This window comes from Priestia sp. 40 (genome assembly GCF_049368575.1).
Taxonomy (GTDB): Bacteria; Bacillota; Bacilli; order Bacillales; family Bacillaceae_H; genus Priestia; species Priestia zanthoxyli.
The window spans coordinates 114,380-172,050 of record NZ_JBMPZA010000023.1; the positions used below are offsets into that span (position 1 = coordinate 114,380).

The following is a 57,671-nucleotide window of genomic DNA, read 5'->3' on the forward strand; positions in this document are numbered from 1 at the left end:
GTCACCGTCAAAGTCAGCGTTATATGCTGTACATACAAGCGGGTGAAGACGGATAGCGCGACCTTCTACAAGCGTAGGTTCAAATGCTTGAATACCTAGTCTGTGTAGAGTTGGTGCACGGTTTAAAAGAACTGGATGCTCTTTAATAACCGATTCTAATACGTCCCATACTTCAGGTTGCACACGTTCAATTTTACGTTTTGCACTCTTGATGTTATGAGCTAAACCGCGTTCAACAAGCTCTTTCATTACGAAAGGTTTGAAAAGCTCTAACGCCATTTCTTTTGGAAGACCACATTGATACATCTTTAAGTTCGGACCTACAACGATTACCGAACGGCCAGAGTAGTCAACACGTTTACCTAACAAGTTTTGACGGAAGCGACCTTGCTTACCTTTTAACATGTGAGAAAGAGATTTTAATGGACGGTTACCTGGTCCTGTTACCGGACGGCCGCGACGACCATTATCGATTAATGCATCTACAGCTTCTTGAAGCATACGCTTTTCGTTTTGAACGATGATGCTAGGAGCTCCAAGGTCTAATAAACGCTTTAAGCGGTTGTTACGGTTAATTACACGGCGATATAAATCATTTAGATCAGACGTAGCAAAGCGTCCACCATCTAATTGAACCATTGGACGAAGTTCTGGCGGAATAACCGGTAGAACGTCTAAAATCATCCAAGAAGGTTCGTTACCAGAATGACGGAAAGCCTCTAGTACTTCTAAACGTTTAATAGCACGTGTACGACGTTGACCTTGAGCAGTTTTCAATTCTTCTTTTAAAGCATCTACTTCTTTATCAAGATCAATGTCATGTAATAATTTCTTAACAGCTTCAGCACCCATTGCTGCATGGAAAGTTTGTCCGTACTTCTCACGATACGCACGGTACTCTTTCTCTGATAAAAGCTGTTTCTTTTCAAGTGGTGTATCACCAGCATCCGTTACTACATAAGAAGCAAAATAAATGATTTCCTCTAGCGCACGAGGGGACATGTCTAAGACAAGTCCCATGCGGCTAGGAATACCTTTGAAGTACCAAATATGTGAAACAGGTGCAGCTAGTTCGATGTGACCCATACGTTCACGACGAACTTTTGCGCGCGTAACTTCTACGCCACAACGATCACATACAACACCTTTATAACGAACGCGCTTATATTTTCCGCAGTGACATTCCCAGTCTTTTTGTGGACCAAAAATACGCTCACAGAATAAGCCGTCTTTTTCAGGTTTTAACGTACGATAGTTGATCGTTTCAGGTTTTTTTACCTCACCGTACGACCAAGAACGAATTTTATCTGGCGAAGCTAGACCGATTTTCATATACTCAAAGTTATTTACATCTAGCAAGGAGCCTACCTCCCTTTTAATCTACAGGTTTTTTCCCTTAACGTTTATATGAAAGTAATTCCTTACTCTTTTGTGACAGGATCTTTTTGTCCTTCAGAAAGGCTTTCTTCGTTATCTGCAATAATTGATTCTGTTGGTTGCTCATGGTCCTCTTCTGAGTCCATGATATCAATTTCTTGCTCGTCAGCAGAAAGCATCTTCACATCCATACCTAAACTTTGTAGTTCTTTGATTAATACTTTGAACGATTCAGGTATGCCAGGTTCTGGAATGTTTTCACCTTTAACAATTGCTTCGTATGTTTTCACACGACCTACTACGTCGTCTGATTTCACTGTTAAGATCTCTTGTAATGTATAAGCAGCACCGTATGCTTCAAGTGCCCATACTTCCATCTCACCAAAACGCTGTCCACCGAACTGCGCTTTACCACCAAGTGGTTGTTGTGTAACAAGTGAGTATGGTCCAGTAGAACGAGCGTGAAGTTTATCGTCTACCATGTGAGCAAGTTTGATCATGTACATGATTCCTACTGATACACGGTTATCGAATGGTTCACCTGTTCGACCATCATATAGAACTGTTTTAGCATCACGAGACATGCCAGCTTCTTCGATTGTTGCCCAAACATCTTCCTCACGCGCACCATCAAATACTGGAGACGCAACGTGAATGCCAAGCTTACGAGCAGCCATACCTAAATGAAGCTCTAGCACCTGACCGATGTTCATACGAGATGGTACCCCTAATGGGTTTAACATGATGTCAATTGGCGTACCGTCTGGTAGGTAAGGCATATCTTCTTCAGGTAAAATACGTGAAATTACACCTTTGTTACCGTGACGACCGGCCATTTTGTCACCTTCAGAAATTTTACGCTTCTGAACAATGTATACACGGACTAATTGGTTTACACCTGGTGGTAATTCGTCGCCATCTTCACGGTTGAAGACTTTAACATCAAGAATGATTCCACCGCCGCCGTGCGGTACACGAAGAGAAGTATCACGAACTTCACGCGCTTTTTCACCGAAAATAGCGTGTAGAAGACGTTCTTCAGCTGTTAGTTCTGTTACACCTTTTGGCGTTACTTTACCAACTAAAAGATCTCCATCTTTTACTTCTGCACCAATGCGGATGATTCCACGCTCATCTAAGTTGCGAAGCGCATCTTCACCTACGTTTGGAATGTCACGCGTAATTTCTTCAGGTCCAAGTTTCGTATCACGAGACTCAGATTCATATTCTTCAATATGAACAGACGTATATACATCGTCTTTCACAAGGCGTTCACTCATGATGATGGCATCCTCATAGTTGTAACCATCCCATGTCATGAAACCAACCATTACGTTTCGTCCTAAAGCAAGCTCACCTTTTTCCATTGAAGGACCATCGGCTAAGATCTCACCTTTTACTACTTCGTCGCCAACTGAAACAATTGGACGCTGGTTGTAACAAGTACCTTGGTTAGAACGAACAAATTTTAATAGTTTGTATTGATCTAAGTTACCTTTAACTTTTTGTCCGTCTACTTCTTCATAGCGGCGAACAAAAATTTGTTTTGCTTCTACGCGCTCTACAACGCCAGGATATTTACAAATCACGGCTGCACCAGAGTCTTTACCAGATACGTATTCCATACCTGTACCTACGATTGGTGCTTCAGGATTTAATAAAGGTACTGCTTGACGTTGCATGTTCGCACCCATTAATGCACGGTTAGAGTCATCGTTCTCTAAGAATGGGATACATGCTGTAGCGGCAGATACAACTTGTTTTGGTGATACATCCATATAGTCTAAACGATCGCGACGGATAACCGTGTTTTCTCCACGGAAACGTGCAACGACATTTTCATCTAAGAATGAACCATCATCACCTAGACGAGCGTTCGCTTGGGCTACAACATAGTTATCTTCTTCATCAGCTGTTAAGTAGTCAATTCGCTCTGTCACTTTACCTGTTTCAGGATCGATACGACGGTAAGGTGTTTCGATGAAACCGAATTTGTTTACTTTTGCATAAGAAGAAAGTGAGTTGATTAACCCGATATTCGGACCCTCTGGCGTTTCAATCGGACACATACGGCCATAGTGGGAGTAGTGAACGTCACGCACTTCGAAACCAGCGCGCTCACGCGTTAAACCACCAGGTCCTAAAGCTGAAAGACGACGTTTGTGCGTCAATTCGCCTAATGGATTCGTTTGATCCATGAACTGTGATAATTGAGAACTTCCAAAGAACTCTTTAATCGCCGCAATAACTGGGCGAATATTAATTAACTGTTGAGGTGTGATTGTATTCGTGTCTTGAATTGACATTCTTTCACGAACAACACGTTCCATACGAGATAAACCGATACGGAATTGGTTTTGTAACAATTCACCTACAGAACGCAGACGACGGTTACCTAAGTGGTCGATATCATCTGTGTCTCCTACTTGATGAAGCAAGTTAAAGAAGTAACTGATTGATGCTAAAATATCAGCAGGTGTGATATTTTTAACTTCTTCTGTTACATATGCGTTACCTGATACAGTGATGACTTTTTCACCTTCTGGATCATTTGGCGCATAAATCTTAATAGATTGTAATGTAACATCGTCTTCTACTACTCCACCAACCGGACTATAAGTTTTGAAGTTTACTCCACCTTCAAGCATCGGAATCAAGCGATCTAGCAGACGGCGATCAATCATTGCGCCTTTTTCTGCAATAATTTCACCTGTTTCAGGATCAACTAATGTTTCAGCTAGCTTTTGATTAAATAAGCGATGTTTGATATGAAGCTTTTTATTAATTTTATAGCGACCTACGTTCGCTAAGTCATATCGTTTTGGATCAAAGAAGCGAGATACTAATAGAGACTTCGCATTCTCAACTGTCGGTGGTTCACCTGGACGTAAACGCTCATAGATTTCTAATAGCGCTTTTTCCGTTGTTTCCGTATTATCTTTTTCAAGCGTATTACGGATGTATTCATTATCACCGATTAAATCGATAATCTCTTGGTCAGAACCGAAACCTAGCGCGCGTAACAGCACTGTTACTGGCAGTTTACGAGTACGATCAATACGCACGTATACTACATCTTTTGCATCAGTTTCATATTCTAGCCATGCACCACGGTTAGGGATAACTGTTGCTGTATATCCTTTTTTACCGTTTTTATCAAGCTTTCCACTATAGTAAACACTTGGTGAACGAACCAACTGTGATACAATAACACGCTCAGCACCATTAATTACAAAGGTACCTGTTTCGGTCATCAATGGGAAATCTCCCATAAACACATCTTGGTCTTTTACTTCACCTGTTTCTTTATTAATTAACCGCACCTTAACACGAAGAGGTGCTGCATAAGTTACATCACGTTCTTTAGACTCTCCTACTGAATACTTTGGCTCACCTAAGCTGTAATCAATAAATTCTAGTGATAAGTTACCTGTAAAATCATCAATTGGAGAAATATCTTGGAACATTTCTCGTAAACCTTCATCTAAAAACCATTGGTATGAAGCCGTTTGAATCTCGATTAAGTTCGGTAACTCTAAAACTTCACTAATACGAGCATAACTTCTGCGTTGGCGGTGGCGTCCATACTGAACTAGTTGACCTGTCAACTGATTCACCCCTCAAATCAAGCGTTATTATTCAAAATATATAATAAACCATATGTTTATTATTGAACAAAAGAAAAATGGTCTCTTTAAATAGAAAACCACAATTTCATAAAAACGTACTATTGATTTTATTAGTTTTTCCCATATAATTCAAAATTATACCTTTTATTTTATGTATAACCCGAGCTTATATGGAATATTTATATATTGGCATTTTATAATGCTAACATACTAAAAAATATTAGTCAACATTTTTTAGCACATATGATATAATACCCTTTTTTCTTTTCTACTACTTCTACTTCATTAAATAGAGATTCTAATTTCGCAAGAGCAGATGGTGCTCCTTGCTTTTTCTGAATCACAATCCAAAGTTCTCCTTGGTCAGCAAGGTGATCTAATGACTTTTCTAGAATTTCATGAACAACTTTTTTACCCGCACGGATCGGCGGATTACTAAGAATAGCTGCAAAATTCGTTTCCTTCACATTTTCATAGCAAGAGCTTTGATAGATTGAAACATTTGATACTGAATTAACTTCAGCATTTTTTTGAGCTAGTGCTAATGCACGTTCATTAACATCAACCATATGAACGTTTCTTTGGCTGTCCTCTTTTGCAAGTGCCAACCCAATTGGGCCATATCCGCACCCAACATCCAGAAGCGGGCCGGGACTCTCGGGCATTTGAAACGTTTCAATTAACAGGCGCGATCCAAAATCGATCTCTTTTTTTGAAAAAACACCGCGGTCACTCGTAAATGAAAAAGAGGTTCCTCTCAATTCAAATGAAAAGCGCTCTTCATTACTTGCAGACGATGGTGTATTAGAAAAATAATGTTCTGTCAAAATAGAACCTCCTAATCAATATGTTCTTCTTTACTATAAATGAAAAGGATGACAGAAGCAAAAAAGCTCGCTTGTACAAGCGAGCTTTTTTATATCAGTTGTTAAGCAGTAATTACTTAACTTCTACAGAAGCGCCAACTTCTTCAAGTTTAGCTTTTGCTTCTTCAGCTTCTTCTTTAGAAATACCTTCTTTAAGAGCTTTTGGAGCGTTATCAACGATTTCTTTAGCTTCTTTTAAGCCAAGACCAGTGATTTCACGTACTACTTTGATAACTTTGATTTTTTGTCCGCCAGCACTTTCAAGTACTAGGTCAAATTCAGTTTTCTCAGCAGCAGCTTCACCAGCAGCACCGCCAGCTACAGCTACAGGAGCAGCAGCAGTTACGCCAAATTCTTCTTCGATTGCTTTTACTAAATCGTTAAGTTCTAAAACAGTCATATTTTTAACTGCTTCAATGATTTGTTCTTGAGTCATTGTTAATTTCCTCCTTGTGATTGTGTTATATATAACAGACTAGATTATGCACCTTGTTCTTCTTTTTGATCTGCCACAGCTTTTGTAGCAAGAGCAAGGTTGCGAATTGGAGCTTGAAGCACGCTAAGCAACATAGAAAGTAAGCCTTCGCGAGATGGTAGTTCTGCAAGTGCTTTAATTTCTTCAACAGATGCAACATTACCTTCAATTACACCAGCTTTGATTTCTAACGCTTCGTGTTCTTTAGCGAAGTTGTTTAAAATTTTAGCTGGAGCAACAACATCTTCTCCACCAAATGCGATTGCATTTGGACCTACTAACGCATCATTAAGATCTGTTAGTTCAAGTTTTTCTACAGCACGGCGAGTTAAAGTGTTTTTGTAAACTTTGAACTCAATGCCTGCTTCACGTAATTGCTTACGAAGTTCAGTAACTTCAGCAACATTCAAACCACGGTAGTCAACGACAACTATTGAGTTACTCGCTTGAAGTTTTTCAGCAATTTCGTCTACGACTTGTTTCTTTTGTTCAATTACGTTGCTCATCTTTACACCTCCTGTAGATTTCCTTCCGTACACTCAGACAAGGTGCAATAAAAAACCTCCATGACAATAAAGACATGGAGGTGTAGTAAGCGAACCATAACGTTTCACTAATTTATCTCACACACCTCGGTAGGAAATTAAGCTTTGCAGCACCTACTGTCTACGGTACAAATGTTATTCTTTTTAACAACATTATCTATTATAATCAGGGACTTTCAAAAAGTCAACACCGATTTATTTCCAAATTTATTAAGCAGAGAATGAAGCAGTATCAACTTTGATACCAGGGCCCATTGTTGAAGTAACAGCTACGTTCTTCATGTATGTGCCTTTTGCTGCTGCCGGCTTAGCTTTTACCATAGTTTCGAAGATTGTAGTGAAGTTTTCAACTAACTTGCTCTCTTCGAAAGATACTTTACCGATTGGTACGTGGATGTTACCAGCTTTATCAACACGGTATTCTACTTTACCAGCTTTGATTTCGTTAACTGCTTTTTGAACATCAAATGTTACTGTACCAGTTTTAGGGTTTGGCATTAAACCTTTAGGTCCTAATACACGACCAAGTTTACCAACTTCACCCATCATGTCTGGAGTAGCTACGATTACATCGAACTCGAACCAACCTTGTTGGATTTTGTTGATGTAGTCAGCATCGCCAACGTAGTCAGCGCCTGCAGCTTCAGCTTCTTTAGCTTTTTCGCCTTTAGCGAATACTAATACACGTTGAGTTTTACCTGTACCGTTTGGTAGTACTACTGCACCACGAATTTGTTGGTCAGCTTTCTTAGGGTCAACTCCTAAACGGAATGCTACTTCTACAGTTGCATCAAATTTAGTTGTGTTTGTTTTCTTTACTAATTCAATCGCTTCTTGTACTGAATAAGTTTGTGTACGATCTACAAGCTTAGCAGCTTCAACGTACTTTTTACCTTTTTTAGCCATTTTTGTTTCCTCCTTATGTGGTTTTAACGGAATAACCTCCCACTAATAAAGGTTGCGAGCATAGGAAAACTTCCATTTCTCGCAACCTTCTAACACCCAATCAAATGGAATTAGTCTTCAACTACGATTCCCATACTGCGCGCTGTACCTTCTACCATGCGCATTGCAGATTCAACGCTAGCAGCGTTTAAGTCAGGCATTTTAGTTTCAGCAATCTCACGCACTTTGTCACGCTTGACTGTTGCAACTTTATTACGGTTTGGTTCACCAGAACCAGACTCAATACCAGCCGCTTTCTTAAGTAGTACAGCAGCAGGTGGAGTTTTCGTAATAAATGTAAATGAACGGTCTTCAAATACCGTGATTTCAACAGGAATGATAAGACCAGCTTGATCAGCTGTGCGAGCGTTAAACTCCTTACAGAAACCCATGATGTTAACACCGGCTTGACCTAATGCAGGACCAACTGGTGGCGCTGGATTTGCTTTACCTGCAGGAATTTGTAACTTAACAAGTTTAATTACTTTTTTAGCCACGAGACACACCTCCTTAAGTCCGTGATGTGGTAATAGGGCGATGCCCTCCCACTCAATGTTCTTTATATATAAAATAAAGAAATAGTTGTTTTAGTCTCTAGTTTTGAGACATACTGACTTATGAAATATTAACATTAAACTTCATGAATTGCAAGGTCTTACAGATTATATTTTTTCAATTTGTGTAAAGTCTAGCTCTACGGGCGTTTGTCTTCCGAACATATCTACATGAACCTTAACTTTACGTTTATCTGTATCAATTTCTTCAATGGTACCTTCGAAGTTTGCAAACGGACCTTCTTGAACCAATACTGTTTCTTTTAGTTCAAAGTCAAAGTCAGCATGCTGCTCGTCCATGCCCATTTGTTTTAAGATCATTTCTACTTCTTCTGGTAGAAGAGCAGTTGGCTTTGATCCAGAACCTGCTGAACCTACAAAGCCCGTAACACCAGGGGTATTACGAACTACATACCATGAATCATCCGTCATGATGATTTCAACTAACACGTACCCTGGAAATACTTTTTTCTTTGTAATCTTTTCTTTGTTGTTCTTAATTTCTCTTTCTTCTTCTTCAGGAACAACAACGCGGAAAATTTTATCTTGCATACCCATTGTTTCTACGCGCTTTTCTAAATTTGTTTTTACTTTATTTTCATATCCAGAATAAGTATGGACTACATACCAATTTTTCTCCATTTCTGAGGACTATACGTCCTTCCCTCCCAGCTCACTATAAAATAAGATGTCCTAATCTATTGCACAGACAACGCACTAGGAAAATAGTTGACTCCTAGCACAATCATTCTTAAAGCAAATTAAAAAACCCGTCTCCGGGCTTTTCTGAAAAAAACATAATTTAGCTTTATTATACCATGATTTAAGTCAATTTATTCAAGGGATTAAACGAATAAGTGACGAAATTCCGTAATCAACTACTACAAAAAAGAGTGTCATAAATACAACTGTAGAAATAACAGTAATTGTATAACGAGTTAGCTCATTTTTTTTAGGCCAACTTACCTTCTTCATCTCACGCCCAACATCACGCAAGAAATTTCCTACACGGTTCATGTTTGTAACCTCCAATAAATTAAAAGGGGTATTAGTCTGTGCAGATTATTGATCTACTTTGTTTCACGATGAATCGTATGTGCGTTACACGTTTTGCAAAACTTCTTCATTTCTAAACGCTCTTCGTTTTGCTGTGTGTTTTTCATAGTCGTATAGTTACGACTAGCGCATTGCACACACGCAAGTACAACTTTTTTACGCATAATGTCAACCACCTATAGAGTGATAATGTCTATAAAAAAGTATCACAGACTTTCTTAGCATGTCAATATGAGGATAGAAGGCTACATTGTGATTTCACGAATCTCGAGGTAGCGCTCTAATTTCCTCTTCACACGCTGAAGTGCATTATCGATGGATTTGACGTGGCGGTTTAACTCTTCTGAAATCTCTTGATAAGATTGACCATCTAAATAAAGAACAAGAACTTTTCGCTCAAGATCACTTAACAGTTCAGCCATCTTTAATTCAATATCATCAAACTTCTCTCGATTAATGAGCAATTCTTCTGGATTTGCTACTTTTGTCCCCGAAATAACATCCATTAAGGTTCGGTCGGACTCTTCATCATATATTGGCTTGTCCAATGATACATAAGAGTTTAATGGAATATGTTTTTGCCTTGTTGCGGTTTTAATAGCGGTAATAATTTGCCGGGTAATGCAAAGTTCAGCAAAAGCTTTAAAAGAAGTTAGCTTATCTTCTCTAAAATCTCTAATTGCCTTATATAACCCTATCATACCTTCTTGTACAATATCTTCACGGTCTGCCCCAATTAAAAAATATGACCGCGCCTTTGCTCGCACAAAGTTTTTGTATTTATGAATCAAATACTCTAATGCGTCAATATCGCCTTTATGCACAAGATCGACAACTGTTTCATCCTCTTGTTGTTCGAAATGAGCATGCAGTTTTCTCCCATAATTATCGCCCATATCGATCCCCCCGACCGCACAGTAGATAGAAATATTATACAGTAGCTAATTCCGTACCGTCAATAACCTCACCGCTGTCCCCGACGCCATTTTTCGAAAATTTCGGCTACTTGATTGGAAAGTTGAATGCGTGCCGCTGGCTTTTGATTTTGAATAGACTTCACATCAAGATTAATATGTTTCTCAATTTGCTCAATTTCGTTGTACAATTCTCGAGCAGAAATTCTAAGCGCACCTTGTCCAAAGATTGCCCACTGCTCCGTAAAATCAGATGTAGCAACATGGATCTGTGTCTTTACATTGTTTAGCTCTTGAGCCAGCTTTTCAATGTACTCATCTGCTGTTTCATTTTCTCTTGTAAATACAACGTCAACCTTATGATTTTTTGCCTTCTTTTCAATTCCTTCGACCATATGAGCATCGAAGACAATAATGACACGATAGCCCATATATGCTTGATACTCTGCCATCTTTTCGATTAACAGGTCTCGGGCACTGGCTAAATCATTATCTCTAAGCTTTCTTAGGTCGGGCCACGCACCTATCATGTTATAACCATCCACCAGTAGAATATCCATTCTTATTCACCTAGAGGATGGCGTTTTCGGTAAACCTCATACATGAGAAGACTAGCTGCTACAGATGCATTTAACGATGTAACATGCCCAACCATTGGAAGCTGTACAAGGAAGTCGCATTTTTCACGAATCAAACGACTCATGCCTTTTCCTTCGCTTCCAATCACTAATGTAAGCGGCATACCTCCATCTAAGTTGCGGTAATCGTCGCTTTCTTTCGCATCTGTTCCAACAATCCATACGCCTCGATCTTTTAATTCATCAATCGTCCTTGATAGGTTTGTTACCCTTGCTACAGGAATATGTTCAATCGCTCCTGTAGACGCCTTAGCTACAGTGGCCGTCAATCCAACTGAACGACGCTTTGGAATAATAATACCGTGTGCGCCAACGGCATCGGCTGTTCGCATAATAGAACCTAAATTATGGGGATCTTCAAGCTCATCTAACAGAAGAAAAAACGGACTTTCATTACGTTTTTCCGCTAAGTTAAATAAATCATCTAACTCTGCATACTGATAAGCAGCAACTTGTGCAGCTACTCCTTGGTGAATACCGTCTACCATTTGCTCAATTTTCTTTTTCGGTACAAACTGCACCAATACACCATTACGTTTTGCTAACTGCGTGATTTGCCCCATAGAACCGCCTTGCGATCCTTCGGCAATCCATAGTTTGTTAATGTCGCGCCCAGACTTTAGGGCTTCTAGGACCGGATTACGTCCAATGATAAATTCATGTTCCATGATTCATTCCTCCCTCTCCTTCATCGACGAAAGAGATAGCTTTAGTAATAAGTTCCATCAATCTTTCTTCTTCACCTAAGAGATACAAATAGCCTACGACCGCTTCAAATGCCGTACTGTAGCGATACGTTTGCACATCTGTGTTTTTAGGGACTGTACCGGACTTTGCATTGCGTCCTCGGCGCAGTACACCTTCTTCTTCTTCAGTAAAAAAGTTTTCATTTTTAAAATAATATACGATTTGCGCTTGTGCTTTTGCTGATACGTATTTTTTAGCTTTATTATGAAGCTGGTTAGGGCGCACTGTCCCTAACACCAGCAGGTGGCGGCGAACATGCAAATCAAACACCGCATCACCCATATAAGCAAGAGCTAAGCTATTTAGCTGTTTTACATCTAATTTACTGCTGCTCATAAAACTATTATCCTCTTTTCCATCTTGTTCCTTGCGCCGTATCTTCTAAAATAATATTTTTAGCCTTTAATTCATCTCGAATTTGATCTGCTAATTGGAAATTACGATCTTTACGAGCCTGAATACGATCTTGGATCAATTGATCAATTTCTTCGTCTAGAAGTCCAGCTTCTCCAAACGTAATGCCTATTGCAGCACCTAACTCTTCAAACTCTTTAACAAAGGCTTCAATTACATCTGTAGACGTTGTTTGTTCTAATAAATACAAGTTAGCTTGCTTTGCTAGCTCAAACAGAACAGAAATAGCATTTGCCGTATTAAAATCATCATCCATCTCTTCAATGAACGTTTCGCGAAGCTCTTTTAGCTTCTCAAACCATTCTGAAGCATCTTCTTGAAGATTTGTTGCTGCTTCTAGGCGGTGAGTTAAGTTGCCGTAAGCTGTTTGCAGGCGCTCAAACCCTTTGCGTGTATTCTCTAAAATCTCTTCGTTATAGTTAATTGGGTGACGATAATGAACAGATAAAATAAAGAATCGAAGTAGAGAAGGATCATGCTTTTTAATAATGTCATGAACTAACACGAAGTTCCCTAGTGATTTAGACATCTTTTCATTGTCAATATTGATATATCCGTTATGAAGCCAATATTTCGCAAACGATTTCCCAGTTAGGGCTTCTGATTGGGCAATTTCATTTTCGTGATGAGGAAAAGCTAAATCCTGACCACCTGCATGGATATCAATTGTATCACCTAAATACTTGCGTGCCATTGCTGAGCACTCAATATGCCAGCCTGGTCTTCCTTGACCCCAAGGGCTATCCCAAGCAATCTCTCCATCTTTGGTTGCTTTCCAAAGCGTAAAGTCTAATGGATCTTCTTTTTTTTCTCCAACTTCGATACGAGCACCGGATTGCAATTCATCAATAGATTGATGTGATAATTTTCCGTATCCCTCAAACTTACGTGTACGATAGTATACATCACCCTCTGACTCATATGCATAGCCTTTTTTCACCAATTCGTCGATGAACTCAATAATGATATCCATATTTTCAGTTACGCGTGGATGCACATCGGCATGCTTGCACCCAAGGGCTGATGTATCTTCAAAGTAGGCATCGATAAAGCGGTTTGCAATCGTTGGAACATCTTCTCCTAACTCTTTTGCTGCCTTAATTAATTTATCATCCACATCTGTGAAGTTTGAAACATACTCTACGTCGTAGCCTCTAAATTCTAAATAGCGGCGCACCGTATCAAATACAATCGCAGGACGCGCATTTCCAATATGAATATAGTTATATACAGTTGGCCCGCACACATACATTTTAACTTTGTTTTCTTCTAGCGGTACAAACGTCTCTTTTTGACGTGTTAACGTGTTATATAGCTTAATTGCCATGATGGATCTTCCCTTCTTTTAATTCCTTTAATTGATTTTGCAGATGTAAAATTTCTTTCTCTAGCTGTTTGAAACGCTCTGCATCTGGATCTGGCAAATCTTGATGATTCAAATCTTTTGGAATCCGGACGCCATTTTGAATGACGACTCGGCCAGGGATACCAACAACCGTTGAGTTTTCTGGGACGTCATTTAACACAACTGAGCCTGCTCCAATTTTAGAGTGCGCATGAATCGTAATCGACCCTAGCACTTTAGCACCTGTTGCAATTAAGACATTGTCTTCAATCGTCGGGTGACGCTTTCCTTTTTCTTTCCCTGTTCCTCCGAGTGTTACTCCTTGATATACGGTTACATTATCTCCAATTTCGCACGTTTCCCCAATAACAATTCCCATTCCGTGATCAATAAAAAATCGGCGGCCAATTTTCGCACCCGGATGAATTTCAATCCCTGTGAAGAATCGGCTAATTTGTGAGATTACACGTGCCAGAAAAAACCACTTTCTTTTAAAAAGCCCGTGAGCTAATCTATGTGCCCAAATAGCATGCAACCCCGAATAGGTTAATATCACTTCAATATAACTTCTTGCTGCAGGATCTTGTTCAAATATGGCCTCAATGTCTTCCTTTAACAACTTTAGCATCATCTCACCCCAATTCCGCTATTCCTCTATCTACTCATTGATTGTATAAAAAAACGTCCCTATGTCAAATGACACAGAGACGTATATACGCGGTTCCACTCTGTTTGGATCAACAAACAATCCCAACTCTTCTCTCATAACGTGAAAGTACCCGCTTTTGCCTACTTACTTAGTAGCATTCAACAAAAGACTCAAAGGCGCACTTCAACAAGTTTTGTCATAGGTTACTTTCAGCCGGTGATAACCCTCTCTGATATGCAATGAACTTGCCTACTCTTCCTTCTCAACGATATCCATATTTGATTACTGTATCATATGGGCAAAATAGAAATTTGTTAACTATAAATGCTTTCTAAACGAGCTAGAACTGTTTCTTTCCCTAAAAGAGAAATAGCTTTTGGAAGCTCTGGACCGTGTGTTTCGCCTGTTGTTGCTACACGAATTGGCATAAACAGTTTTTTACCTTTTTGACCTGTTGCTTTTTGTACAGCTTTTGTTGCTGCCTTAATCTCATCAGCGCTGAATTCTTCTAAAGAAGAAATCTCTTCAGCAAATGCTTTTAGCACTTCTGGTACTTGCTCTTCACCAAGCACTGCTTTTGCTTCTTCACTGTAATCAATTTCTTTCTTAAAGAACATTTCAGTAAGTTCAACAATCTCAGCGCCAAAGCTCATTTGTTCTTGGTATAGAGCGACTAAGTCACGTACCCATTGTTCTGTTTCTGCATCGCGCGTTTCTTCAACTTTTCCAGCTTTCACTAAGTGAGGAACTGATAAAGCTACTACCTCGTCTAAATCCAGTTGTTTCATGTATTGGTTGTTCATCCAACGTAATTTGCTTGTATCGAATAGTGCTGGAGATTTTGATAAACGAGCTGGGTCAAAAATTTCAATAAACTGTTCTTTAGAGAAGATTTCTTCTTCTCCCACAGGTGACCAGCCAAGCATTGTAATAAAATTAAACAGTGCTTCCGGCAAGTAGCCTAATTCTTTATATTGCTCAATAAACTGAATGATTGACTCATCACGTTTACTTAGCTTGCGACGATTTTCATTTACGATTAATGTCATATGACCAAATACAGGAGGCGTCCAGCCTAAAGCTTCATACACAAGAATTTGCTTCGGTGTATTAGAAATATGGTCATCTCCGCGTAGAACATGCGTCATCTTCATTAGATAATCATCAATGGCTACAGCGTAGTTATATGTTGGTGTACCGTCTTTTTTCACAATAACGAAATCACCAATGCCTTCAGACTCAAATGATACTTCATCTTTGACAATATCATTCCACTTAATTTCTGTGTTACTAGGAACACGGAAGCGAATGCTTGGCTCACGGCCTTCTGCTTCTAGTTCAGCACGCTGTTCAGCTGTTAAGTTACGGCACTTACCTGAATAGCGCGGCATTTGACTGTTCGCCTGCTGTTCTTCACGCTCTTTTTCAAGCTCTTCCGACGTACAGTAACAGTGATAAGCTAACCCTTTTTCAAGAAGTTCTTCCGTATATTTTTGATAGATTTCCGTACGTTCAGACTGGCGGTAAGGACCGTACTCGCCGCCTACGTCGATACTCTCATCCCATTCAATACCTAACCATTTTAAATAGCGCAGCTGACTTTCTTCTCCGCCTTCAATATTACGCTTTTGATCTGTATCTTCAATACGGATAATAAATTTACCGTTTTGATTTCGTGCAAATAAATAATTAAATAGTGCTGTTCTTGCATTCCCTATATGAAGATGTCCAGTTGGACTCGGGGCATAACGAACTCTTACTTCGCTTGACATAACTAAGATGACCTCCAATTTAATATTACTTATAGTATGTATTTATATGTTTTAGACATGTTCTAATTTTATCACCAAATAGGTATCTGTCAAAGTCAACTGTTTTTATTTTTGATAAACTAAAACGGCTGCTTGGGCGGCAATTCCTTCTTCACGTCCCGTAAAACCTAACTTTTCTGTTGTTGTTGCCTTGACGTTAATTTGAGAAATGCTTGCTTCTAACAGCTGCGCAATGCGCTCTCTCATTGGTTCAATATAAGGAGCCATTTTAGGTTTTTGCGCGATAATCGTGCAATCTACATTGCTTAATTCATAGCCTTCATCTTTTAGCAGTTTCCATACATGTTGAAGAAGCTTTGCTGAATCAGCATCTTTAAATTCAGGGTCTGTATCTGGAAAATGCTTTCCGATATCTCCTTTAGCCGCTGCTCCTAATAAGGCATCTGCGATTGTGTGCAACAGCACATCTGCATCTGAATGGCCTAATAATCCTTTTTCATACGGAATTTCTAAACCGCCTATAATTAAAGGTCTTCCTTCTGCAAATTCATGTACGTCGAAACCTTGTCCTACTCGAATGTTCATTTTTCCACTCCTTTAGCTGTGTTTAGCTTTGTTAATATAGCTTCTGCATATAACAAATCTTCTGGTGTTGTTAGTTTTATATTATCGTAATTTCCCTCTACAATCGATACTTTTTGCCCCGCTTTTTCTACTAAGCTTGCATCATCGGTGCCTAAGTATTCATTTGTTTTTGCTTTTTCGTGTGCATCCATTACTACATCAAAAAGAAAAGCTTGCGGCGTTTGAATAGCCCACAAGCTAGAGCGCTCAACTGTTTCAATGACAGTACCCTGTTCCACACGCTTAATTGTGTCTTTTACTGGAACAGCCAGCACAGCAGCCTTATCACTAGCAGCTTTTTCTACTAACTCATGGATTGTGTTTTGTTGAACAAATGGACGAGCGCCATCATGAATTAATACCATCTGAGCCTGCTTTAAACTTTTAAGGCCGTTATAAACGCTATGTTGACGTTCATCGCCTCCAACTGTCAATGATTGAACCTTTTGAATTGGATATTCGGTTAATAACTCTTCAAAAATCTCCACTTCTTTTTCGTTTACGACTAGTACAATTCCACTGCACCAAGGATCTTGTTCGAATTTTTGCAGCGTATGAATGATGAGCGGAACGTTTTGAATGGTTAAAAATTGTTTGTTCCGTCCCGCTTTCATTCGCTTCCCCTGCCCTGCAGCTAAAACGATAATTTCATACTTCATAGGTATACTCCCTTTACCTGTTACGTCACAGTGCTTTTTCTAATAACTTGGGTTTCGCAAAAATCATACGGCCTGCTGAGGTTTGGAGTACGCTCGTCACCAGTACATCAATTTGCTTTCCAATATAATTTCTTCCTTCTTCTACCACGATCATTGTACCGTCATCAAGATAGGCAATACCTTGATTATGCTCTTTACCGTCTTTTATAACTAACACGTTCATTTCTTCTCCCGGAAGCACAATTGGCTTGACGGCATTTGCTAAGTCATTAATATTTAAGACGCCGACATTTTGAAGTTCACATACTTTATTTAAATTAAAATCGTTTGTAACGACCAACCCGGAAGTCAGCTTTGCCAATTTGACCAGCTTACTGTCCACTTCTTGAATGTCTTCGAAATCGCCTTCATAAATTTCTACCTTCATTGCCAGTTCTTTTTGAATACGGTTTAGAATATCTAGACCTCGTCTACCTCTGTTTCGTTTTAGAACATCCGACGAATCAGCAATATGCTGAAGTTCCTCAAGCACAAAGCGCGGAATAACAATCGTTCCGTCTAAAAATCCTGTTTGACAAATATCTGCGATACGGCCGTCAATAATAACGCTTGTATCTAAAATTTTAAGAGACTTTAATGATTCTTCATTATCTGTTTCTTCTTCTTGTCCCTTTTTCTTCCCAATTCGAGCCGGCATCGAAAACACGCTTACAAGTTCATCACGTTTTTTAAACCCGACTTGAAACCCTAAGTAACCTAAAAGAATACTTAGAAAGATTGGTAAAATGGTACTCACTACTTGAAGTTGAATTCTGCCTAAAAAAGCTCCGACCAAGTAGGCCACAATAAGCCCTAAAATCAATCCTAAGCTTCCAAAAAGCACATCTGTTACAGGCGCCTTCAGTAACGCCTCTTCCACTCGGCGAATTAATTCAACTATATAATCAACAATCCAAAACGTGACAAGGAAAAACAATATAGCTCCCAGTATTGCATCGACGTAAGGTTTTTCTAGAAATGCTACATCTTGCAGATTTAATAATTGAATAAGTTCAGGTATAAAAAAGACGCCCAATGTACCACCTGTAATAATAAAAAATAACTGTACAAAACGTTTTAACACGCCTTCACCTCCCTTTATCATTATAAACAGTTTACAATGATTGAAACCTGTTATTTAACCAAAAAACAGAATTTGTAAACAAACTGTCACTTTTTTTGTATTTTCACAATATCTTAATGAATCAAACATTTAATGTCAATTAATATCCTATAGCTGACGGTTTGTAAGATGCTGCTCTTTTAGTCTTTTTAGGCCTTCTCTAATTTTCCTTGCTCGAATTTCACCGATGCCTTCTACCTCATCCAATTCTTCTACCGACGCATCTGCTATCGTTTTTAAATCTCCTAATTCATCAATGAGATTTTCAATAATAATCGATGGAAGTCTTGGAATTTTATGAAGCATTCGATACCCTCTAGGAATAACGCTGTCTTCAAAGCTTGTATACATAGGATATCCCATTAAGCGAAGGAGCGTTTGGTCATCGAGAAGAACATTATTTGACGGCTGCTGCATGCGTTCAATTACTCGGTAAGGGTCAAAGCTGAGGTCATACATATAATCTTTGATTAATAAAGTTGCTTCTTCCTCTAAGTGAGAAAGCAGTTCATTCATTTGGAGACGGATTAGTCTTCCTTCCGTTCCTAACTCGCTAATATAGCTCAAAATTTCATTTTTAATACGCAAAACCATTTCTGTACGATGAAGCGACTGCAGCACATCTGTATGAGTTACTTGCTCTTCAAACTCTAATGCACTGAGACTTGTAATCGATTCATCTAATACCGCCTTGTACTTTTCAAGGGTTCCAAGCGCTTGATTCGCTTTTGCTAAAATAACGCTAATGTCTTTCAATACATACTGCAGAGACCCTTTGTAAAGCGTAATCACATTTCGTCTTTGTGAAATGGCTATCACCAATACACCTGACTGCTTAGCTACGCGCTCCGCTGTACGGTGACGCATTCCTGTCTGTGAAGAAGGGGTAGAGGGATCTGGCATGAGCTGAGCATTAGCAAATAATATCTTGCTTCCGCTGTCGTTTAAAATAAGCGCTCCATCCATTTTGGCTAACTCGTATAAATGCGCAGGTGTAAATGCACAATTAATCGAAAATCCTCCATCTACCATCTTTTTGACTTGTTCATTGTAGCCCATAACAATTAAGCCGCCCGTCTTTGCCCGCAAGACGTTATCGATACCGTCACGAATAGGGGTTCCTGGTGCTACAAACTGCAGAATTTCTGATATTTGTTTTTGACTAACTGTTGTTTTTTCTCCTTCCACTGCTTATCCTCCTAATGTATATTGCAGAGCCTCCGCCACTGTTGATACCCCAATTACATCAATACCATCTGGGACTTTCCATCCTCCTAAATTTTTCTCCGGAATAATAATTCGTTGGAACCCTAATTTTACCGCTTCTTGAACGCGCTGTTCAATTCTAGACACTCGGCGTACTTCGCCTGTTAATCCTACCTCTCCTACAATAACATCTGTAGCGCTAGAAGCAGCATCTCTGAAGCTTGAAGCAATGCTAACGGCTACAGCTAAATCGATTGCTGGTTCATCTAATTTCACTCCACCTGCTACTTTTAAATAAGCATCTTGATTCTGCAGGAGCATTCCTACACGCTTTTCTAAGACAGCCATGATAAGCGAAACGCGATTATGATCTACTCCTGTCGCCATTCTTCTAGGGTTTCCAAAGCTCGTTGGACTGATTAGCGCCTGTAGCTCTACTAATACGGGTCTTGTCCCCTCCATTGAAGCGACAACAACCGAACCTGCTGCTCCCTGAGACCGTTCTTCTAGAAAGATTTCAGATGGATTCAATACTTCTTCTAGCCCACTTTCTTTCATTTCAAAAATGCCCATTTCATTTGTAGATCCAAATCGGTTCTTAACCGCTCTTAATATACGATACGTATGATGACGCTCTCCTTCAAAATAAAGAACCGTATCCACCATATGTTCAAGAAGTCTTGGACCCGCAATGGCCCCTTCTTTCGTTACATGACCCACAATAAAGATGGCAATGCCATTCGTTTTAGCAACACGCATTAGTTCAGCCGTACACTCTCGCACCTGTGAGACGCTTCCTGGCGCTGATGTCACATCAGCATGGTAAATGGTTTGAATTGAATCAATCACCACAAAATCAGGCTGCATGCTTGAGATGGCCTCTAGTATTAATTCTAAGTTTGTTTCTGCGTGAACATAAAGCTCTTCAGCTTTTACACCTAGCCTGTCCGCTCTTAACTTCGTTTGTTTGGTTGATTCCTCTCCCGAAATATATAGTACTTTATTTTGTTTCATTGCTAACTGCGCGGAGGTTTGCAAAAGTAAAGTAGACTTTCCGATACCCGGATCTCCCCCTATTAAAACGAGTGACCCTCTGACAATACCGCCTCCTAATACACGGTTTAACTCTGCAGAAGGTGTAAAAATCCGTGGTTCTGTTGTAGATTCAATCGCTGTAATTGACTGAGGTTTTTGAACTTTAGAAGCAGTAGCTCCGGAAAAAGCTCCTCGGCGTGATGACTTCGTTTCTTCCATTTCTTCCACCATCGAATTCCAGCTTCCGCATCCGGGACATTTCCCCATCCATTTTGCGGATTCATAGCCGCAATGCTGACATGCAAATTTTGTTTTTCGTTTCGCCATTATGTTATCAATCTCTCCGTTCATTCAATCGATTTCTATCTCTATTGTACACTATTTCCTAAGCTAAAATAAAAAGGGAGGCATACGTGTTTTTTCGTATGCCTCGTCTTGGTTTGAGTAAATTTAGCTGATGCTGCTTGGAGCGGAGGATTTAACAACAAATTCTCCTTTGTCTACATCTAGCGTCACTTTCTGACCTTTTTGAACAACCCCTTTTAGCAGCTCTTCAGATAAACGGTCTTCAATATGTTTTTGAATTGCTCTACGAAGTGGACGAGCACCGTATTCTGGGTCAAAACCTTCCTCTGCAATCTTATCAATTGCTTCTTTTGTTAATTCAAGATCAATTTCTTGCTCTTTTAAGCGTTTTGTTAACTGATCAGCCATTAATTTAACGATTTCAGCTAAGTGAGGTTTCTCTAATGAATGGAAGACGATAATTTCATCGATACGGTTTAGGAACTCCGGACGGAACGCGCGCTTCATTTCCGCCATTACTTTTCCTTTCATATCTTTGTAGTCTTGCCCTTCCGCTTCTACTGTGAACCCTAAGTGCTTGCTTCGTTTTAATGTATCCGCACCTACGTTTGATGTCATAATTAAAATCGTATTACGGAAATCAACTGTACGACCTTTTGAATCCGTTAAGCGTCCATCTTCTAACACTTGTAATAAAATGTTAAATACATCCGGATGCGCTTTTTCAATTTCGTCTAAAAGAACAACTGAGTAAGGTTTTCTTCTCACTTTTTCCGTTAACTGGCCGCCTTCTTCGTATCCAACATATCCTGGAGGTGAACCTACTAAGCGTGAAGTAGAATGTTTCTCCATGTACTCAGACATATCGATACGAATCATTGCATCTTCATCGCCAAAGATTGACTCCGCTAATGCACGTGCAAGCTCTGTTTTACCAACCCCTGTTGGTCCTAAGAAAATGAATGAACCAATTGGACGTTTTGGATCTTTCAAGCCTGCTCTAGCACGGCGCACAGCTTTTGCAACTGCTTTTACCGCTTCTTCTTGCCCAATTACACGAGAGTGAAGAATCTCTTCCATGTTCAGCAGTCTTTCTGTCTCTTCCTGTGCCAGTTTAGAGACCGGTACACCCGTCCAGCTAGATACCACCATCGCAATATCTTCTACGGTTACAGCTGAGTTTTCCTTACCTTGCTGCTCTTTCCAAATTTTCTTTGTGTCTTCTAATTCTTCGCGTAGGCGTTGTTCTGTATCGCGTAAAGATGCTGCTTTTTCAAATTCTTGACTTTGAACAGACGCATCTTTTTCATTGCGTACTGATTCTAATTTTTGCTCTAATTCCTTTAAATTTGGCGGCGTTGTAAATGAACGTAAACGCACTTTTGAACCAGCTTCATCAATTAAATCGATTGCTTTATCCGGTAAGAAACGATCTGAAATGTAGCGATCTGATAGTTTCACCGCTTGCTCGATTGCCTCATCAGAAATAGATACTCGGTGATGCGCTTCATAACGGTCACGAAGCCCTTTTAAGATTTGAATAGACTCTTCCAACGTTGGTTCATCCACTTGAATTGGCTGGAAGCGACGCTCTAGCGCTGCATCTTTTTCAATGTATTTTCTGTATTCATCTAAAGTCGTAGCACCGATACACTGAAGTTCTCCACGAGCAAGAGACGGTTTTAAAATATTAGAAGCATCGATAGCTCCCTCTGCGCCACCAGCACCAATTAATGTGTGTAACTCATCGATAAAGAGAATGATATTACCTGCTTGACGAATTTCATCCATTACTTTCTTCAGGCGATCTTCAAATTCTCCGCGATATTTTGTACCAGCCACGACCGTTCCCATATCCAAAGTCATAACGCGTTTGTCACGTAAAATTTCTGGAACTTCATTGTTGACGATTTGCTGAGCCAAACCTTCAGCGATTGCCGTTTTACCAACACCTGGCTCCCCAATTAATACAGGATTGTTTTTTGTACGTCGGCTTAACACTTCAATAACACGCTGAATTTCTTTCCCACGTCCGATAACAGGGTCTAAGCTTCCTTCGCGCGCTACAACTGTTAAATCGCGTGCTAAGCTGTCTAGCGTAGGTGTATTGGCATTTGAAGAGCCTCCGCCTTGATGACTTGAAGCAGCTTCATTGCTACCTAATAAATGAAGTACTTGCTGACGAGCTTTATTTAGGCTAACACCTAGATTATTTAAAACGCGTGCTGCAACGCCTTCACCTTCACGAATTAAGCCTAGTAAGATATGTTCTGTTCCTACATAAGAATGACCAAGCTTTCGGGCTTCATCCATTGAAAGTTCAATGACTTTTTTCGCTCGAGGTGTATAATGAATGGTCTGCGTTAATTCTTGGCCTCTGCCAATTAATGCTTCCACTTCTTTTTGAATTTTTTCAGTGCTTAGGCCTAGAGCGGAAAGAGCTTTTGCTGCAATTCCTTCACCTTCACGAACGATGCCTAATAAAATGTGCTCCGTTCCAATGTTGTTGTGACCTAGGCGTAGTGCTTCTTCCTGTGCTAAAGCTAATACTTTTTGTGCGCGCTCTGTAAATCTACCAAACATCATATAATCGTCACCCTCCACGTTTAATTTGTGTTTTTATTTATAGTGAGACGTTCTCGAATTAAGGTGGCTCTTTTAATGTCACGTTCTTGAGGCTTTAGGGGCCCTCCCGAATACTTTTGTAAAAAGCCTGGCTGCGTCATAATGATAAGTTCATTCAATATATTTTGACTCAGTCCTTTTATATACCCTAAATCGATTCCTAATCGAACATCTGATAAACATTGTGAAGCTTCTTTGGACTCAATAATACGGCTATTGGCCAATACTCCATATGAACGATACACTCGATCTTCTAACTCTACATGAGATGTTTTAAACAGCGCGTCTCGTGCAGAGTGCTCTTGTGTAATTAACTGCTGTACGACACTATTTAAATCTGCCACAATATCTTCTTCAGATTTCCCTAGGGTTATCTGATTAGAAATTTGAAAGATATTCCCTAAAGCTTCGCTACCTTCTCCATAAATTCCTCTCACCACTAAGCCGAGCTGGTTAATAGCGGGAATAATACGATGAATTTGACGGGTCATCACTAAAGCCGGCAGATGCATCATCACAGATGCACGTAGCCCAGTACCCACATTTGTGGGACAGCTGGTTAAATACCCTCTATTTTCATCAAACGCATAATCTACGTATTTCTCAATCCAATTATCTACTTCATTCGCTGTGCTTAAAGCTTCAGATAATTGAAGGCCTGGAAATAAACATTGTATGCGTAAATGATCTTCTTCATTAACCATAATACTCAAATCTTCTTTTTCTGATAAAAAACAAGCTCCGTTGTTATCTCCTTCAGCCAAGTTAGGACTGATAAGATGCTTTTCAACCAACACTTGCTTTTGAAGAGGCTGTAATTCGTTCATCTTTAGTAAATGCAAATTCCACTGATTGGTGTTCTCGCTTTTTTGAAAAACTTGCTCGAATACTCGAACCACTTCAACTGCTTGTTCTTTAGAAAAGAGAGTTGGAAAAAGATAATGAGTTAAATTTCGAGCCAGCCTGATTCGACTGCTTAGAACAATATCTGAATTCGAAGCTTCTTGACGCATCCAAGAGCTTACAGGCTGGGAAAAGAACAAATCCTGGGACATGAATTACGCTTCCTCCTCTCTCGATTCGTTCATCTTCTTTTCTAGTAATCGAATGTGATCTCGGAGTTCCGCTGCTTTCTCAAACTCCTCTTTTTCGATATACTCTTTTAAGTTCAATCTTAATGCCTGTAATTCCTTTTTTAAATGAAGATTACTTGCAATTCTTGCTGGTATTTTTCCATGATGTAGATAATTACCTCCATGCAGCCTCTTCAAGAAAGGAATAAGAGGTCGCTCAAATGTTTTGTAGCAATCTGCACATCCAAACCTGCCGATTTTAGCAAATTTTTGATATGTCATGCCACAAGTAGGACAAGAAAGAATCTCCTGACTTTGTTTCTTATAATTTTCAGTTACTGCTGGATCTAGGTTAAGTAGGCCAGCTAGTAAGTTATTGATCGAAAAACCTTGCTGATTTGAAAAAGAAAATGTATCTCCATTTTCTGAAGCGCACTGTTCACATACATGCATCTCCGTCTTTTCACCATTAATAATTTTTGTGAAGTGAAGAGTTGCAGGTCTCGTTTCACATTGCTGACAAATCATCCTGTCATCACTCCCTGTTCTAAATAAAATAGATCATGAGCTTATCGGTAGCGTAATGAATTAAGCATTGCTTTTAAAAGATTAGCCCTTAGCTCATCACGATAAGGAAGTTCAATATTAATAACTGAACGATTGATAACACTCAACATGATTTTTGCTTCTCGTTCTGTGATGACTTTTTCTTCAACTAACCTAATAATGACGTTTTCAGCACTTACTTGTGAAATTTCATTTTGAATCATCTCAATTACTTGCTGAAACAAATCCGCTGCATCATGCATTTTTACTTTGGCAATACGAATAAAGCCGCCGCCGCCTCGCTTACTTTCTACAAGATAACCTCTCTCAACTGTAAAACGGGTATTGATAACGTAATTAATTTGCGACGGAACGCATTGAAATTTATCAGCAATCTCACTGCGCCTTATTTCAACAATTTCTCTTTCACTTAATTCAAGTACTTGTTTTAAATACTGTTCGATAATGTCAGAGATATTTGGCACGCTGCCCCCTCCTTCTGACTTTGACTATATTTGACCTTAATTTAAATATAAAAGGAAACGAAAAAATTTTCAACTATGTACTATTAAAGTTTATTCTTTACTTTTATCGTTGCCACTAAAATTTATTTCAAAACCTGCAAATCGTGAATTTTATTGTTCTTACTATACTTTTTCATAAAACAAATAAATTGTAAACAAAAAAGGACTAGCTAAAATAGCTAGTCCTTTTTCAGGTGCCTGGCAACGTCCTACTCTCACAGGGACAAAGTCCCAACTACCATTGGCGCTAAAGAGCTTAACTTCCGTGTTCGGTATGGGAACGGGTGTGACCTCTTCGCTATCGCCACCAGACAAGAGATTGCTCTCTCAAAACTAGATAACAGTTTGCTGAGTAAAGCTTACGCTTTTAAAAGTTTGGTTAAGTCCTCGATCGATTAGTATCAGTCAGCTACACATGTCGCCACGCTTCCACCTCTGACCTATCAACCTGATCATCTTTCAGGGATCTTACTAGCTTGCGCTATGGGAAATCTCATCTTGAGGGGGGCTTCATGCTTAGATGCTTTCAGCACTTATCCCGTCCACACATAGCTACCCAGCGATGCCTTTGGCAAGACAACTGGTACACCAGCGGTGTGTCCATCCCGGTCCTCTCGTACTAAGGACAGCTCCTCTCAAATTTCCTACGCCCACGACGGATAGGGACCGAACTGTCTCACGACGTTCTGAACCCAGCTCGCGTACCGCTTTAATGGGCGAACAGCCCAACCCTTGGGACCGACTACAGCCCCAGGATGCGATGAGCCGACATCGAGGTGCCAAACCTCCCCGTCGATGTGGACTCTTGGGGGAGATAAGCCTGTTATCCCCGGGGTAGCTTTTATCCGTTGAGCGATGGCCCTTCCATGCGGAACCACCGGATCACTAAGCCCGACTTTCGTCCCTGCTCGACTTGTAGGTCTCGCAGTCAAGCTCCCTTGTGCCTTTACACTCTACGAATGATTTCCAACCATTCTGAGGGAACCTTTGGGCGCCTCCGTTACATTTTAGGAGGCGACCGCCCCAGTCAAACTGCCCACCTGACACTGTCTCCCGGCCCGATCAGGGCCGCGGGTTAGAATTTCAATACAGCCAGGGTAGTATCCCACCGACGCCTCCACCGAAGCTAGCGCTCCGGCTTCTCAGGCTCCTACCTATCCTGTACAAGCTGTACCAAAATTCAATATCAGGCTACAGTAAAGCTCCACGGGGTCTTTCCGTCCTGTCGCGGGTAACCTGCATCTTCACAGGTACTATAATTTCACCGAGTCTCTCGTTGAGACAGTGCCCAGATCGTTACGCCTTTCGTGCGGGTCGGAACTTACCCGACAAGGAATTTCGCTACCTTAGGACCGTTATAGTTACGGCCGCCGTTTACTGGGGCTTCGATTCAGAGCTTCTCCCAAAGGATAACCCCTCCTCTTAACCTTCCAGCACCGGGCAGGCGTCAGCCCCTATACTTCGCCTTGCGGCTTCGCAGAGACCTGTGTTTTTGCTAAACAGTCGCCTGGGCCTATTCACTGCGGCTCTCTCGGGCTATACACCCTACCAGAGCACCCCTTCTCCCGAAGTTACGGGGTCATTTTGCCGAGTTCCTTAACGAGAGTTCTCTCGATCACCTTAGGATTCTCTCCTCGCCTACCTGTGTCGGTTTGCGGTACGGGCACCTCCCGCCTCGCTAGAGGCTTTTCTTGGCAGTGTGGAATCAGGAACTTCGGTACTATAGTTCCCTCGTCATCACAGCTCAGCATTTATGATGAGCGGATTTGCCTACTCATCAGCCTAACTGCTTGAACGCGCATATCCAGCAGCGCGCTTACCCTATCCTACTGCGTCCCCCCATTACTCAAACGGCGGGGAGGTGGTACAGGAATATCAACCTGTTGGCCATCGCCTACGCTTTTCAGCCTCGGCTTAGGTCCCGACTAACCCTGAGCGGACGAGCCTTCCTCAGGAAACCTTAGGCATTCGGTGGACAAGATTCTCACTTGTCTTTCGCTACTCATACCGGCATTCTCACTTCTAAGCGCTCCACCAGTCCTTACGGTCTGACTTCGCTGCACTTAGAACGCTCTCCTACCACTGACATCAAAGATGTCAATCCACAGCTTCGGTGATACGTTTAGCCCCGGTACATTTTCGGCGCAGAGTCACTCGACCAGTGAGCTATTACGCACTCTTTAAATGGTGGCTGCTTCTAAGCCAACATCCTGGTTGTCTAAGCAACTCCACATCCTTTTCCACTTAACGTATACTTGGGGACCTTAGCTGGTGGTCTGGGCTGTTTCCCTTTTGACTACGGATCTTATCACTCGCAGTCTGACTCCCATGGATAAGTCTTTGGCATTCGGAGTTTGACTGAATTCGGTAACCCGTTGGGGGCCCCTAGTCCAATCAGTGCTCTACCTCCAAGACTCTCACAACATGAGGCTAGCCCTAAAGCTATTTCGGAGAGAACCAGCTATCTCCAGGTTCGATTGGAATTTCTCCGCTACCCACACCTCATCCCCGCACTTTTCAACGTGCGTGGGTTCGGGCCTCCATTCAGTGTTACCTGAACTTCACCCTGGACATGGGTAGATCACCTGGTTTCGGGTCTACAACCACATACTAAACGCCCTATTCAGACTCGCTTTCGCTACGGCTCCGCCTTATCAGCTTAACCTTGCATGGGATCGTAACTCGCCGGTTCATTCTACAAAAGGCACGCCATCACCCGTTAACGGGCTCTGACTACTTGTAGGCACACGGTTTCAGGATCTCTTTCACTCCCCTTCCGGGGTGCTTTTCACCTTTCCCTCACGGTACTGGTTCACTATCGGTCACTAGGTAGTATTTAGCCTTGGGAGATGGTCCTCCCAGCTTCCGACGGAATTTCACGTGTTCCGCCGTACTCAGGATCCACTCAAGAGGGAACGAAGTTTCAACTACAGGGTTGTTACCTTCTTCGACGGACCTTTCCAGGTCGCTTCATTTACTTCGTTCCTTTGTAACTCCGTATAGAGTGTCCTACAACCCCAAGAGGCAAGCCTCTTGGTTTGGGCTAATTCCGTTTCGCTCGCCGCTACTCAGGAAATCGCATTTGCTTTCTCTTCCTCCGGGTACTTAGATGTTTCAGTTCCCCGGGTCTGCCTTCAATATCCTATGTATTCAGATAAAGATACTGTTCCATTACGAACAGTGGGTTTCCCCATTCGGAAATCTCCGGATCAAAGCTCACTTACAGCTCCCCGAAGCATATCGGTGTTAGTCCCGTCCTTCATCGGCTCCTAGTGCCAAGGCATTCACCGTGCGCCCTTTCTAACTTAACCATTAGCGAATAAATGGTACAACATATTGTTGTGTTATTTATTGGTTTGATTAAAGAAAAGTTTCACTTTTCCTCAGCAATTACTGTTATCTAGTTTTCAAAGAACAATCGCAACCAAAATTCTTCTTATCTAATTAAGAAGAAAGTAGTGTGCTTTCTATAATTGAGAGATTGAACTCTCAAAACTGAACAAAGTGTCAAAACGTACGTCTTATAAAAATCCTTAGAAAGGAGGTGATCCAGCCGCACCTTCCGATACGGCTACCTTGTTACGACTTCACCCCAATCATCTGTCCCACCTTAGGCGGCTAGCTCCTTACGGTTACTCCACCGACTTCGGGTGTTACAAACTCTCGTGGTGTGACGGGCGGTGTGTACAAGGCCCGGGAACGTATTCACCGCGGCATGCTGATCCGCGATTACTAGCGATTCCAGCTTCATGTAGGCGAGTTGCAGCCTACAATCCGAACTGAGAATGGTTTTATGGGATTGGCTTGACCTCGCGGTCTTGCAGCCCTTTGTACCATCCATTGTAGCACGTGTGTAGCCCAGGTCATAAGGGGCATGATGATTTGACGTCATCCCCACCTTCCTCCGGTTTGTCACCGGCAGTCACCTTAGAGTGCCCAACTAAATGCTGGCAACTAAGATCAAGGGTTGCGCTCGTTGCGGGACTTAACCCAACATCTCACGACACGAGCTGACGACAACCATGCACCACCTGTCACTCTGTCCCCCGAAGGGGAACGCTCTATCTCTAGAGTTGTCAGAGGATGTCAAGACCTGGTAAGGTTCTTCGCGTTGCTTCGAATTAAACCACATGCTCCACCGCTTGTGCGGGCCCCCGTCAATTCCTTTGAGTTTCAGTCTTGCGACCGTACTCCCCAGGCGGAGTGCTTAATGCGTTAGCTGCAGCACTAAAGGGCGGAAACCCTCTAACACTTAGCACTCATCGTTTACGGCGTGGACTACCAGGGTATCTAATCCTGTTTGCTCCCCACGCTTTCGCGCCTCAGCGTCAGTTACAGACCAAAAAGCCGCCTTCGCCACTGGTGTTCCTCCACATCTCTACGCATTTCACCGCTACACGTGGAATTCCGCTTTTCTCTTCTGCACTCAAGTTCCCCAGTTTCCAATGACCCTCCACGGTTGAGCCGTGGGCTTTCACATCAGACTTAAGAAACCGCCTGCGCGCGCTTTACGCCCAATAATTCCGGATAACGCTTGCCACCTACGTATTACCGCGGCTGCTGGCACGTAGTTAGCCGTGGCTTTCTGGTTAGGTACCGTCAAGGTACAAGCAGTTACTCTTGTACTTGTTCTTCCCTAACAACAGAGTTTTACGACCCGAAAGCCTTCATCACTCACGCGGCGTTGCTCCGTCAGACTTTCGTCCATTGCGGAAGATTCCCTACTGCTGCCTCCCGTAGGAGTCTGGGCCGTGTCTCAGTCCCAGTGTGGCCGATCACCCTCTCAGGTCGGCTATGCATCGTTGCCTTGGTGAGCCGTTACCTCACCAACTAGCTAATGCACCGCGGGCCCATCTGTAAGTGATAGCCGAAACCATCTTTCAATCATCTCCCATGAAGGAGAAGATCCTATCCGGTATTAGCTTCGGTTTCCCGAAGTTATCCCAGTCTTACAGGCAGGTTGCCCACGTGTTACTCACCCGTCCGCCGCTAACGTCATAGAAGCAAGCTTCTAATCAGTTCGCTCGACTTGCATGTATTAGGCACGCCGCCAGCGTTCATCCTGAGCCAGGATCAAACTCTCCGAAGAAATGTTTGACTTGCTCAATTTAAAAAATAAAAATTAACGTTGACGTTTGTCGCTTTGTTCAGTTTTCAAAGTTCAACCGCCGCTCTTAAGCGACTTTACTATCTTATCAAGTTATCAACGTAATGTCAACAACTTTTTTTATTTCTTTTTGTTGTTTTCGCTTATCTGCGTTAGCAACAGATATAAATATACCAAATCGTTTTCATAAAAACAAGAGGTAAATTAAAAGTTTAAATTTTCTAATATTAACACCTAAAAAAAGATGGCCGTAGCCATCTCTTTTTTTAGCGTTGACGCATATGTGGGAATAATAGTACATCACGGATTGACGGTGCATTTGTTAGTAACATAACAAGGCGGTCAATACCGATTCCTAGACCACCTGTAGGTGGCATACCGTATTCTAATGCCTCAATGAAGTCATCATCCATCTCATGTGCTTCATCGTTTCCTTGTTCTTTCTCTTTCAACTGAGCTTCAAAGCGCTCACGTTGGTCAATTGGATCATTTAGCTCTGTAAATGCGTTCGCGTGTTCACGCGCAACAATAAACAGCTCAAAACGGTCAGTAAAACGCGGATCTTCCGCATTTTTCTTAGCAAGTGGAGAGATTTCTACAGGATGTCCGTAAATGAACGTCGGTTGAATTAACTGCTCTTCTACTTTTTGTTCAAAGAATTCATTTACAATATGTCCATATTGCATATGTTCAGTGATTTCTACCCCGTGTTCTTTTGCTAAAGCACGAGCTTCTTCAACAGATGTTTCTCCCCAGAAGTCTACGCCCGTATATTGTTTAATAGCATCGACCATATGAAGTCTTGTCCATTCTGGCGTTAGGTCTACCTCTTGATCACCATACTGAATCTTTGTTGTGCCAAGTACTTCTTGCGCAATGTGTGCAATTAAGTTCTCTGTTAAAGCCATGATATCTTTGTAGTCCGCATACGCTTCGTACAATTCGATCATTGTAAATTCAGGATTGTGACGTGTAGATACACCTTCATTACGGAATACACGGCCAATTTCATATACTTTTTCTAATCCACCTACGATTAAACGTTTTAAATGAAGTTCAATCGCAATACGCATATAAAGTTCCATATCAAGCGCATTGTGGTGTGTCACAAACGGACGAGCTGCTGCTCCACCTGCGATTGAATGCATCATCGGTGTTTCAACTTCTAAGTATCCGTGATTATCTAAGTAACGGCGCATCGATTGAATAATGCGGCTTCTTGAGATAAATGTTTGTTTACTTTCTGGGTTTGTAATTAAATCTAAGTAACGTTGACGGTAGCGCTGTTCAATATCTTTTAAACCATGATATTTATCTGGAAGTGGACGAAGCGCTTTTGTTAGTAACGTGAAATCTTTTACTTTAATAGAAAGTTCGCCAACTTTTGTTTTGAATAAAACACCTTCAACCCCTACCAAGTCACCGATATCTACGCTGCTGAAGATTTCGTACTGTTCTTCGCCAATTGCATCTTTACGTACATAAAGCTGAATTTGTCCTGTTAAATCTTGAACGTGAGCGAAACCTGCTTTTCCTTTTCCACGCTTTGTCATAATACGACCAGCTAGTGACACAGGCACTTCATTTTCTTCTAACTGTTCTTTTGTTAACTCGTCATACTCACTAATTAATTGCTGTGATGTATGTGTACGTTCAAAACGTTGACCAAACGGATCAATACCCTGATCTCGTAGGTTGCTCATTTTTTCGCGACGAACGAGAAATTGATCATTTAATTCTTCATGACTCATCGTTTACTCATCTCCATCGTATAATTAAGTTTTCCGAAACAGAAAAAAGGCCAGCATGTTTACTGGCAACTACTACGTTTCTTTAAAATTATTATAGGTTCAGTCGTTTCTCTATGTCAAATCGCTTTATTCTTGCTTCGCTTCTCTTTTTCTTCGATTTCTCTAACAAGCTACCGAATAAACCAACAACCTGCGAACCCAAACCTTAAAGTTTTCACTGTGAACTCTACTTTACGCCAATATAAAAATGAATCAACTAATAAGATTCATTTTTACTTATGTAAATCATTCCTATTATTTTCGAACATATCTAGTATATCAGTTGTTTGCTCTCGAAATAATTTTACATCTTTTAAATCCGATAACCGTTTTGTGATGGTTTCAACTTTTTCTTCTGCTACAGGGAGAATAAGAGATGGAGCTAGTTCGTTTAGAGGAACCATCACAAACGCCCGTTCAAACATTCGGGGATGAGGGACGTTCAGCCTATCCGTATGAATGATTTCATTACTATAAAGTAAGATATCCAAATCAAGGGTTCTAGGTCCCCATACAATCTCTCTTTTTCGACCTGCCGCTTGTTCAATGGCTTGCAAACAATCTAAAAGTTGCTCTGACGAATACGTTGTTTGTATTTTTACTACCATGTTTAAAAAGCTTGCTTGATTCGTATACCCGACCGGGGCCGTTTCATAAACAGATGAAACAGCCACTACCTTAACCTCAGAATGTTTCATCAAGCCAGTAACTCCCGACTTCAAATGTTCCATTCGATTTTCAATATTTGATCCTAATGCAATATATGCTTCTGTTGTCATTCAACGGCTCCTTTTAATTTCAATAGCTACCGATTGATAATAACCGGGAATTGGCGGATCAGGCTTATATACCTTTACTGTACAAGCCTGCACGAGTTCGTAATTAGCAAGCAATTCAGATGCAATCGTTTCGGCCACCGTTTCAACTAACTTGAACGTGCGCTTCTCTACAACTTCCTGGCATGTTTGGTATAAATCTGCATAGCTCACCGAGTATTCTAAATTGTCCGTAGTACCAGCTTGTTTTAAATCTAGTTCTACAGTTAAATCCACGTGAAAACGCTGCCCTAATTTATTTTCTTCTGGAAATACACCATGATATCCATAGAAACGCATATCATTCACATAAATTTTATCCATCTTTAGCCTCTCCTTTCGCTTTTATACATGTAGCTCGCGTCGACTCATTAGCGACATCGTGTAAGAGCGATACTCTTTTTGCAACTGAGCTGTTAACGTATGGTCTCCGACTGAAAACTTCTTATCCTTTATACTTCGAAGAGGTACGATTTCTTGAATGGAATTTGTAACGAAAGCTTCATCACTCTCCAAAAGCTGTTCCGCCGTAAATAAACCTTCTACAACTTCTATGTTTTTCTTTTTTAAAAGCGTAAAGATAAACTGTCTCGTAATTCCATTTAAGATACCTGTTTCAAGAGACGGTGTATATACACAATCATCTTTTACAAAAAATAAATTGGACACAATACCTTCGGCTAAGAACCCTTCTTTTGTTAAAAAAATACCCTCTTTATTTAAGTCTGAACCAACTTCTCGCTTAGCCAGTACATTGTTTAAATAGTGATGAGACTTCAACCTCACGGTTCCTTCGGGCGTATTTCGCTTTGTCTCAAGAATAAGCCCCTCTTTTACAAGGGGGCTCGATGGATGAGGCATTGATTTCATATATACAATTGTAGATGGCTTGTCGTATTCTTCCACTTGCAGTCCAATTCCGCCATTTCCTGCTGAAACATTTAATCGAACATACGCATTTCTCTCATTGTTTTTCATTAACAGACTATTAATGATTCCCAACACGTCCTGTGTAGAGTAGTCCCATACAATATTTAATTCACGTAAGCTGCTACGCAGTCGATCCAGATGGTCTTCCACTAAAAATGGATGACCATCATAAACTCGTAGCGTTTCAAATAGCCCTAGACCATACATATATCCGTGATCAAACGGAGAAATAGTGGCTTCAGACGCAGGCTTTACTTCACCATTTACGTATATATACATATCATTACACTCGCTTTTTTTCGTAAGTTTCAATAAAATTTTTCAGCATTTCTTTACCGTAAGAAGTCATGATAGATTCAGGGTGGAACTGTACCCCTTCAATAGGTAATGATTTATGGCGAATCGCCATAATTTCATCTTCTGCTGTCCACGCTGAAATCTCAAAGCAATCCGGCAGTGAACTTTTTTCTACAATCAAAGAATGATATCGAGTTGCCGTGAACGGATTATCAAGACCTTTAAAGATAGTACGGCCATCATGATGCATTTCAGATGTTTTACCGTGCATTAATTTATCCGCACGAATCACATTCCCTCCAAAAGCTTGCCCAATCGACTGATGCCCTAAGCATACGCCGAATATTGGAATCTTACCTGCAAAATACTCGATGGCTTCTAAACTGATTCCCGCTTCGTTGGGACTACAAGGTCCCGGGGAGATCATCAAGAAATCTGGATTTAGCACTTCAATTTCAGAAAGTGTAATTTCATCATTTCTTTTTACAAGAAGCTCATGCCCTAGCTCACCTAAATACTGTACTAAATTAAACGTAAAAGAATCATAATTATCAATCATTAATATCATCTTTACTCACCCTCACTCAGCTCATTTTCGCTCTGCTCTTTTGCTTTCCATAGTGCAATTGCTTTTTTCAGTGATTCTTTGTATTCGTGTTTCGGATTTGAATCAATTACAACACCCGCACCAGCCTGCACATAAGCTTGGCCGTCTTGAATAATCATAGTGCGAATCGCAATATTTAATTCCATATCTCCATTAAACCCAATCCAACCAATCGATCCTGTATAAATTCCTCGCCTTACAGGTTCAAGTTCTTCAATGATTTCCATTGTACGAACTTTAGGCGCTCCAGTAATCGTTCCTCCAGGAAAAACCGCATCTACAATATCTACAAAATCTTTATTGCGCGCGAGCTTGCCTTTTACATTAGACACAATATGCATCACATGTGAATACTTTTCAATAACCATAAACTCGTCAACATGAACGGTACCATAGTCGCTTACTCTACCAAGGTCATTACGCTCCAAATCAACAAGCATCACATGCTCTGCACGCTCTTTTTCGTTATGAATAAGCTCATCCGCTAACTGTTGGTCTTCTTGATCATCCTTACCGCGAGAGCGCGTTCCCGCAATTGGTCTCGTACTGATTTCGTCACCGGCTTTTTTCACTAATAGTTCTGGTGAACAGCTCACAATGTGAAATTCTTCTGTCTGCATATAAGACATGTAAGGAGACGGGTTGATTTTTCGTACCTGTTCGTAGATATGCATAGGATGAGTTTGAAGCTGTTGAGACTGTCGAACAGATAAGTTCACTTGAAACACATCGCCTTGCCCGATGTACTCATGTACGCGAGTTGTGGCATCTGAAAAAGCAGCTTCAGACATTGAAACCTCACTCTTTTCGGCAACGCGATGAATACGCTCATATGAGACCCCTTCAGCACTTGCCTCCATCCAGTCCTTTTTGTATTGATCAATACGCTTATGTGCCTGCTCTTTACAATCTGCTTCATCGTTAACGATAATCCAGAGCTTTTCCTTTTCTTGATCGTATACAAATACGTCATCGAAAATAAGGAAATAAACGTCCGGCGTTTTCAATGAATCTTCAGCAAGATCAGGTATGGTTTCTACATAGCGGATATAATCATAGCTAATAAAGCCAATTGCTCCACCTTGAAAAGGAGGAAGATCTGGATTCACCTCTGCTTCAAACTTCTTCATCCAGTCTCGCATAAGATGAAGCGGATTACCTTTTTGAACAGTAGCTTGGCCATCGGTTTTGATATGAAGCTCGTTTTGTTCGCCTCGCAAAATGGCTACAGGTTTTAATCCCATCATTTGAAACTTTCCGCCTCGACCGCTTTCAAGCAGGATATGATTCGGTTCCTCTTTTGACAACTCTTGATATTTTTTGAACCATTGGTTTTTAGAGATAGAAATAGATTCGCCCCAAGTCATTCTTTGCTGCATTTGTTCACTCTCCTAAAAATAAATCACCTGCTTTCATTTTACATGATTCTCAGATGAAAAAAACAGCTTCATATAGAAGCTGTTCTTTTATGGTTTTTATGCTTGTGTTTGTTCCTCGAATTGGAACAATGGAGTACTTAAGTAACGCTCACCGTTACTTGGAATAATCGCTAACACTTTTTTACCTTTTCCTAGCTGTTTTGCAGCTTTTAACGCAGCATAAATCGCAGCCCCAGAAGAGATACCTACTAGTACGCCTTCCGTTTTTGCTACTTTACGTGCATATTCAAAAGCTTGGTCGTTTTGAACAGCGACAACTTCGTCATATACTTCCGTGTTAAGCGTATCCGGAACAAAGTTTGCACCGATTCCTTGAATTTTATGAGGTCCTGGTTGACCACCGCTTAAGATCGGAGAATCAGCTGGCTCTACCGCATAAATTTTGATGTTTGGATACTTTTCTTTTAATACTTCGCCAGCACCTGTAATAGTACCGCCAGTACCGATACCTGCCACAAATCCATCTAGCTGATCGCCAAACTGCTCGATGATCTCTTTAGCCGTTGTTTGACGGTGCACTTCTGGGTTCGCTTCATTTTGGAACTGCTGAGGAATAAAGTAGCCGTGCTCTTTTGCAAGCTCAGTTGCTTTATTAACCGCACCTTTCATTCCTTCTGGACCTGGTGTTAACACTAACTCTGCACCGTACGCACGAAGCAGATTACGACGCTCAATACTCATCGTTTCAGGCATTGTTAAAATAGCACGGTATCCTTTTGCTGCAGCTACCATTGCTAAGCCAATTCCTGTGTTACCGCTTGTTGGTTCAATGATGGTGTCTCCAGGCTTTAATACACCTTTTGCTTCAGCATCTTCGATCATTGCTAATGCGATACGATCTTTTACGCTGCTTCCTGGATTCATAAATTCTAATTTTAAATATACATCCGCCATATCTTCTTCAACTAGACGGTTTAGTTTTACGATTGGTGTTTGACCAATTAACTCTGTAATTGAATTTGCAATACGTGCCATATGACCACTCCTAATACCAACTAATTTTATTGATTTTGTATACAATTTATCAGATGTTTTCTAAATTGTCAATCATTTTGTCTTTCCATTTACCTATTTTTGTTATATTTTTAGATCAATATATACATAAATAGGACTTAACACTTATAAAAAAAGGCGTTCATTTATAAAATGACGCCTTTAAAGAATCTTTTATTTCATTTAAATTGCTTGTTCTTTCATTTCTTCTAGCTGCTTTTTATCAAAACGATAGGTTTCATTACAAAAATGACACTGTGCTTCAGCTTGGCCGTCTTCCTCAATCATCGATTGAATCTCTTCTTTTCCTAAGCTGATAATGGCATTAGCAATTCTTTCTTCTGAGCACTGACATTTGAACTCTACAGGCATTGTCTCTAGAAACTTTACGTTTTCTTTTCCAAGAACTTCTTCTAAGATTTCCTCAGGAGAAAGACCTTTTTGAATCAGTTTTGAAATGGGTTCAATCGTTTGTAAACGTTGTTCAATAGCTGTAATCGTTTGATCATCTGTTCCTGGCATAAGCTGAATGATAAATCCACCCGCAGCTAAGATTGTGTTATCAGGGTTAACAAGTACACCTACACCTACTGAAGATGGAACTTGCTCAGATGTCACGAAATAATACGTGAAATCCTCTCCTAATTCTCCCGATACGATAGGTACTTGTCCATTAAATTGATCACGCATCCCGATATCTTTTACAACACTCAGCGTACCATCTGTACCTACAGCACGTGCTACATCTAATTTTCCATGCTGATTTAAATCGAAGTGCGTTTGCGGGTTCGTTACATATCCACGCACTTCACCCTTGGCATTGCTGTCTACTAAGATAACACCAATTGGGCCGCGGCCTTCAATTTTAATTGTTAGCTTTTGCTCACCTTTTAGCATAGCCCCCATCATAACTCCCGCAGTCATTGAACGTCCCAATGCTGCAGAGGCTGTAGGCCATGTATAGTGACGGCGCTGCGCTTCTCCAACTGTATCCGTTGTTTTTACCGCATAAGCGCGAACTTGACTATTGTAAGCTAGTGCTTTTACTAAATAGTCGCCCATAATATACACCTCTTACTCCATATTTTTTGTATAGATTATTTGTAATCCTTTTAAAGTCAAAAATGGATCCACAATATCAATAATATCCGACTCTTTAGCAATCAATGTTGCGAGTCCTCCAGTAGCAATAACTTTAGGATTTACTGTTGCTTGCTCTTTCATTCTTGCTACAATTCCTTCTACTTGTCCAACGTATCCATATAAAATACCTGCTTGCATCGCAGATACTGTATTTTTCCCAACAATGCTATTTGGTCGCGCAATTTCAATACGCGGAAGCTTAGATGCTCTTGAATAAAGAGCTTCTGTCGAAATATTAATACCAGGGGCAATTGCACCACCCATATATTGCTTATTTTCATCAATGTAGCAATATGTGGTTGCGGTACCAAAATCAACGATAATTAAAGGGCTTCCGTACAGCTGAATTCCAGCAACAGCATTGACAATACGGTCTGCTCCCACTTCACGTGGATTTTCATATTTAATATTTAAACCCGTCTTAATTCCAGGACCAACAACAAGCGGCTTTAAATGAAAATACTTTTGACACATTCTCTCCAATGCAAACATAATAGGAGGAACAACAGAGGAAATAATAATACCATGAATATCTTTAAAAGATAAACTAACGTGCTCAAGCAAGGCTTTGATTGTCATGCCATACTCGTCTTCTGTTTTATTACGGCTTGTTTCTACACGCCAATGGTACTTTAATTCATCTCCATCGTATACACCTAATACCGTATTGGTATTTCCAACATCTAATACAAAAATCATTTCAATCACCACTTTATTTAAATTCAGTATTCACACTGAAACCATCATACCATAACTGGTAAATAGACGTGTATATTCTAGATAAAATAGGAATATAATGACACAATTCTCTAGTGGATATCCTACTTATCCACTATATATATGAAAAACTTTTTGCCAAACCTAACTTCTACCCAATAAAAAAGATCAGTGGAGACTGTCTCCACTGATCTTTTTTGGTCTTATGCTTTTGGCTCTTCATCGTCTGTCTTTGTTTGGATGTTTACTTTAACATCTTCATCTGTTACGTGACTAGAACGGTCTGGAAGAGTTCCATGATCTACTAAGTGGTTGATCTGCTCAGCGTCTAACGTTTCTACTTCTAACAATGTTTGAGCTACAAGCTCTAACTTGTCACGGTTTTCCGTTAAGATCTGCTTCGCACGCTCATAGCTTTCTTTAATGAAACGTTGGATTTCATTATCAATTTCATGAGCAATCGCATCACTGTAGTTTTGTTCACTGTGTAAATCACGACCTAAGAATACTTGGCCTTGTTGTGATTGACCGAATTGCATTGGTCCTAACTTTTCACTCATACCGTATTCTGTTACCATTTTACGAGCGATGCTTGTTGCACGCTGGAAGTCATTGTGAGCACCTGTACTCACTTCGCCGAAAATAATTTCCTCAGCTACGCGACCGCCAAGCAATCCAACAATTTTATCCAGCAGCTCTGGCTTCGTCATAAAGTAGCGATCTTCTTTTGGTAACATAACAGCATATCCACCAGCTTGCCCACGTGGAACAATGGTTACTTTATGTACCATATCAGCTTCGTCTAATACGACACCGATAATTGTATGTCCTGCTTCATGATAAGCAACAATATTGCGTTCTTTTTTAGAAATAACTCGACTTTTCTTAGCTGGACCTGCAATTACGCGGTCTGTTGCTTCGTCAATATCGACCATTTCAATTTTCTTTTTGTCCTGTCTAGCAGCTACTAAGGCAGCTTCGTTTAACAAGTTTTCTAAATCTGCACCTGAGAAACCTGGCGTACGCATAGCAATTGCTTTTAAGTTTACTGATTCATCTAAAGGCTTATTGCGAGCATGTACTTTAAGCACTGCTTCACGGCCGTTTACATCTGGACGATCTACCGTAATTTGACGGTCGAAGCGGCCTGGACGTAATAACGCTGGATCTAAAATATCCGGGCGGTTTGTTGCTGCAATAATAATGATACCTTCGTTAGCACCAAAACCATCCATCTCAACAAGCAACTGGTTCAATGTTTGTTCACGCTCATCGTGTCCGCCACCAAGACCTGCGCCACGTTGACGACCTACAGCATCGATTTCATCAATAAAGATAATACATGGAGCATTCTTCTTCGCATTTTCGAATAAATCACGAACACGAGAAGCACCGACCCCAACAAACATTTCAACAAAGTCCGAACCACTGATAGAGAAGAAAGGAACGCCTGCTTCACCAGCAACAGCTCTTGCTAATAATGTTTTACCAGTACCAGGAGGTCCCACAAGTAAGACACCCTTCGGAATTCTTGCACCTAGCTCTGCGAATTTACGAGGATCTTTTAAGAACTCAACAACTTCCACAAGTTCTTGCTTTTCTTCGTCTGCACCAGCTACGTCTTTAAATTTAACCTTTTTCTTTTCTTCACTGTAAAGCTTAGCCTTACTCTTACCGAAGTTCATAACACGACTTCCGCCGCCCTGAGCTTGGTTCAGTAAGAAGAAGAATAGGATGAAAATAATAACAAACGGAATGATTGACGTAAAGAACGTTACCCAGCCGCTTGTTTCATCAGCAGGTTTAAAATCAACTTCTACTTGATTATTTTCTGAAGCAGCGTCAATACGATCAAGTGCTTTGTCACCATCTACGATGTAAGTTTGGAACGTTTGATCCTTTTTATAAGAATCTAACTTTCCTTGCACAACATACACGCCTCTTTCAGGCTTCATAGAGAGTGATTTCACATCACCTTTGTCTAAGTGTTGAACAAATGTATCGTATCTCATTGGTTCTGCTTTTTGATTAGAGCCACTAAAGAAGCTTACCACGCCAATAATGACTAAAAATATAAGTAAATAAAAGATGGTATTACGGAAGATCCGATTCATTTCTTACCTCCTCCCACGATAAACAAATACTGTATTCAATACTAACATAGAACATTTATCCTATCCAATAAATTGCACTTGGATATGTGCTTCTTAATTGCTGTATACTTGCGGTTTAAGAACCCCAATATACGGCAGGTTACGATATTTTTCTTGATAATCCAATCCATACCCTACTACGAACGCATCAGGTACTTCAAATCCAACGTAATCTGCTTTAATAGCTGCTTTACGACCTGTTGGTTTGTCTAAGAGTGTGACAATCTTAATTGACTTAGCTTTACGGTACTTGAATAACTCTACAAGATAGCTAAGTGTTAAGCCGCTGTCGATAATATCCTCTAAGATAAGAATGTCTCGACCTTCAACTGATGTATCTAAATCTTTTAGGATTTTTACTTCACCAGAAGAAACCATCGCATTGCCATAACTTGATACATCCATAAAATCCATTTCTAAATATGTATCAACACGCTTAATTAGATCAGACATAAAAGGCATAGCGCCTTTTAGTACACCGATTACCAAAGGAAAACGGTCAGCGTATTCCTCAGATAATAGCTTACCCAATTCTTTTACTTTCTGTTGTATTTCTTCTTCTGAAATCAAAATTTCTTGAATATCCTGCTTCATTCCTTACTTGCCTCCTAGAAGTTTTCGCTACTTATAGTATAAAATAACATATCTGGACTTATGTGTATGCAGTTCATAAGCAGATTTTTTCAAACCAGGTAGCCACAAAATAGTTCCTTGGCTATCTTCCACTACCGGCCAATGATCTCTGAAGTGTAAAGGGATTTTTTCATCGATAAAAATATCCTTTACTTTTTTATGTCCCTTCATGCCCTTTACTCGCATTTTATCGCCATTTTTTCGTGTCCTTACCTTTAATGATTGTAAATCGTGAGCTTCATCTAAAAGAAAAACATCGTTTCCTTTTATATCTTCGACTTTATTATGTATTTCACAAATAAGCTGGTGACCATTTGGAAGCTCAACGACCCCGGGAATCGGAACAATAAATTCATATGGCTCGATGTTCCCCTCATTAAAGGTGAAAAGACAGTCGTTGTAAGATCGGATAATGCGTAAACCATTTGGAAAGTCAAGCGTCCCAGACGGTTTTTCACTTTCACAAAATCCTACTAACGTGTCAACATGCGCTGAGGAAAGGGTTGGAGGAATTTCTTTATAGAGATAGTTTAATATTAGTTGAATACCACGCCTTTGTAAAGGCTTGCGTATCCTTAGAAAACAATCTCTATCAATGAGAATTTCATTTTGCAATTTCTTTCTCATTACTTTATTCATCACATCGGTCGTTAATTCCTCTAAGTATGCTTGATCTTCATGCAAGTTCTCGCTAAATTGTTGAAATTTTTCATGTACAGCGACGTTTTCTTGCTTTAAAAATGGCAAAACGTAATGACGAAACCGATTTCTCGTGTACGAGTCTTTCTCATTACTCGGATCAATTCGAGGTGTAAGCCCATGTAGCTTACAGTAGCGATTGATTTCTTCTTTCGTTACGGCTAGGAAAGGCCTAATAATAAATCCATGCCCATATGGCCGCTTGGGCTGCATCCCTGCGTATCCATTCATCGTACTACCTCGAACCATTCGCATTAACATCGTTTCAATCTGATCATCTCCGTGATGTCCTAATGCAAGAAGGTTTGCTTTGTGCTTCTTCATAACATGAGTAAAAAATGCATAGCGGCATTCTCTGGCAGCTACTTGAGAAGATAGCTTTCTTTCCTTCTGATAGGCAGTAACATCAATCTGCTTCGCCTCACATTTAATATTCAATTGTTTGCAGTAGTTCTGCACATATTCCATGTCTTGCTGTGACTCTTGGCCCCGGAACATATGATCAACATGAGCAGCAATAATCGTAAGAGATTTTTGCTCTTTCAGACTCCATAAGAAATGCAGCAGCGCTAAAGAATCAGGACCACCAGAAATACCTACAACCACCGTAGAGCCTGCGGATAATAACTGATGTTTTGTCATAAAATTGTTCACTTGCTTTTCCATAGGAATGACTCATCCTTATAATGTACACGCAATAATGTATCATTAATTTACTTTATACGAATGACTATAAGGAAAGTTTCACAATTTCTCCAAACTTTATAGCACTTGAATAAATAGATACAAAATATAAATCAACATTACAGACGTACAAAGTAGTAGCGTCTCTAACACGTGAGAACGCTTCTTCTTTACTTTAACACGAGGGACAGACGGTTGACGAACGTTTTGAGGCTTTGTTCCTCTACTTTTTGCCCCTCTTCTTTTTTCGACCGATAACACCTCTGTTTTCATTTCTTTAGCTGACTTATACTTTCCCGTAACCGCTTGATACAAAACGTCTCCGAAAGGTTCCAACTGCTTTGTTGTTAATATAAATTGTTTTAATTGTTCAGCCGGTTTGTCTGTTTTATTAATTCGCTTGCCATAAGCTGCGTGAATCAAAACCATAGATACGGCAAACAAATCATAGGTCGGTTCTGCTTTTCGAGAGCCAAGCCCCCAGTGCGCTCGATCATAAAAGTCGGTAAATTCTTTTATTGACCGCCCTTGCAGAGTTGTTCCTCCCACGTCGATCCATCGAACTTTTACGGGGTTAGATGTTACGACCAGGTTTTCTGGTTTTAAATCGCCAAATACCCAACCTTCTTCATGAAGGTTTTCTAAGTCTGTTAAGAGCTGACTTGCAAATACTTGCAGCCATTCTGTCCCTCTTGTTGAGATAAAAGAAAGGAGAGGCTGCCCTTTCACATACTCCATTACATAGAAAGAAAGAGCGTGAGAACCATAGCTCCAATCATCTACATCAAGTAAGCGCGGTCCTAGCACTTTGTCTTTGACTTGAGACAACTTTTTTAATACATTCACTTCTGCTGTAACGGACATGTTGGAAAAGCTTATTTTTAACGCCGCTAGCGTTCCGTTTACTAATTGGACTAAGTAGACAACTCCAGTTGCTCCCACGCCTAATTTCTCAAGAATTTTATAATGGACGTGATGCCATTTTCCTTGAATTTCTGTTCCCGGAGATAGGTTACATACCTGATTCTTCAATGTATTGTTCATTATTTTTTAACAACCCTCTCAATGAGCGCTTTTTAGTGAAATAATGAGTAGCCTCTTTGATAGCCGGTCCAGTAGGCGTAATACCTCCTGCTGTTAGTTTTGGGAAAATCGTTGAAAGCGACTCTAATCTTGGATTCCAGTCCATTAGCTTCTCTACATCTTTCTTTTTCCCAGGAAATAAAAAGATTGAAAATTGATTGTGCCCCATGCGAGCATTCAAGCTTAACGATAAATCTAACAGCGACTCCTTTACAGTAGGGAGCTTATTTTTCATACTTCCGCTCATGTCAACTAAAATAAGAATCTCTAAGTCAACCGTTTCCCCAAGTTCATCAACCACTTCCATGATTTCTCCTCGCTTCTCAGGAGATAACTCTTCTAATCTTGAATTAGAGGAACCTAGAATTTGCTGAAGTTCTTTATTTACAACGCCTTGAAGTGTTTGCGTCATTGCCTGCCTTGTAACCATTTGAACAGTTTGAGACAGCTGTTTTACGTAAACAATTTGACTCACGCCACCGCCTGACATGGCAATGCCTTCTATTTCATTCGTGCTTTGCTCATCAATTGTGTCCTCTTCCATCACACCAATAACGTTTACACTAATTCCTTGTTCTTTAGCTAGTGCAGCCATTGCTACCGGATCTTCACCTGTATTCGAACCACCGTCCGTAATGACCAACATCTGTTTCAATGTACCTTTTTTCATAAAAAAATCCCCTCCTCATTATCAGTATTAACATGATAGACGAGGAGGAGATAAAATATACTTCTATCTAACTATTGTGCTTTTTTACGATAAGCGTAAGAAGGAATCGATGACCATTTCGGGGTATTGTGCTGAAGTTTTGCCACAACTACCGTCATATCATCTTCAATTAAACCTGATTTTGTTCGAATAACTTCTTCCATAATTAAGTCTGCAATTTCTTGTGGATCGTTTGTTTGAAGCTCGCCAATTTTTCGCTTCATCCACATTTCGTAGTTCTCAACGTGTTTTGGTCCTTCAAATACGCCGTCACTCATCATAATTAATAAGTCTTCCGCCTTCATTTGTTCATTCACAACATCCACTTCAAATTCTTCAATAATCCCCATTGGCAAATTGCTTGCCTGTATTTTAATAACCTTATCTCCGCGTTTGATGAAGCTCGGTGTAGAACCGATTTTCAAGAAGTTTACGTTGGCATCTTGTAAGTCGATCATCGCTAAATCTAACGTAGAAAAGATCTCATCGTTTGTACGTAGCGATAAAATAGAGTTAATCGATTTAATTGCAATTGTCTCTTCTATTCCTGTTTGTAAAATTTGTTTTAACAGCTGAAGCGTTTCGCTGCTTTCATAGTGGGCACGCTCTCCATTCCCCATACCATCGCTAATAGCTAGTGCATACTTACCGGCGTTTAGCTCAATCATGGAGTAGCTGTCACCGGATACAAACCCTCCGCCTTTAGCAGCATGTGCCACGCCTGTATCAACAACGTACGCTTTTGTACAGCCAAACGAAACGTGGCAATAGCCTTGAGGATATTTAGCACACTCTTCGTTCTTTACTACAATACTTTCACCTAAAATATCGGTAAGCATTGGCGCAATAATCTTCTCGCATTCTCCTCTTCCGTGACAATATGGCACCCACATTTCAATATCTACATTTCCGGGTTCTAAGCTATAAATTTCAATTTGATTGATTTCCATCCCAAAGTTACGAAGAGCTTCTAAAATCTGTTCTTCTTGTACATTTAAATTTTCGCGCTCTCGCTTAATTTCTTTTGCAAAATTCCCCATAACTTCAGAAACACCGTGAAGCTGTTCTGCTACAATCCTTCTACTTTCTTGAATTTGGGCTTTTAAGTGCTGATTGGCTTTAAAATACGTAAGTTCATGCTCAATCACATCAATGACTTTTTTCGATTTCACACAATGTTTGTCCATTTCTCGAATTAGTCTTGGATTTTGCTCAAGAGTGCCATTATCAACTTCAAGCATAATTTCCTTCATATATTCATAGGTTGTATCAAACTGCTGTGCCCAACATTGTTCTTTTTTAAAACAAAATTGGCACGTCCTTTCGGTAACACTGCTTAAGAAATAATCGACTTCTTTATCCGCGCTTGGCTTTTCATCATAAAATCCATTTTGCGTGAAGCTTTTGGAAAGTGCTTGAAAAACATTTGAGAACTGTTCTACGCGATTCGCTGTTACATCTCGGATCTTGCGCACGTACTGCTGTTGTTCAAGCATGTTTTCAGATGTCCCTGGTACTAGTTTACTTAAGTTTTTCAAAACAAAAGATGGGGTTAATAAAAATAGGACAACGGCCGTCAGTGATTCATACAAATTAGTCGTCAACCCTTGATCTGCCTGAGCATATAGGCCAATTAGCAATGAACCAACAACCAGCCCAAGAGCTGCCCCTAGCTTTTTACCGTCTTTTAAAAGTCCTCCAAGCAAGCCGGAAAAAGCGAGTAAACTCATTTCGTACAAACTGGAAACATTCGCGAAGCTTAAAATTAAACCGGTTACGACCCCTACCGTAGCTCCTATCGTAGGGCCAGATACAAACGCAAAAACTAATACTAAGTAACGAGATAATATATGTTCAGCCGAAAGCCCGTAAATCATCCACCCTATTGTCCCCGTCATAACAGATGCCAACAAAATAATAAGAGAGATCACTTCTTCTGTTTTTAATGATTGTTTTCTCTTTCGGTATGAAATTAAAGGCACGCTTTGTAAGAAAATCATTGTTAAGATAAAGCTCAACCCTGCTTCTACTGCTACAAATGTAAAATCATACATGGTGAATTCCTTGGTAAACACATAAAAAATAGTTAGTTTTGTAAGTAACATCGCGCTAAATACAGTGAACGGCAGCTTCTTTAACGGATCCATTGTCAGTATGCCGCTAAATCGATGAATTAGTAAGAAAACAAATAGTGTAGCAAATACGGTACCTCCATTTTGAATGGAAACACTAAATGCCCCTGCCAATACGGCTAAACTTGCTAACGGTGCTTTTTCTTTTTTTATAGCCATTACAGCTGCAAAGAATGGCAAAGCAAATGGCATGATTTTCATTAAAATTAACGCTCGTCCTAATAAGAAACCTACGACTAGCAGCAACAATCCCCACTGAAATAACACCTTTTCCGTTTTCATACCCGCCTTTGTAAATACACGGGACATTTCTAATCTAGTTCGGTTAAATACCGCCTCTGTTGTTGGACTTGCAAAATCTCTTTCCGTCTTTTGCATTCTCCCACCACCCGCTAATTATACTTATTCGTTATTATATCGCGGCGAAAGGTGAAATTTTGTCAAACGGACTAGCAAAATACCTATAATCGTTCGACTATTTTCTAGTATTATATTGAAAACTATACAAAAAGATGTACAATCTTACATAGCAATTTAAAAAATATCAGAGATACTGTTAAAGCCTATGCTCATCATTCTTTTTTAAAAGCAAATAAAAGTCTATAAAAATAATAAAAAAGTTATTGACAATACCCCTGCTTTTTTATATTATTATAAATGTCTTTTAGAGAACGTATAATGGCGGTGTAGCTCAGCTGGCTAGAGCGTACGGTTCATACCCGTGAGGTCGGGGGTTCGATCCCCTCCGCCGCTACTCGAATAACGGCCCGTTGGTCAAGCGGTTAAGACACCGCCCTTTCACGGCGGTAACACGGGTTCGAATCCCGTACGGGTCATCAAAAAGCATGTACAACAGTACATGCTTTTTTTCTACTCTTTTTTACATATAAAAAAAGCACCTTTTAGATAAAAGGTACTTTCCAAAAACTCGCTATCTATTTGATATAAGCAGCAAGTTAACCGCGTTTTGCACCGCGTCCACCGCGTTTTGATTCGGTATGGCGCTTTAGGGAAGATAAACGTTCTTCACTGTCTTTTAAGAAACGATTCATTTTTTGTTCGAATGTTTCTTTTGTACGGAAATCATTACCGCCACCACGATTGTTATTACGTTGTGGGCGTGAATCACGTGGACGGTCTGAGCGTGGCGCTCTTGCAGGACGCTCTGGTCTTTCTGGACGTTCTGGTTTGTCTACCGCTTTCTTAATTGAAAGACCAATTTTACCATCTTTCTCAACGTTAATTACTTTGACTTCAACTTCGTCGCCCACTTTTAAATGGTCGTTAATGTCCTTTACGTAATTATCAGCTACTTCACTGATATGAACCAAGCCTGTTGAACCTCCTGGTAACTCAACAAAAGCTCCAAAGTTCGTAATACCTGTTACCTTTCCCTGTAACTTGCTGCCTACTTCGATTGACATAAAAAAAATGCTCCTCCTTAAATGATAAAAGAAATCAATTTATTATATTATACAAAAAGCAAAAATACACTGTCAACGAACCATACGTTTAGTCTTTTTTTACATTAAAGATAATTTCCCCGTCTTCTGATAAAAAATAATCTCTGCGGGCAATCTTTTTAATATAATCATCGTCATTTAACTTGACGATTTCACCTTTTAACTGCTTTTGCTTGCTTTGTAATTTTGTCAGCTGCTGTTCTAATTTCACCTTCTCAGCTTTTTTGTTCTCAATAGCTGAGGTTTGCGTAATTAAAGCTGATACCATCAATCCACCAATGATTAAGGCCAACACTCCGAAAACAGTCAAACGCCTAATTAAACCGATACGCTTTCGATCTGTATTTTGTTTAATTTGCTCTTGTTTATGGCTATAATCAGTATTTAACTTCGCGACCTTTTTTTTTCGTACCGCACTCATTGAATTAGTCGTCCCCCTTGTTTTTTAAAGTGTTCACCCATGCAACGATTCTCATTATCATATTCTTTGCACGATTGTAAATTCCTTCTATATACCGAAAACCTATATGTAAAAATCGTTTTACAGGTTTAGGCATCATTCTCCAAAATACGAAAAGAACCCACCTGGTCGGTACGTAAATAAGCTTTAGACAGAATACGAGCAGCTTATGAACGGCTCGGTAGATTCCTAAAGCGACTACAAGTAGAATATGAATAAAGAAGCGGATAGGCTTGACCAAAAAAATATTACTAAGCGTTAAAACACCTCGATATAAACTTAATACGCTCGAGACAGTAAATGTTAATACTTTTAAATACAGCGATTGAAATAAGCTTTGATACGCGGCAAAACCGCAAAACAAAGCAAGAAACGCATACAAACGCAGTTCTCCTTCATTCACTAAAAACAACACATAAAAAATGAGAAGAGCTTGCACCATCCAAAACAATACGTCATTCACAAATACAAACCATGGGCGTGATTTAGAGCGATTAACAAAGTAACGATAAGTATCGAGAGAAGCACCTAAACCGCTTCCCATCGATACCATCGCAAGCATTGTATAGAGCTGAATGTTTAAACTCATCGAAACAACTTACTAAAGAATCCTTTAGCCTTCTCCGATTGGTTCTCATCTAAGTAAACTATATCAAAGATTTTTCCTTTTATCGATACAATTCCTTGATCAACGTCTAAATTTTTCATTTGCAGATTTTGCCCTCTAACTGACAAGAAACCCATCACTGTTTCAAGTAAAAATTCCTCATTGTCAAAGCTCTCTACCTGCTTCACACCCGTGATATCTAAGAGACGCCGACCCTTCATCACTAAATCATGATTTGGAGTATGGTCTTTGTTTGAATTGCTTGTTTCGTAAAATTGGCTCATATCTTCATCCCCACCTCATTCATTAAGAGCATTCGCTCTTGTTATCTGTTGTTTAAAACATATGAATGAGAAAGGTGATTTAGAACAAGCCTTCATCAGTTATACTTCAGATGAAATACGCTCTTCTTTGACAATTGAGTACAAATTAGCTGCTTCTTCTTTTTTAGCTGCTTCTTGAAGAGCCTCTATTTTAACGGTAATTTTCTTCGTGCCAAATGTGATCGCTAATTCATCTCCTACTTTCACATTTGTGCTTGCTTTTGCAACGATACCATTAATAGTAATACGGCCCTTGTCTGATACTTCTTTTGCTAATGTACGGCGCTTAATTAAACGTGATACTTTTAAAAATTTATCTAACCTCATAATTCCCTCACCTTTCTGTTTTACAAACCTGTTTTTTTGGCTTCTTCCCAAAATTCGTCTAACTCTTCTAACGAAAAAGATTCAAATGGTTTTTCAGAAGCTCTCACTTTTTCTTCAATATATTGAAATCGATTTAAAAATTTTGTATTCGTTTTAGCTAATGCAGCTTCAGAGTCAATTTTATAAAATCTTGCAATATTCACTAAAGCAAATAAAATATCTCCAAATTCATCGCTCATTTTTTCTTTATCAGCATGCTGTACTTCCTCTTGGAATTCAGCAAGTTCTTCCTGTACTTTTTCCCACATAGGTTCAACTTCTGACCAATCGAAACCAACTTTTGCAGCTTGTTTTTGGTATCCATGCGCTTTCATTAAAGAAGGCATAGCCTCAGGTACAGAAGCTAACAGAGACGAAGGTTCCTCTCCTTTTTCTTCTTTTTTGATTTCATCCCAATTCTTTAAGACCTCATCTGCATCATTCACGCTCACGTCCCCAAACACATGCGGATGGCGTCTTACCATTTTCTCTGAAACACTGCGAATGACATCATCAATTGAAAACATTCCTTCATCTTCACCGATTTGTGCATGAAGCAATACTTGCAGCAATACATCACCGAGCTCTTCAATCATATTATCGTCATCTTGACGGTCAATTGCATCTAATAACTCATAAGACTCTTCTAGCAAATAGCGCTTGAGCGATTCATGCGTTTGTTTTTGATCCCAAGGACATCCGTTTGGCCCTCTAAGCGTGGCAATAATCCTTCTGAATGCGTCAAATTGATGATATAAAATTGTTTCGTCTGCTACTGGAGGGACATAAATAGTCGTTAAGTTATTGAGCGACATTTCTCTATCCAATTCATACAGCTTGACCGGCTGGATTTTTTCTTCACTGCTTCCCGCTGCTGTTACAATGTAAACGAGGTAATCATCAGGAACATGTTCCATCAGCGTGAGCTTTACCTCTGAGGCAACGAACTGATCGTATACTTGAGCAATTAGAACATGACCTGTTAACTCTATTTCGCTTCGCTTTAAGTCTGTTCCGTCTAGCAGCTGAAACCCTTCAATAGGATCGATCTTTAGCGCACCAAAAATTGGGTCTAAGAAGCTTTGTCCTCCTTTAATTTCAACAGGAATGCCTCGTTCTTTTCCTTTTTGTAAAAGTAATTGAACTGTACGTTCTGCCACTAAAGGGTGCCCGGGAACGGCATACACCACTTCTTCTATTGAAGCTTTATCGATTAAATCATTTGATATATGTTCATATACCTCTTCAAATGCATCATACGATTCGTATATGTCATCATAGGATACATACGTCAAGCCTTCACTTTCTAATTCTTTGATTACAGGATGTTCTTTTGTGCGCATATAAATATGCTTCTCCTGCTGTAGCAAGCGATAAATACCTACAGGTAGCTGTTCTAAGTCGCCTGCTCCTAAACCAATAACTGTTACTTTACCTGTCATTGCTTCACCTTCTTATTTATTTTTTAATACGTATTTAGCTAAAACACTTCCCATTGGAAGTAAACGTAATTCCTCTTTGGTAAAAATATGTTGTTTCATAATGATAAACAAATAAAACAAACCGCCTATTAAAACACCAGCTCCTGTTTCAACCACTTGTTTGCTTGTATCTAAACCATTAGACCATACAAAGTGATGTAAACAAAATAAATAGCTTTGCAAAAGAACGACCATTGCTATGCCCGTTATAAAAATACCGCCACTCGCCTTTTTCGGAACAAGAGGTACAGCAAGCTTTTTATATAGACAAAATAGATTGATTGCTGCAACGATAGCGAATCCAGCTGAGGAAGCAATGGCTGCTCCTATAGTTTGAAAATCTGGTATTAGCCAAAGGTTCAATATCAGTTTGACTGCCATGCCAGCGATAACGGCTATCACAGGCGCGAAAACAGCTCCCATCCCCTGCAGCACAGCTCCAGCAGTTGCTGCTACGGTTGTAAATATAACTAACAAGCTCAAAATTTGTAAAACGTCCGTTCCGTCGGAGTTACTATATAAAAGCATATTAATGGGTTTCATCAGCGCAATCAAGCCAAAGGCTGCTCCAACTCCGACTACAAGCGATAGTCGGAGAGACAGCTGAACTTTTTCAACCACAAATGACAGGTTCTTTTTCGCGATGGCTGAAGAAATAACGGGTACAAGCGAAAGTGAAAAAGCTGTACCTACTACTGTACCTAATTGAATCAACGGAAGTCCACGGTCATAAATACCTTTTGAAACTTTTGCTGCCTGTTCAGCCATGCCGTGCGCCGTCAGACTAGAATATAAAGTAAAGGAGTCAATAAGCTGGATAAACAGCAGACCCATACCGCTAATACAAATTAATAAGCCTTGAATAACAAGGATTTTAAATATTTTCTTGATGTCTGCTTTTTTTATGCGTTGAAATACTCCCTTAGAATTCGTTTTTGTTCTAAAAACAAATAAAAATAAAATAATAAGGGATGTTATACCACCTGTTATAGAACCAAAAATAGCTCCCGCCCCTGCAGTATATAAATCATACCCATGTTGGATCAAGAAAATAGACAGGCACAAAATAGTCCCTACTCGTACAACTTGTTCTGCAATTTGAGACAGCGCTGTAGGAAACATATTATGTAGTCCTTGATAATAACCACGAATAACAGCAATAAACGGAATAAGTAAAAAGGAAAATGAAATAATTTGAATGAGAACCGTTAACTTACGATCTCCCATCCACTCGGCAATCGTTTCTGCGAAAATATATTCAAACGCAAATATCGTGCAGCCTACTACAAACAAAAAAGCAAACGAAACTTGAAGTATTCCTCGGATTTCCTTTCTCCGATTTGTTACCGCATACTCAGCTACTAACTTTGAAATAATTACAGGGAAACCATATGTACCTAGCTGTAGCGCAATTCCATATAGCGGATAAACTTGCTGATAGATATAAAAACCTATATCTCCCGCAATATGGTGATATGGAATACGGTAAGTAGCACTTAAGATTTTCGTAAATAAACCTGCGAGCGTTAAAATGATAGCACCGTTAAAAATAGAATAGAGCTTTGATTGTTTCTGCATTCCTACACCTTTCACCTGCAGCTTGTAATTATGTGAACAACTCTTTTTATTAGACGCTAACCGCAATAGAATAGAGCTTTGTTCTTATAAAACATCCTGCACTTTCCAATAAATAAAATACCGTACCATTATATCATGTTCTCTTTATTTCTAAGGTAAGACAGCATGAAAAAAGGCAGCAGAAACTGCTACCTTTTCAGTAAATAATGTAAAATAAAGATAATTACGCTTACTGCTCCATTTGACGAGATAAGAAGCTAGCTGCCGTTTCGGCTGCTTTATGCTCTACTTCACCAAGAGACTTATCTTTCGAGAAAATGACAACGGCTCCAATCGGATCTCCATTTGCAATAATCGGACCGATTGTGTAAGAAGAAATATTTTCTTCGTATCCATCGACAAATTCAAGGTTTTTCCCATCAGTTACTAAAGAAGAACTGCGGCTTTCCATAACAGATTCTACTAACGAACTAATGTTTTTATTTAAGTATTCTTTTTTAGAACTTCCTGCTACCGCAATAAATACATCGCGGTCACAAATAAGTACAGGATGACCTAAGCTATCGTATAGCGCTTCGCCATACTCTTTTGCAAAGTCTCCCAATTCACTAATTGGCGAATATTTCTTTAAAATAACCTCTCCATCGCGATCGACGAAAATCTCTAGCGGATCTCCCTCTCGGATGCGAAGCGTTCTTCTAATTTCTTTTGGAATCACAACGCGACCCAAATCATCAATACGACGAACAATACCTGTTGCTTTCATTCATTGAAGCCTCTCTTTCATATGATGATTAAAATAGTTGGTGAATATCACTGATGGCTATATGATAAAAGGTTCACCTTTGTTGAGGTTAGTATTCTTCACTCTACAACTTCTATTCACCAACCATCTCTTTTTTTGTTAAAAAGTGTGCTTTTATTAAAAAAATGTCCAAAAAACCGCCAAAACATGGGGATTTGGATATTTTTATTTTGACTATACAAAAAGAAGGCTCAAAAATGAGCCTTCTTTTTAATTTGTAACTTGTTCTTTTTTAACAGTGGCTACTCCTTTTACTAACTGATACACAATATTGAGCCATTCTTTTTGAGCAAGTCCTTTTACATTAACCACTAATTTTACTTTCTTGCCTTCCATACCTAAGCTGACCATTCTGCCAAATTGATCACCTAGCATGAATAATTTTTGACCGTCTATCGTTGAGCTCGCTTCTTCAGACAGCAGAATAGAAATTTCTTGTTTTGACTGAAGAATAGATTCTACTAAGTTCTGCGTTGCATATACTTTTGTTTCAGCTACTTTAAACAAATACTCAACCTCAGCCGGATACTCTCCAAAACGATCAATCATTTCATCCTGCAACTCTTGAATATCCTCTAGTGCTTCAATTCCTCTAAAGCGCTTATACATCTCAATTTTCAAGCGGCCGTCTGTAATGTACTGATCAGGGATATACGCGTCTAAGTCCAGATTCATTTCCACATTAAATTTCACACTTTCTCCGTCAGACCCGCGTCTTTCCTCTATCGCTTCTTTAAGCATTTGTGAATAGAGATCGAAACCGACAGAATCGATAAATCCATGCTGCTGAGCACCCAGTAAGTTTCCGGCGCCACGTATTGAAAGATCACGCATAGCAATTTTAAAACCAGAACCTAATTCAGTGAATTCTTTAATAGCTTGCAGACGCTTTTCAGCTACTTCTGTCAGTACTTTGTCTTTATGATACGTAAAGTACGCATATGCCACGCGATTTGAACGACCTACGCGCCCTCTTAATTGATACAGTTGTGATAATCCCATCTTATCAGCATTATTGACAATGAGCGTATTTACATTTGGAATATCTACTCCTGTTTCGATAATGGTTGTACTCACAATCACGTCATATTCGCCTTCTAAAAAGCTTAAGATAACCGCTTCGAGTTCTGTTTCATTCATTTTTCCGTGGGCATACGTTACCCTGGCATCAGGCACGAGCATCGAAATTTCTTCTGCTTTTCGTTCAATATCTTCTACGCGATTATATAAAAAGTAAACTTGGCCATCACGCGCTAACTCACGCTCAATCGCTTCACGAACCAGAACCGGGTTATACTCTACTACATATGTTTGAACCGGAAAACGATTTTCAGGCGGCGTTTCAATAACAGACAAATCCCTTACGCCCAACATGGACATATGTAATGTTCGTGGAATAGGTGTTGCTGTAAGTGTAAGGACATCAACGTTTGCTTTCATTTGCTTAATTTTTTCCTTGTGCGTTACACCAAAACGCTGCTCTTCATCGATAACTAACAACCCTAAATCTTTATAAATTACGTCTTTAGATAGTAAACGATGTGTACCAATCACTACATCTACGGTCCCATTTTTTAGCCCTTTAATTGTTTCTTGCTGCTGTTTACGGCTGCGAAAGCGACTCAATAGCCCTATATTGATTGGATAGTCTTGAAAACGCTCACGGATGGTTTCATAATGCTGCTGAGCTAAAATAGTGGTTGGCACTAAAATAGCCACTTGTTTTCCATCTGTCACAGCTTTAAACGCAGCACGAATGGCTACTTCCGTTTTTCCGTATCCAACGTCTCCACAAAGCAGACGATCCATTGGCCTTTCATGTTCCATATCCTTTTTAATTTCTTGTACAGAACGAAGCTGATCTTCGGTTTCTTGATAAGGGAAAGCTGTTTCAAATTCCCTCTGTAAATCGCCATCCGGGGAAAATGCATAACCTTTACTTGCTTCACGCTCTGCATACAGTTTAATTAAGTCATCAGCGATGTCTTGAACAGAAGACTCAACTTTTCGTTTCACTTTCTTCCAGTCATTTCCGCCAAGTTTATATACTTTTGGCTCTTTCCCTTCAGAGCCTACATATTTTTGTACTTGATCAATCTGTTCAACAGGAACATACAGCTTGTCAGAGCCTTCATATTTGATATGGATATAATCTTTATGATTACCGTTAATCTCTAACGTTTCCATTCCTAAATAACGGCCAATACCGTGGTTCACGTGAACGACATAGTCACCTACGTTTAACTCTGAATAACTTTTAATACGCTCTGCATTGGAAAGCTTTTGACGACGCTTTGATTTCTTTACCCGTTTTTTAAACAATTCTTCCTCAGTTAAAACGGCTAATTTTTGCATTGGCAGTTCAAAGCCCATTTGTAAATCGCCTTCAATAATTTGAACAAGACCTGGCACAAGCTGACCATTTCCATCTAAAATAGATGAGTCAATATCATAATCTGCTAGCACACTTTCAAGTTTTTTTACGCGCTCTTTATCTGCTCCTAAGAGGACTACCGTATAATTAGCATTTTTCCAACGTTCAATTTCACTTTTTAATAAGTTCATTTGGCCGTAAAACTGCTGCATCTGCTTACATGAAATATTAATAATATTTTGCGGACTCGTATACGATACGTGCTTCAAAAATAACGATAAGTATAAAAACTGATGTTTTGCTCGCTGAATAAGAGATGGGAGCTTGTGAGATAATTGAACGTCCCGAACAATTTGTCCCTGTCCTAATAATTCTGTTATCCATTCAGCTTCCTCTGTTTCAAGCTGATCAGACGTTTCTTGAATTCGAGTTGTCTCATCAAAGATGACAAGGCCGCCTTCTGGTAAATAATCTAGTAAACTAGCAGGCGATTCGTAGAAGAATGGTAAATACTTGAACATATTTTCAAGAAGCTGACCTTGACGCAGCTGTTCAATTTCACCTTTAATATTTTCTGTTAAGGTAGCTTTTAGCGCT

General features: G+C 40.0%; 50 protein-coding genes, 2 tRNA genes, 3 rRNA genes and 2 other annotated features (2 of these 57 running past the window's edge). Of the genes, 2 read left to right on the plus strand and 53 right to left on the minus strand.

Annotation, left to right across the window (positions count from 1 at the left end):
- The 44 genes from rpoC to spoIIE form a co-directional block, all read right to left on the minus strand.
- On the minus strand, positions 1-1,359 hold the 5' portion of the coding sequence (rpoC, locus tag ACO1DI_RS24020) for a DNA-directed RNA polymerase subunit beta' (protein WP_423145658.1). Its footprint begins 2,235 nt before the window's first position; 1,359 of the gene's 3,594 nt are visible here — the first part of the coding sequence; the start codon lies at positions 1,357-1,359; the stop codon falls past the left edge of the window.
- A gap of 62 nt (positions 1,360-1,421) precedes the next feature.
- Positions 1,422-4,985 carry a DNA-directed RNA polymerase subunit beta gene (gene rpoB / locus ACO1DI_RS24025; RefSeq protein ID WP_028412662.1) on the minus strand — a complete coding sequence of 1,188 codons (3,564 nt, stop codon included), beginning with the start codon at positions 4,983-4,985 and terminating at the stop codon, positions 1,422-1,424.
- Between the two features lie 245 nt (positions 4,986-5,230).
- Positions 5,231-5,833 (minus strand): class I SAM-dependent methyltransferase, encoded by a 603-nt coding sequence (locus ACO1DI_RS24030; protein WP_013081367.1) that lies wholly within the window; start codon positions 5,831-5,833, stop codon positions 5,231-5,233.
- 112 nt (positions 5,834-5,945) lie between these two features.
- A complete protein-coding gene (rplL, locus tag ACO1DI_RS24035) occupies positions 5,946-6,308 on the minus strand; it encodes a 50S ribosomal protein L7/L12 (protein WP_013054917.1) in 363 nt (120 codons plus the stop codon).
- A gap of 44 nt (positions 6,309-6,352) precedes the next feature.
- Positions 6,353-6,853, minus strand: coding sequence for a 50S ribosomal protein L10 (gene rplJ / locus ACO1DI_RS24040; RefSeq protein ID WP_013054916.1), 501 nt, complete (start codon positions 6,851-6,853; stop codon positions 6,353-6,355).
- A 40-nt stretch (positions 6,854-6,893) separates the two neighbouring features.
- Positions 6,894-7,037, minus strand: a sequence feature (ribosomal protein L10 leader region).
- 65 nt (positions 7,038-7,102) lie between these two features.
- Positions 7,103-7,798, minus strand: a complete 696-nt coding sequence (rplA, locus tag ACO1DI_RS24045) for a 50S ribosomal protein L1 (RefSeq protein WP_013054915.1) — start codon at positions 7,796-7,798, stop codon at positions 7,103-7,105.
- 110 nt (positions 7,799-7,908) lie between these two features.
- Complete coding sequence (gene rplK, locus ACO1DI_RS24050; protein ID WP_013054914.1) at positions 7,909-8,334, minus strand: 50S ribosomal protein L11; 426 nt, start codon at positions 8,332-8,334, stop codon at positions 7,909-7,911.
- A 165-nt stretch (positions 8,335-8,499) separates the two neighbouring features.
- A complete protein-coding gene (gene nusG, locus ACO1DI_RS24055) occupies positions 8,500-9,033 on the minus strand; it encodes a transcription termination/antitermination protein NusG (protein WP_014462032.1) in 534 nt (177 codons plus the stop codon).
- Between the two features lie 195 nt (positions 9,034-9,228).
- Complete coding sequence (gene secE, locus ACO1DI_RS24060; RefSeq protein ID WP_013054912.1) at positions 9,229-9,408, minus strand: preprotein translocase subunit SecE; 180 nt, start codon at positions 9,406-9,408, stop codon at positions 9,229-9,231.
- Positions 9,409-9,461: 53 nt separating this feature from the next.
- Positions 9,462-9,611 (minus strand): 50S ribosomal protein L33, encoded by a 150-nt coding sequence (gene rpmG / locus ACO1DI_RS24065; RefSeq protein WP_013081365.1) that lies wholly within the window; start codon positions 9,609-9,611, stop codon positions 9,462-9,464.
- A gap of 81 nt (positions 9,612-9,692) precedes the next feature.
- A complete protein-coding gene (gene sigH / locus ACO1DI_RS24070) occupies positions 9,693-10,343 on the minus strand; it encodes an RNA polymerase sporulation sigma factor SigH (protein ID WP_013054910.1) in 651 nt (216 codons plus the stop codon).
- 68 nt (positions 10,344-10,411) lie between these two features.
- Positions 10,412-10,921 carry an NYN domain-containing protein gene (locus tag ACO1DI_RS24075; protein ID WP_014462033.1) on the minus strand — a complete coding sequence of 170 codons (510 nt, stop codon included), beginning with the start codon at positions 10,919-10,921 and terminating at the stop codon, positions 10,412-10,414.
- 2 nt (positions 10,922-10,923) lie between these two features.
- Entirely contained in the window at positions 10,924-11,667 is a 744-nt protein-coding gene (gene rlmB / locus ACO1DI_RS24080; protein WP_014462034.1) for a 23S rRNA (guanosine(2251)-2'-O)-methyltransferase RlmB, read from the minus strand.
- Positions 11,657-12,082: a Mini-ribonuclease 3 gene (locus tag ACO1DI_RS24085; RefSeq protein ID WP_014462035.1), complete on the minus strand. Its 426-nt coding sequence runs from the start codon at positions 12,080-12,082 to the stop codon at positions 11,657-11,659. The genes rlmB and ACO1DI_RS24085 overlap by 11 nt, the downstream gene beginning before the upstream one ends.
- 7 nt (positions 12,083-12,089) lie before the next feature.
- A complete protein-coding gene (gene cysS, locus ACO1DI_RS24090; protein WP_014462036.1) occupies positions 12,090-13,487 on the minus strand; it encodes a cysteine--tRNA ligase in 1,398 nt (465 codons plus the stop codon).
- Complete coding sequence (cysE, locus tag ACO1DI_RS24095; protein WP_013054905.1) at positions 13,477-14,133, minus strand: serine O-acetyltransferase; 657 nt, start codon at positions 14,131-14,133, stop codon at positions 13,477-13,479. The genes cysS and cysE overlap by 11 nt, the downstream gene beginning before the upstream one ends.
- Positions 14,134-14,205: 72 nt before the next feature.
- Positions 14,206-14,429, minus strand: a binding site (T-box leader).
- Between the two features lie 39 nt (positions 14,430-14,468).
- Positions 14,469-15,926 (minus strand): glutamate--tRNA ligase, encoded by a 1,458-nt coding sequence (gltX, locus tag ACO1DI_RS24100; protein WP_042992398.1) that lies wholly within the window; start codon positions 15,924-15,926, stop codon positions 14,469-14,471.
- 105 nt (positions 15,927-16,031) lie between these two features.
- Positions 16,032-16,511 carry a 2-C-methyl-D-erythritol 2,4-cyclodiphosphate synthase gene (gene ispF, locus ACO1DI_RS24105; RefSeq protein WP_013054903.1) on the minus strand — a complete coding sequence of 160 codons (480 nt, stop codon included), beginning with the start codon at positions 16,509-16,511 and terminating at the stop codon, positions 16,032-16,034.
- Entirely contained in the window at positions 16,508-17,209 is a 702-nt protein-coding gene (ispD, locus tag ACO1DI_RS24110; RefSeq protein WP_116741825.1) for a 2-C-methyl-D-erythritol 4-phosphate cytidylyltransferase, read from the minus strand. The genes ispF and ispD overlap by 4 nt, the downstream gene beginning before the upstream one ends.
- 25 nt (positions 17,210-17,234) lie before the next feature.
- Positions 17,235-18,332, minus strand: coding sequence for a PIN/TRAM domain-containing protein (locus ACO1DI_RS24115; protein WP_013054901.1), 1,098 nt, complete (start codon positions 18,330-18,332; stop codon positions 17,235-17,237).
- Positions 18,333-18,479: 147 nt separating this feature from the next.
- Entirely contained in the window at positions 18,480-19,559 is a 1,080-nt protein-coding gene (gene disA / locus ACO1DI_RS24120) for a DNA integrity scanning diadenylate cyclase DisA (protein ID WP_013054900.1), read from the minus strand.
- Between the two features lie 3 nt (positions 19,560-19,562).
- Positions 19,563-20,939, minus strand: a complete 1,377-nt coding sequence (gene radA / locus ACO1DI_RS24125; protein WP_013054899.1) for a DNA repair protein RadA — start codon at positions 20,937-20,939, stop codon at positions 19,563-19,565.
- Between the two features lie 123 nt (positions 20,940-21,062).
- Positions 21,063-23,504, minus strand: coding sequence for an ATP-dependent protease ATP-binding subunit ClpC (gene clpC / locus ACO1DI_RS24130; RefSeq protein ID WP_014462041.1), 2,442 nt, complete (start codon positions 23,502-23,504; stop codon positions 21,063-21,065).
- 20 nt (positions 23,505-23,524) lie between these two features.
- A complete protein-coding gene (locus tag ACO1DI_RS24135; RefSeq protein ID WP_116741823.1) occupies positions 23,525-24,598 on the minus strand; it encodes a protein arginine kinase in 1,074 nt (357 codons plus the stop codon).
- 3 nt (positions 24,599-24,601) lie between these two features.
- Positions 24,602-25,144: a UvrB/UvrC motif-containing protein gene (locus tag ACO1DI_RS24140; RefSeq protein WP_014462042.1), complete on the minus strand. Its 543-nt coding sequence runs from the start codon at positions 25,142-25,144 to the stop codon at positions 24,602-24,604.
- A gap of 41 nt (positions 25,145-25,185) precedes the next feature.
- A complete protein-coding gene (locus ACO1DI_RS24145) occupies positions 25,186-25,647 on the minus strand; it encodes a CtsR family transcriptional regulator (RefSeq protein WP_013054895.1) in 462 nt (153 codons plus the stop codon).
- A gap of 235 nt (positions 25,648-25,882) precedes the next feature.
- Positions 25,883-25,998: ribosomal RNA gene (rrf, locus tag ACO1DI_RS24150) — 5S ribosomal RNA — on the minus strand.
- 63 nt (positions 25,999-26,061) lie between these two features.
- Positions 26,062-28,997 (minus strand): 23S ribosomal RNA (locus tag ACO1DI_RS24155).
- Between the two features lie 226 nt (positions 28,998-29,223).
- A 16S ribosomal RNA gene (locus ACO1DI_RS24160) occupies positions 29,224-30,775 on the minus strand.
- Together the 16S, 23S and 5S rRNA genes form the textbook arrangement of a ribosomal RNA operon.
- Before the next feature lie 284 nt (positions 30,776-31,059).
- The gene (gene lysS, locus ACO1DI_RS24165) at positions 31,060-32,544 is read right to left on the minus strand and encodes a lysine--tRNA ligase (RefSeq protein WP_013054894.1); all 1,485 of its coding nucleotides are present in this window, start codon (positions 32,542-32,544) and stop codon (positions 31,060-31,062) included.
- A gap of 272 nt (positions 32,545-32,816) precedes the next feature.
- Positions 32,817-33,362 (minus strand): 2-amino-4-hydroxy-6-hydroxymethyldihydropteridine diphosphokinase, encoded by a 546-nt coding sequence (gene folK, locus ACO1DI_RS24170; RefSeq protein WP_033580815.1) that lies wholly within the window; start codon positions 33,360-33,362, stop codon positions 32,817-32,819.
- On the minus strand, positions 33,363-33,722 hold the full coding sequence (gene folB / locus ACO1DI_RS24175; RefSeq protein WP_028412654.1) for a dihydroneopterin aldolase: 360 nt from the start codon (positions 33,720-33,722) through the stop codon (positions 33,363-33,365). It abuts the gene before it with no gap.
- A 21-nt stretch (positions 33,723-33,743) separates the two neighbouring features.
- The gene (pabC, locus tag ACO1DI_RS24180) at positions 33,744-34,607 is read right to left on the minus strand and encodes an aminodeoxychorismate lyase (RefSeq protein WP_116741821.1); all 864 of its coding nucleotides are present in this window, start codon (positions 34,605-34,607) and stop codon (positions 33,744-33,746) included.
- 4 nt (positions 34,608-34,611) lie between these two features.
- Complete coding sequence (gene pabA, locus ACO1DI_RS24185) at positions 34,612-35,193, minus strand: aminodeoxychorismate/anthranilate synthase component II (RefSeq protein WP_013054890.1); 582 nt, start codon at positions 35,191-35,193, stop codon at positions 34,612-34,614.
- Positions 35,194-35,195: 2 nt separating this feature from the next.
- Positions 35,196-36,611, minus strand: coding sequence for an aminodeoxychorismate synthase component I (gene pabB / locus ACO1DI_RS24190; RefSeq protein WP_116741819.1), 1,416 nt, complete (start codon positions 36,609-36,611; stop codon positions 35,196-35,198).
- 96 nt (positions 36,612-36,707) lie between these two features.
- Complete coding sequence (gene cysK / locus ACO1DI_RS24195; protein ID WP_013054888.1) at positions 36,708-37,646, minus strand: cysteine synthase A; 939 nt, start codon at positions 37,644-37,646, stop codon at positions 36,708-36,710.
- A 201-nt stretch (positions 37,647-37,847) separates the two neighbouring features.
- Positions 37,848-38,726 (minus strand): Hsp33 family molecular chaperone HslO, encoded by an 879-nt coding sequence (gene hslO / locus ACO1DI_RS24200; protein ID WP_028412650.1) that lies wholly within the window; start codon positions 38,724-38,726, stop codon positions 37,848-37,850.
- Between the two features lie 12 nt (positions 38,727-38,738).
- Positions 38,739-39,506 carry a type III pantothenate kinase gene (locus ACO1DI_RS24205; protein ID WP_013054886.1) on the minus strand — a complete coding sequence of 256 codons (768 nt, stop codon included), beginning with the start codon at positions 39,504-39,506 and terminating at the stop codon, positions 38,739-38,741.
- A 221-nt stretch (positions 39,507-39,727) separates the two neighbouring features.
- Positions 39,728-41,638 carry an ATP-dependent zinc metalloprotease FtsH gene (ftsH, locus tag ACO1DI_RS24210; protein WP_013054885.1) on the minus strand — a complete coding sequence of 637 codons (1,911 nt, stop codon included), beginning with the start codon at positions 41,636-41,638 and terminating at the stop codon, positions 39,728-39,730.
- Between the two features lie 93 nt (positions 41,639-41,731).
- Positions 41,732-42,271 carry a hypoxanthine phosphoribosyltransferase gene (hpt, locus tag ACO1DI_RS24215; protein ID WP_028412649.1) on the minus strand — a complete coding sequence of 180 codons (540 nt, stop codon included), beginning with the start codon at positions 42,269-42,271 and terminating at the stop codon, positions 41,732-41,734.
- A gap of 27 nt (positions 42,272-42,298) precedes the next feature.
- The gene (tilS, locus tag ACO1DI_RS24220) at positions 42,299-43,675 is read right to left on the minus strand and encodes a tRNA lysidine(34) synthetase TilS (RefSeq protein WP_028412648.1); all 1,377 of its coding nucleotides are present in this window, start codon (positions 43,673-43,675) and stop codon (positions 42,299-42,301) included.
- Positions 43,676-43,771: 96 nt separating this feature from the next.
- Positions 43,772-44,737, minus strand: coding sequence for a protein kinase domain-containing protein (locus ACO1DI_RS24225; RefSeq protein ID WP_423145659.1), 966 nt, complete (start codon positions 44,735-44,737; stop codon positions 43,772-43,774).
- Entirely contained in the window at positions 44,706-45,446 is a 741-nt protein-coding gene (locus tag ACO1DI_RS24230; RefSeq protein ID WP_013054881.1) for a VWA domain-containing protein, read from the minus strand. The genes ACO1DI_RS24225 and ACO1DI_RS24230 overlap by 32 nt, the downstream gene beginning before the upstream one ends.
- A 71-nt stretch (positions 45,447-45,517) precedes the next feature.
- A complete protein-coding gene (gene spoIIE, locus ACO1DI_RS24235; RefSeq protein ID WP_013054880.1) occupies positions 45,518-47,995 on the minus strand; it encodes a stage II sporulation protein E in 2,478 nt (825 codons plus the stop codon).
- A 302-nt stretch (positions 47,996-48,297) separates the two neighbouring features.
- Between spoIIE and ACO1DI_RS24240 the strand changes: the two genes are divergently transcribed.
- Both ACO1DI_RS24240 and ACO1DI_RS24245 read left to right on the plus strand, forming a co-directional pair.
- A tRNA-Met gene (locus ACO1DI_RS24240) sits at positions 48,298-48,371 on the plus strand.
- A 10-nt stretch (positions 48,372-48,381) separates the two neighbouring features.
- A tRNA-Glu gene (locus tag ACO1DI_RS24245) sits at positions 48,382-48,453 on the plus strand.
- Positions 48,454-48,573: 120 nt separating this feature from the next.
- Here ACO1DI_RS24245 and ACO1DI_RS24250 read toward each other — a convergent pair.
- The 9 genes from ACO1DI_RS24250 to mfd all read right to left on the minus strand — a co-directional run.
- Positions 48,574-49,041, minus strand: coding sequence for a S1 domain-containing RNA-binding protein (locus ACO1DI_RS24250; RefSeq protein WP_013054879.1), 468 nt, complete (start codon positions 49,039-49,041; stop codon positions 48,574-48,576).
- Between the two features lie 88 nt (positions 49,042-49,129).
- Complete coding sequence (locus tag ACO1DI_RS24255; protein ID WP_013054878.1) at positions 49,130-49,501, minus strand: FtsB family cell division protein; 372 nt, start codon at positions 49,499-49,501, stop codon at positions 49,130-49,132.
- Positions 49,502-49,505: 4 nt separating this feature from the next.
- Entirely contained in the window at positions 49,506-50,129 is a 624-nt protein-coding gene (yabQ, locus tag ACO1DI_RS24260; protein WP_116741813.1) for a spore cortex biosynthesis protein YabQ, read from the minus strand.
- On the minus strand, positions 50,126-50,431 hold the full coding sequence (gene yabP, locus ACO1DI_RS24265; RefSeq protein ID WP_013054876.1) for a sporulation protein YabP: 306 nt from the start codon (positions 50,429-50,431) through the stop codon (positions 50,126-50,128). The genes yabQ and yabP overlap by 4 nt, the downstream gene beginning before the upstream one ends.
- 99 nt (positions 50,432-50,530) lie before the next feature.
- Positions 50,531-50,797 (minus strand): RNA-binding S4 domain-containing protein, encoded by a 267-nt coding sequence (locus tag ACO1DI_RS24270; RefSeq protein WP_013054875.1) that lies wholly within the window; start codon positions 50,795-50,797, stop codon positions 50,531-50,533.
- Positions 50,798-50,817: 20 nt separating this feature from the next.
- The gene (mazG, locus tag ACO1DI_RS24275; RefSeq protein ID WP_014462054.1) at positions 50,818-52,278 is read right to left on the minus strand and encodes a nucleoside triphosphate pyrophosphohydrolase; all 1,461 of its coding nucleotides are present in this window, start codon (positions 52,276-52,278) and stop codon (positions 50,818-50,820) included.
- Positions 52,279-52,290: 12 nt separating this feature from the next.
- Positions 52,291-53,895, minus strand: coding sequence for a polysaccharide biosynthesis protein (locus ACO1DI_RS24280; RefSeq protein ID WP_328575047.1), 1,605 nt, complete (start codon positions 53,893-53,895; stop codon positions 52,291-52,293).
- A 229-nt stretch (positions 53,896-54,124) separates the two neighbouring features.
- A complete protein-coding gene (gene spoVT / locus ACO1DI_RS24285) occupies positions 54,125-54,661 on the minus strand; it encodes a stage V sporulation protein T (protein WP_013054872.1) in 537 nt (178 codons plus the stop codon).
- 249 nt (positions 54,662-54,910) lie between these two features.
- A protein-coding gene (mfd, locus tag ACO1DI_RS24290; RefSeq protein WP_423145660.1) for a transcription-repair coupling factor crosses the window boundary here: on the minus strand, positions 54,911-57,671 show its 3' portion. 770 nt of this gene lie beyond the right edge of the window; 2,761 of the gene's 3,531 nt are visible here — the last part of the coding sequence; its start codon lies off the right edge, out of view; the stop codon is at positions 54,911-54,913.

What these genes read in the sequence shown, in the direction of transcription:
- yabP (WP_013054876.1), bottom strand. Translation starts at nt 50,431, where the DNA reads ATGAGCCAATTTTACGAAACAAGCAATTCAAACAAAGACCATACTCCA.
- hslO (WP_028412650.1), bottom strand. Translation starts at nt 38,726, where the DNA reads ATGGGCGACTATTTAGTAAAAGCACTAGCTTACAATAGTCAAGTTCGC.
- cysE (WP_013054905.1), bottom strand. Translation starts at nt 14,133, where the DNA reads ATGCTAAAGTTGTTAAAGGAAGACATTGAGGCCATATTTGAACAAGAT.
- rplJ (WP_013054916.1), bottom strand. Translation starts at nt 6,853, where the DNA reads ATGAGCAACGTAATTGAACAAAAGAAACAAGTCGTAGACGAAATTGCT.
- ftsH (WP_013054885.1), bottom strand. Translation starts at nt 41,638, where the DNA reads ATGAATCGGATCTTCCGTAATACCATCTTTTATTTACTTATATTTTTA.
- folB (WP_028412654.1), bottom strand. Translation starts at nt 33,722, where the DNA reads ATGGATAAAATTTATGTGAATGATATGCGTTTCTATGGATATCATGGT.
- ispD (WP_116741825.1), bottom strand. Translation starts at nt 17,209, where the DNA reads ATGAAGTATGAAATTATCGTTTTAGCTGCAGGGCAGGGGAAGCGAATG.
- lysS (WP_013054894.1), bottom strand. Translation starts at nt 32,544, where the DNA reads ATGAGTCATGAAGAATTAAATGATCAATTTCTCGTTCGTCGCGAAAAA.
- clpC (WP_014462041.1), bottom strand. Translation starts at nt 23,504, where the DNA reads ATGATGTTTGGTAGATTTACAGAGCGCGCACAAAAAGTATTAGCTTTA.
- ACO1DI_RS24075 (WP_014462033.1), bottom strand. Translation starts at nt 10,921, where the DNA reads ATGGATATTCTACTGGTGGATGGTTATAACATGATAGGTGCGTGGCCC.
- ACO1DI_RS24085 (WP_014462035.1), bottom strand. Translation starts at nt 12,082, where the DNA reads ATGAGCAGCAGTAAATTAGATGTAAAACAGCTAAATAGCTTAGCTCTT.
- cysS (WP_014462036.1), bottom strand. Translation starts at nt 13,487, where the DNA reads ATGGCAATTAAGCTATATAACACGTTAACACGTCAAAAAGAGACGTTT.
- spoVT (WP_013054872.1), bottom strand. Translation starts at nt 54,661, where the DNA reads ATGAAAGCAACAGGTATTGTTCGTCGTATTGATGATTTGGGTCGCGTT.
- rplL (WP_013054917.1), bottom strand. Translation starts at nt 6,308, where the DNA reads ATGACTCAAGAACAAATCATTGAAGCAGTTAAAAATATGACTGTTTTA.
- ACO1DI_RS24230 (WP_013054881.1), bottom strand. Translation starts at nt 45,446, where the DNA reads ATGAAAAAAGGTACATTGAAACAGATGTTGGTCATTACGGACGGTGGT.
- rplA (WP_013054915.1), bottom strand. Translation starts at nt 7,798, where the DNA reads ATGGCTAAAAAAGGTAAAAAGTACGTTGAAGCTGCTAAGCTTGTAGAT.
- pabA (WP_013054890.1), bottom strand. Translation starts at nt 35,193, where the DNA reads ATGATATTAATGATTGATAATTATGATTCTTTTACGTTTAATTTAGTA.
- cysK (WP_013054888.1), bottom strand. Translation starts at nt 37,646, where the DNA reads ATGGCACGTATTGCAAATTCAATTACAGAGTTAATTGGTCAAACACCA.
- ACO1DI_RS24280 (WP_328575047.1), bottom strand. Translation starts at nt 53,895, where the DNA reads ATGCAGAAACAATCAAAGCTCTATTCTATTTTTAACGGTGCTATCATT.
- ACO1DI_RS24270 (WP_013054875.1), bottom strand. Translation starts at nt 50,797, where the DNA reads ATGAGGTTAGATAAATTTTTAAAAGTATCACGTTTAATTAAGCGCCGT.
- spoIIE (WP_013054880.1), bottom strand. Translation starts at nt 47,995, where the DNA reads ATGCAAAAGACGGAAAGAGATTTTGCAAGTCCAACAACAGAGGCGGTA.
- ACO1DI_RS24205 (WP_013054886.1), bottom strand. Translation starts at nt 39,506, where the DNA reads ATGATTTTTGTATTAGATGTTGGAAATACCAATACGGTATTAGGTGTA.
- ACO1DI_RS24250 (WP_013054879.1), bottom strand. Translation starts at nt 49,041, where the DNA reads ATGTCAATCGAAGTAGGCAGCAAGTTACAGGGAAAGGTAACAGGTATT.
- secE (WP_013054912.1), bottom strand. Translation starts at nt 9,408, where the DNA reads ATGAACCGTGTAGGAAATTTCTTGCGTGATGTTGGGCGTGAGATGAAG.
- hpt (WP_028412649.1), bottom strand. Translation starts at nt 42,271, where the DNA reads ATGAAGCAGGATATTCAAGAAATTTTGATTTCAGAAGAAGAAATACAA.
- ACO1DI_RS24135 (WP_116741823.1), bottom strand. Translation starts at nt 24,598, where the DNA reads ATGTCCCAGGATTTGTTCTTTTCCCAGCCTGTAAGCTCTTGGATGCGT.
- rlmB (WP_014462034.1), bottom strand. Translation starts at nt 11,667, where the DNA reads ATGGAACATGAATTTATCATTGGACGTAATCCGGTCCTAGAAGCCCTA.
- rpmG (WP_013081365.1), bottom strand. Translation starts at nt 9,611, where the DNA reads ATGCGTAAAAAAGTTGTACTTGCGTGTGTGCAATGCGCTAGTCGTAAC.
- yabQ (WP_116741813.1), bottom strand. Translation starts at nt 50,129, where the DNA reads ATGAGTTTAAACATTCAGCTCTATACAATGCTTGCGATGGTATCGATG.
- mazG (WP_014462054.1), bottom strand. Translation starts at nt 52,278, where the DNA reads ATGACAGGTAAAGTAACAGTTATTGGTTTAGGAGCAGGCGACTTAGAA.
- ACO1DI_RS24140 (WP_014462042.1), bottom strand. Translation starts at nt 25,144, where the DNA reads ATGATTTGTCAGCAATGTGAAACGAGACCTGCAACTCTTCACTTCACA.
- radA (WP_013054899.1), bottom strand. Translation starts at nt 20,939, where the DNA reads ATGGCGAAACGAAAAACAAAATTTGCATGTCAGCATTGCGGCTATGAA.
- nusG (WP_014462032.1), bottom strand. Translation starts at nt 9,033, where the DNA reads ATGGAGAAAAATTGGTATGTAGTCCATACTTATTCTGGATATGAAAAT.
- folK (WP_033580815.1), bottom strand. Translation starts at nt 33,362, where the DNA reads ATGACAACAGAAGCATATATTGCATTAGGATCAAATATTGAAAATCGA.
- sigH (WP_013054910.1), bottom strand. Translation starts at nt 10,343, where the DNA reads ATGGGCGATAATTATGGGAGAAAACTGCATGCTCATTTCGAACAACAA.
- pabC (WP_116741821.1), bottom strand. Translation starts at nt 34,607, where the DNA reads ATGTATATATACGTAAATGGTGAAGTAAAGCCTGCGTCTGAAGCCACT.
- tilS (WP_028412648.1), bottom strand. Translation starts at nt 43,675, where the DNA reads ATGGAAAAGCAAGTGAACAATTTTATGACAAAACATCAGTTATTATCC.
- ACO1DI_RS24225 (WP_423145659.1), bottom strand. Translation starts at nt 44,737, where the DNA reads ATGAACAATACATTGAAGAATCAGGTATGTAACCTATCTCCGGGAACA.
- ispF (WP_013054903.1), bottom strand. Translation starts at nt 16,511, where the DNA reads ATGAACATTCGAGTAGGACAAGGTTTCGACGTACATGAATTTGCAGAA.
- gltX (WP_042992398.1), bottom strand. Translation starts at nt 15,926, where the DNA reads ATGTCAAGCGAAGTAAGAGTTCGTTATGCCCCGAGTCCAACTGGACAT.
- pabB (WP_116741819.1), bottom strand. Translation starts at nt 36,611, where the DNA reads ATGCAGCAAAGAATGACTTGGGGCGAATCTATTTCTATCTCTAAAAAC.
- ACO1DI_RS24255 (WP_013054878.1), bottom strand. Translation starts at nt 49,501, where the DNA reads ATGAGTGCGGTACGAAAAAAAAAGGTCGCGAAGTTAAATACTGATTAT.